This window comes from Nocardioides conyzicola (assembly GCF_039543825.1).
In the GTDB taxonomy this organism is placed as follows: Bacteria; Actinomycetota; Actinomycetes; order Propionibacteriales; family Nocardioidaceae; genus Nocardioides; species Nocardioides conyzicola.
Genome location: NZ_BAABKM010000002.1, coordinates 1 through 54,946 on the forward strand (window position 1 = coordinate 1; position 54,946 = coordinate 54,946).

Annotated in this window: 57 protein-coding genes and 2 tRNA genes (1 of these 59 cut by a window edge); 21 read left to right on the forward strand and 38 right to left on the reverse strand. The window is 71.4% G+C overall.

Translation table 11 applies throughout. The features are described from left to right. Nucleotides 1-600: 600 nt before the first annotated feature. Nucleotides 601-1,872 carry a tyrosine--tRNA ligase gene (gene tyrS / locus ABEA34_RS03005; RefSeq protein ID WP_345519136.1) on the reverse strand — a complete coding sequence of 424 codons (1,272 nt, stop codon included), beginning with the start codon at nt 1,870-1,872 and terminating at the stop codon, nt 601-603. Nucleotides 1,873-1,956: 84 nt separating this feature from the next. On the opposite strand from tyrS, the gene ABEA34_RS03010 reads away from it, so the two are divergent. Genes ABEA34_RS03010 through ABEA34_RS03020 form a run of 3 tightly spaced genes read left to right on the forward strand, consistent with a single transcriptional unit; the run spans nt 1,957 to nt 6,860 of the window. Continuing rightward, complete coding sequence (locus ABEA34_RS03010) at nt 1,957-3,366, forward strand: serine/threonine-protein kinase (RefSeq protein WP_345519138.1); 1,410 nt, start codon at nt 1,957-1,959, stop codon at nt 3,364-3,366. A gap of 32 nt (nt 3,367-3,398) precedes the next feature. Beyond that, a complete protein-coding gene (locus ABEA34_RS03015) occupies nt 3,399-6,614 on the forward strand; it encodes a response regulator (protein ID WP_345519140.1) in 3,216 nt (1,071 codons plus the stop codon). Between the two features lie 36 nt (nt 6,615-6,650). Then, entirely contained in the window at nt 6,651-6,860 is a 210-nt protein-coding gene (locus ABEA34_RS03020) for a hypothetical protein (protein ID WP_345519142.1), read from the forward strand. A gap of 4 nt (nt 6,861-6,864) precedes the next feature. On the opposite strand, the gene ABEA34_RS03025 is transcribed toward ABEA34_RS03020, so the two are convergent. Beyond that, on the reverse strand, nt 6,865-7,080 hold the full coding sequence (locus ABEA34_RS03025; protein ID WP_345519144.1) for a DUF3099 domain-containing protein: 216 nt from the start codon (nt 7,078-7,080) through the stop codon (nt 6,865-6,867). A 49-nt stretch (nt 7,081-7,129) separates the two neighbouring features. Between ABEA34_RS03025 and ABEA34_RS03030 the strand changes: the two genes are divergently transcribed. Beyond that, nucleotides 7,130-8,101 (forward strand): aldo/keto reductase, encoded by a 972-nt coding sequence (locus ABEA34_RS03030; RefSeq protein WP_345519146.1) that lies wholly within the window; start codon nt 7,130-7,132, stop codon nt 8,099-8,101. Between the two features lie 3 nt (nt 8,102-8,104). Here the strand turns inward: ABEA34_RS03030 and ABEA34_RS03035 are convergent. From ABEA34_RS03035 to ABEA34_RS03045, 3 genes are all read right to left on the reverse strand, one after another. Then, nucleotides 8,105-8,181 (reverse strand) — tRNA-Ile (locus tag ABEA34_RS03035). Nucleotides 8,182-8,209: 28 nt separating this feature from the next. Next, a complete protein-coding gene (locus tag ABEA34_RS03040) occupies nt 8,210-9,037 on the reverse strand; it encodes a DUF72 domain-containing protein (protein ID WP_345519147.1) in 828 nt (275 codons plus the stop codon). 8 nt (nt 9,038-9,045) lie between these two features. Beyond that, nucleotides 9,046-9,414 (reverse strand): hypothetical protein, encoded by a 369-nt coding sequence (locus ABEA34_RS03045; protein WP_345519149.1) that lies wholly within the window; start codon nt 9,412-9,414, stop codon nt 9,046-9,048. A gap of 75 nt (nt 9,415-9,489) precedes the next feature. Between ABEA34_RS03045 and ABEA34_RS03050 the strand changes: the two genes are divergently transcribed. Then, nucleotides 9,490-10,230, forward strand: a complete 741-nt coding sequence (locus tag ABEA34_RS03050; RefSeq protein ID WP_345519151.1) for a PIG-L deacetylase family protein — start codon at nt 9,490-9,492, stop codon at nt 10,228-10,230. 68 nt (nt 10,231-10,298) lie between these two features. On the opposite strand, the gene ABEA34_RS03055 is transcribed toward ABEA34_RS03050, so the two are convergent. From ABEA34_RS03055 to ABEA34_RS03075, 5 genes are all read right to left on the reverse strand, one after another. Continuing rightward, nucleotides 10,299-10,374, reverse strand: a tRNA-Asn gene (locus ABEA34_RS03055). Nucleotides 10,375-10,428: 54 nt separating this feature from the next. Next, entirely contained in the window at nt 10,429-10,947 is a 519-nt protein-coding gene (locus ABEA34_RS03060) for a hypothetical protein (RefSeq protein ID WP_345519153.1), read from the reverse strand. Beyond that, the gene (dnaG, locus tag ABEA34_RS03065) at nt 10,944-12,818 is read right to left on the reverse strand and encodes a DNA primase (RefSeq protein WP_345519155.1); all 1,875 of its coding nucleotides are present in this window, start codon (nt 12,816-12,818) and stop codon (nt 10,944-10,946) included. Before dnaG ends, ABEA34_RS03060 begins: the two co-directional genes overlap by 4 nt. A 20-nt stretch (nt 12,819-12,838) precedes the next feature. Beyond that, nucleotides 12,839-13,753: a 2-hydroxyacid dehydrogenase gene (locus ABEA34_RS03070; protein WP_345519157.1), complete on the reverse strand. Its 915-nt coding sequence runs from the start codon at nt 13,751-13,753 to the stop codon at nt 12,839-12,841. A gap of 21 nt (nt 13,754-13,774) precedes the next feature. Then, entirely contained in the window at nt 13,775-14,251 is a 477-nt protein-coding gene (locus tag ABEA34_RS03075; protein ID WP_345519160.1) for a helix-turn-helix domain-containing protein, read from the reverse strand. A 56-nt stretch (nt 14,252-14,307) separates the two neighbouring features. On the opposite strand from ABEA34_RS03075, the gene ABEA34_RS03080 reads away from it, so the two are divergent. Continuing rightward, complete coding sequence (locus ABEA34_RS03080) at nt 14,308-15,150, forward strand: S41 family peptidase (protein WP_345519162.1); 843 nt, start codon at nt 14,308-14,310, stop codon at nt 15,148-15,150. On the opposite strand, the gene ABEA34_RS03085 is transcribed toward ABEA34_RS03080, so the two are convergent. The 7 genes from ABEA34_RS03085 to ABEA34_RS03115 form a co-directional block, all read right to left on the reverse strand. Continuing rightward, nucleotides 15,125-16,390, reverse strand: coding sequence for a deoxyguanosinetriphosphate triphosphohydrolase (locus ABEA34_RS03085; protein WP_345519163.1), 1,266 nt, complete (start codon nt 16,388-16,390; stop codon nt 15,125-15,127). The two genes, ABEA34_RS03080 and ABEA34_RS03085, sit on opposite strands and share 26 nt — an antisense overlap. Nucleotides 16,391-16,447: 57 nt before the next feature. Continuing rightward, nucleotides 16,448-17,311 carry a VldE C-terminal domain-containing protein gene (locus tag ABEA34_RS03090; protein ID WP_345519164.1) on the reverse strand — a complete coding sequence of 288 codons (864 nt, stop codon included), beginning with the start codon at nt 17,309-17,311 and terminating at the stop codon, nt 16,448-16,450. 141 nt (nt 17,312-17,452) lie between these two features. Further along, entirely contained in the window at nt 17,453-18,592 is a 1,140-nt protein-coding gene (dusB, locus tag ABEA34_RS03095) for a tRNA dihydrouridine synthase DusB (RefSeq protein ID WP_345519166.1), read from the reverse strand. A 37-nt stretch (nt 18,593-18,629) separates the two neighbouring features. Then, nucleotides 18,630-19,298, reverse strand: coding sequence for a hypothetical protein (locus ABEA34_RS03100; RefSeq protein WP_345519168.1), 669 nt, complete (start codon nt 19,296-19,298; stop codon nt 18,630-18,632). A gap of 26 nt (nt 19,299-19,324) precedes the next feature. Beyond that, on the reverse strand, nt 19,325-20,725 hold the full coding sequence (locus ABEA34_RS03105) for a glycine--tRNA ligase (protein ID WP_345519170.1): 1,401 nt from the start codon (nt 20,723-20,725) through the stop codon (nt 19,325-19,327). A gap of 60 nt (nt 20,726-20,785) precedes the next feature. Next, nucleotides 20,786-21,106, reverse strand: coding sequence for an antibiotic biosynthesis monooxygenase family protein (locus ABEA34_RS03110; protein ID WP_345519172.1), 321 nt, complete (start codon nt 21,104-21,106; stop codon nt 20,786-20,788). A 26-nt stretch (nt 21,107-21,132) separates the two neighbouring features. Further along, complete coding sequence (locus tag ABEA34_RS03115) at nt 21,133-21,765, reverse strand: helix-turn-helix transcriptional regulator (protein ID WP_345519174.1); 633 nt, start codon at nt 21,763-21,765, stop codon at nt 21,133-21,135. Nucleotides 21,766-21,871: 106 nt separating this feature from the next. Here ABEA34_RS03115 and ABEA34_RS03120 point away from each other — a divergent pair, with 106 nt between their 5' ends. From ABEA34_RS03120 to ABEA34_RS03135, 4 genes are read left to right on the forward strand one after another with little or no spacing between them, the layout of a single operon-like run. Continuing rightward, entirely contained in the window at nt 21,872-22,765 is an 894-nt protein-coding gene (locus tag ABEA34_RS03120; protein WP_345519176.1) for a metal ABC transporter substrate-binding protein, read from the forward strand. After that, a complete protein-coding gene (locus ABEA34_RS03125) occupies nt 22,762-23,565 on the forward strand; it encodes a metal ABC transporter ATP-binding protein (RefSeq protein ID WP_345519178.1) in 804 nt (267 codons plus the stop codon). The genes ABEA34_RS03120 and ABEA34_RS03125 overlap by 4 nt, the downstream gene beginning before the upstream one ends. Beyond that, nucleotides 23,562-24,569 (forward strand): metal ABC transporter permease, encoded by a 1,008-nt coding sequence (locus ABEA34_RS03130; protein ID WP_345519180.1) that lies wholly within the window; start codon nt 23,562-23,564, stop codon nt 24,567-24,569. Before ABEA34_RS03125 ends, ABEA34_RS03130 begins: the two co-directional genes overlap by 4 nt. Continuing rightward, entirely contained in the window at nt 24,556-24,954 is a 399-nt protein-coding gene (locus ABEA34_RS03135) for a Fur family transcriptional regulator (RefSeq protein WP_345519182.1), read from the forward strand. The genes ABEA34_RS03130 and ABEA34_RS03135 overlap by 14 nt, the downstream gene beginning before the upstream one ends. Here the strand turns inward: ABEA34_RS03135 and ABEA34_RS03140 are convergent. From ABEA34_RS03140 to ABEA34_RS03155, 4 genes are read right to left on the reverse strand one after another with little or no spacing between them, the layout of a single operon-like run. After that, nucleotides 24,951-26,528: a sensor histidine kinase gene (locus ABEA34_RS03140; RefSeq protein ID WP_345519184.1), complete on the reverse strand. Its 1,578-nt coding sequence runs from the start codon at nt 26,526-26,528 to the stop codon at nt 24,951-24,953. The genes ABEA34_RS03135 and ABEA34_RS03140 overlap by 4 nt on opposite strands. After that, nucleotides 26,525-27,295: an isoprenyl transferase gene (locus ABEA34_RS03145; protein ID WP_345519186.1), complete on the reverse strand. Its 771-nt coding sequence runs from the start codon at nt 27,293-27,295 to the stop codon at nt 26,525-26,527. The genes ABEA34_RS03140 and ABEA34_RS03145 overlap by 4 nt, the downstream gene beginning before the upstream one ends. A 39-nt stretch (nt 27,296-27,334) precedes the next feature. After that, nucleotides 27,335-28,072 (reverse strand): DNA repair protein RecO, encoded by a 738-nt coding sequence (gene recO, locus ABEA34_RS03150; RefSeq protein ID WP_345519188.1) that lies wholly within the window; start codon nt 28,070-28,072, stop codon nt 27,335-27,337. 22 nt (nt 28,073-28,094) lie between these two features. Further along, nucleotides 28,095-28,952 carry an alpha/beta fold hydrolase gene (locus ABEA34_RS03155; protein WP_345519190.1) on the reverse strand — a complete coding sequence of 286 codons (858 nt, stop codon included), beginning with the start codon at nt 28,950-28,952 and terminating at the stop codon, nt 28,095-28,097. 32 nt (nt 28,953-28,984) lie between these two features. Between ABEA34_RS03155 and ABEA34_RS03160 the strand changes: the two genes are divergently transcribed. Continuing rightward, on the forward strand, nt 28,985-31,384 hold the full coding sequence (locus ABEA34_RS03160; protein WP_345519192.1) for an ATP-binding protein: 2,400 nt from the start codon (nt 28,985-28,987) through the stop codon (nt 31,382-31,384). Here the strand turns inward: ABEA34_RS03160 and leuA are convergent. Then, a complete protein-coding gene (leuA, locus tag ABEA34_RS03165) occupies nt 31,359-33,071 on the reverse strand; it encodes a 2-isopropylmalate synthase (protein ID WP_345519194.1) in 1,713 nt (570 codons plus the stop codon). The genes ABEA34_RS03160 and leuA overlap by 26 nt on opposite strands. A gap of 180 nt (nt 33,072-33,251) precedes the next feature. On the opposite strand from leuA, the gene ABEA34_RS03170 reads away from it, so the two are divergent. Next, nucleotides 33,252-33,527, forward strand: coding sequence for a hypothetical protein (locus ABEA34_RS03170; RefSeq protein ID WP_345519196.1), 276 nt, complete (start codon nt 33,252-33,254; stop codon nt 33,525-33,527). 81 nt (nt 33,528-33,608) lie between these two features. On the opposite strand, the gene ABEA34_RS03175 is transcribed toward ABEA34_RS03170, so the two are convergent. Further along, nucleotides 33,609-34,880: a DUF222 domain-containing protein gene (locus tag ABEA34_RS03175; protein WP_345519198.1), complete on the reverse strand. Its 1,272-nt coding sequence runs from the start codon at nt 34,878-34,880 to the stop codon at nt 33,609-33,611. 751 nt (nt 34,881-35,631) lie between these two features. On the opposite strand from ABEA34_RS03175, the gene ABEA34_RS03180 reads away from it, so the two are divergent. Genes ABEA34_RS03180 through ABEA34_RS03190 form a run of 3 tightly spaced genes read left to right on the forward strand, consistent with a single transcriptional unit; the run spans nt 35,632 to nt 37,768 of the window. Beyond that, entirely contained in the window at nt 35,632-36,114 is a 483-nt protein-coding gene (locus tag ABEA34_RS03180; protein ID WP_345519200.1) for a flavodoxin family protein, read from the forward strand. Between the two features lie 53 nt (nt 36,115-36,167). Further along, nucleotides 36,168-36,941: a septum formation family protein gene (locus ABEA34_RS03185; RefSeq protein WP_345519202.1), complete on the forward strand. Its 774-nt coding sequence runs from the start codon at nt 36,168-36,170 to the stop codon at nt 36,939-36,941. Next, the gene (locus tag ABEA34_RS03190) at nt 36,938-37,768 is read left to right on the forward strand and encodes a septum formation family protein (RefSeq protein WP_345519204.1); all 831 of its coding nucleotides are present in this window, start codon (nt 36,938-36,940) and stop codon (nt 37,766-37,768) included. Before ABEA34_RS03185 ends, ABEA34_RS03190 begins: the two co-directional genes overlap by 4 nt. Here ABEA34_RS03190 and ABEA34_RS03195 read toward each other — a convergent pair. From ABEA34_RS03195 to ABEA34_RS03235, 9 genes are all read right to left on the reverse strand, one after another. After that, a complete protein-coding gene (locus tag ABEA34_RS03195) occupies nt 37,741-38,142 on the reverse strand; it encodes a nuclear transport factor 2 family protein (protein ID WP_345519206.1) in 402 nt (133 codons plus the stop codon). The genes ABEA34_RS03190 and ABEA34_RS03195 overlap by 28 nt on opposite strands. Continuing rightward, the gene (gene era, locus ABEA34_RS03200) at nt 38,142-39,074 is read right to left on the reverse strand and encodes a GTPase Era (protein ID WP_345519208.1); all 933 of its coding nucleotides are present in this window, start codon (nt 39,072-39,074) and stop codon (nt 38,142-38,144) included. Before era ends, ABEA34_RS03195 begins: the two co-directional genes overlap by 1 nt. After that, nucleotides 39,071-39,844: a siderophore-interacting protein gene (locus tag ABEA34_RS03205; RefSeq protein ID WP_345519210.1), complete on the reverse strand. Its 774-nt coding sequence runs from the start codon at nt 39,842-39,844 to the stop codon at nt 39,071-39,073. Before ABEA34_RS03205 ends, era begins: the two co-directional genes overlap by 4 nt. A gap of 19 nt (nt 39,845-39,863) precedes the next feature. Next, nucleotides 39,864-41,132, reverse strand: coding sequence for a class I SAM-dependent methyltransferase (locus ABEA34_RS03210; RefSeq protein WP_345519212.1), 1,269 nt, complete (start codon nt 41,130-41,132; stop codon nt 39,864-39,866). Beyond that, nucleotides 41,129-42,484, reverse strand: a complete 1,356-nt coding sequence (locus tag ABEA34_RS03215) for an FAD-binding oxidoreductase (RefSeq protein ID WP_345519214.1) — start codon at nt 42,482-42,484, stop codon at nt 41,129-41,131. Before ABEA34_RS03215 ends, ABEA34_RS03210 begins: the two co-directional genes overlap by 4 nt. Before the next feature lie 177 nt (nt 42,485-42,661). Beyond that, a complete protein-coding gene (locus ABEA34_RS03220; RefSeq protein WP_345519216.1) occupies nt 42,662-43,015 on the reverse strand; it encodes a cytidine/deoxycytidylate deaminase family protein in 354 nt (117 codons plus the stop codon). Then, the gene (locus tag ABEA34_RS03225) at nt 43,008-44,309 is read right to left on the reverse strand and encodes a hemolysin family protein (RefSeq protein ID WP_345519218.1); all 1,302 of its coding nucleotides are present in this window, start codon (nt 44,307-44,309) and stop codon (nt 43,008-43,010) included. Before ABEA34_RS03225 ends, ABEA34_RS03220 begins: the two co-directional genes overlap by 8 nt. Beyond that, a complete protein-coding gene (gene ybeY, locus ABEA34_RS03230; protein ID WP_345519220.1) occupies nt 44,306-44,755 on the reverse strand; it encodes an rRNA maturation RNase YbeY in 450 nt (149 codons plus the stop codon). Before ybeY ends, ABEA34_RS03225 begins: the two co-directional genes overlap by 4 nt. Then, nucleotides 44,752-45,756: a PhoH family protein gene (locus tag ABEA34_RS03235; protein ID WP_345519222.1), complete on the reverse strand. Its 1,005-nt coding sequence runs from the start codon at nt 45,754-45,756 to the stop codon at nt 44,752-44,754. Before ABEA34_RS03235 ends, ybeY begins: the two co-directional genes overlap by 4 nt. Nucleotides 45,757-45,856: 100 nt before the next feature. Between ABEA34_RS03235 and ABEA34_RS03240 the strand changes: the two genes are divergently transcribed. After that, the gene (locus ABEA34_RS03240; RefSeq protein ID WP_345519224.1) at nt 45,857-46,126 is read left to right on the forward strand and encodes a hypothetical protein; all 270 of its coding nucleotides are present in this window, start codon (nt 45,857-45,859) and stop codon (nt 46,124-46,126) included. Here ABEA34_RS03240 and ABEA34_RS03245 read toward each other — a convergent pair. Both ABEA34_RS03245 and ABEA34_RS03250 read right to left on the reverse strand, forming a co-directional pair. Next, a complete protein-coding gene (locus ABEA34_RS03245; protein ID WP_345519226.1) occupies nt 46,123-47,334 on the reverse strand; it encodes a hypothetical protein in 1,212 nt (403 codons plus the stop codon). The two genes, ABEA34_RS03240 and ABEA34_RS03245, sit on opposite strands and share 4 nt — an antisense overlap. Beyond that, entirely contained in the window at nt 47,331-47,666 is a 336-nt protein-coding gene (locus ABEA34_RS03250) for an HIT domain-containing protein (protein ID WP_345519228.1), read from the reverse strand. The genes ABEA34_RS03245 and ABEA34_RS03250 overlap by 4 nt, the downstream gene beginning before the upstream one ends. A gap of 62 nt (nt 47,667-47,728) precedes the next feature. On the opposite strand from ABEA34_RS03250, the gene ABEA34_RS03255 reads away from it, so the two are divergent. The 4 genes from ABEA34_RS03255 to ABEA34_RS03270 are packed head-to-tail and all read left to right on the forward strand — an operon-like array spanning nt 47,729 to nt 50,978. Next, a complete protein-coding gene (locus tag ABEA34_RS03255; RefSeq protein WP_345519230.1) occupies nt 47,729-48,244 on the forward strand; it encodes a SigE family RNA polymerase sigma factor in 516 nt (171 codons plus the stop codon). Beyond that, nucleotides 48,241-49,152 (forward strand): Gmad2 immunoglobulin-like domain-containing protein, encoded by a 912-nt coding sequence (locus ABEA34_RS03260; protein ID WP_345519232.1) that lies wholly within the window; start codon nt 48,241-48,243, stop codon nt 49,150-49,152. The genes ABEA34_RS03255 and ABEA34_RS03260 overlap by 4 nt, the downstream gene beginning before the upstream one ends. Before the next feature lie 27 nt (nt 49,153-49,179). Beyond that, on the forward strand, nt 49,180-50,079 hold the full coding sequence (locus ABEA34_RS03265) for a Gmad2 immunoglobulin-like domain-containing protein (protein ID WP_345519234.1): 900 nt from the start codon (nt 49,180-49,182) through the stop codon (nt 50,077-50,079). Beyond that, nucleotides 50,076-50,978, forward strand: a complete 903-nt coding sequence (locus ABEA34_RS03270; protein WP_345519236.1) for a winged helix DNA-binding domain-containing protein — start codon at nt 50,076-50,078, stop codon at nt 50,976-50,978. The genes ABEA34_RS03265 and ABEA34_RS03270 overlap by 4 nt, the downstream gene beginning before the upstream one ends. Nucleotides 50,979-51,081: 103 nt before the next feature. On the opposite strand, the gene ABEA34_RS03275 is transcribed toward ABEA34_RS03270, so the two are convergent. Further along, on the reverse strand, nt 51,082-51,534 hold the full coding sequence (locus ABEA34_RS03275) for a MarR family winged helix-turn-helix transcriptional regulator (protein ID WP_345519238.1): 453 nt from the start codon (nt 51,532-51,534) through the stop codon (nt 51,082-51,084). Nucleotides 51,535-51,596: 62 nt separating this feature from the next. Here ABEA34_RS03275 and ABEA34_RS03280 point away from each other — a divergent pair, with 62 nt between their 5' ends. After that, nucleotides 51,597-51,965 carry a VOC family protein gene (locus ABEA34_RS03280; RefSeq protein WP_345519240.1) on the forward strand — a complete coding sequence of 123 codons (369 nt, stop codon included), beginning with the start codon at nt 51,597-51,599 and terminating at the stop codon, nt 51,963-51,965. A gap of 9 nt (nt 51,966-51,974) precedes the next feature. On the opposite strand, the gene ABEA34_RS03285 is transcribed toward ABEA34_RS03280, so the two are convergent. The 3 genes in view from ABEA34_RS03285 to hrcA are tightly spaced (at most 58 nt apart) and all read right to left on the reverse strand, a layout consistent with a single transcriptional unit that may run on beyond the window. Continuing rightward, the gene (locus ABEA34_RS03285; protein ID WP_345519242.1) at nt 51,975-52,715 is read right to left on the reverse strand and encodes a 16S rRNA (uracil(1498)-N(3))-methyltransferase; all 741 of its coding nucleotides are present in this window, start codon (nt 52,713-52,715) and stop codon (nt 51,975-51,977) included. Further along, nucleotides 52,715-53,893, reverse strand: coding sequence for a molecular chaperone DnaJ (gene dnaJ / locus ABEA34_RS03290; protein ID WP_345519244.1), 1,179 nt, complete (start codon nt 53,891-53,893; stop codon nt 52,715-52,717). The genes ABEA34_RS03285 and dnaJ overlap by 1 nt, the downstream gene beginning before the upstream one ends. Nucleotides 53,894-53,951: 58 nt before the next feature. Beyond that, nucleotides 53,952-54,946: the 3' portion of a heat-inducible transcriptional repressor HrcA gene (gene hrcA / locus ABEA34_RS03295; protein WP_345519247.1), read on the reverse strand. The gene runs 28 nt beyond the window's last position; 995 of the gene's 1,023 nt are visible here — the last part of the coding sequence; its start codon lies off the right edge, out of view — the gene reads right to left on this strand; the stop codon is at nt 53,952-53,954.

The following is a 54,946-nucleotide window of genomic DNA, read 5'->3' on the forward strand; positions in this document are numbered from 1 at the left end:
TAAGCACGCCGCCAGCGTTCGTCCTGAGCCAGGATCAAACTCTCCGTTGAAAACAACAACCAGTCCCCCACCGAAGCAGAAGACTGAAAAAGAGATGCCACCCGGCAAAGATGAACCCTGACAATTAATTGCCAGAATCATGTTTACCAAAGAAATCCGAATCCCATGGACCAGGCCCTTGCGGACCTGAAACATAGAAGACGGGGCATAACAAACTAATTCGTCGACTATGACACACTGTTGAGTTCTCAAACATCAGTTGCTCACCGGTAGTTCGGCTTGTGGCCGGCCCGTCCGGGGCAGTGGTTTAAACTTAGCGGATTGTTTTCCCCCGGTGCAAATCCGGGCCATTCCGCCTCATCTAGCTCCACGCACACAACAATCTCGCCAGTTTTGGAGGGCTTCGGAAGAAGCTCGCTTCGCCACCGGAAAGGTGAGTGAGTGGTGCAGATGTCCGCCGGGGCCGGAGGCCCGACCTGACCGGTCTTGCCTCCCGCCGCTCCCTGGCGACTCGGAGAACATTAGGGGACGGCGCGCGCGAGTACAAATCGAGTGGACGTGACCGCGGCCACATCCACGTTTGCGCAGGTCAGCGCCCTGTCAGCGCACCTCGACGCCGGCGAAGTTCTTCTTGCCGCGGCGCAGGACCAACCAGGAGCCGCCGATCAGGTCGTCCTGGCCGGGCACCTGGTCGGGGTCCTCGACCCGGGTGTTGTTGAGGTAGGCGCCGCCCTCCGTCACGGTGCGGCGCGCGTCACCCTTGCTCTTGGCGAGCCCGGAGGCCACCAGGAGGTCGACCACGGGCGGCATCGGCTCGTCACCGTCGAGGGTGACGGATCCCGCCTCACGCAGCGCGGCGCCCAGGGTGATCGGGCTCAAGCCGCTGAGGTCGCCCCCGCCGAAGAGCGCGGCAGAGGCTTCCTTGATGCGCTCGGTCTCGTCTGCGCCGTGCACGACCGAGGTGATCTGCTCGGCCAGCGCCCGCTGGCCCGCACGCAGGAACGGCTTCTCGGCGTGCTGGGCCTCGAGCGCCTCGATCTCGGCACGGCTGAGGAAGGTGAAGATGCGGAGCAGCTCCCCCACCTTCTCGTCCTCGACGTTGAGCCAGAACTGGTAGAAGGCGTACGGCGACATCATGTCCGGGTCGAGCCACAGGGCCCCGCCCTCCGTCTTGCCGTACTTGGTGCCGTCGCTCTTCGTCACCAGCGGAGTCGCGAACGCGTGCGCCTTGCCGCCGTCGGCGCGACGGATCAGCTCGACGCCGCCGGTGAGGTTGCCCCACTGGTCCGAGCCACCGAACTGCAGCGTCACGCCGTGATCGCGGTAGAGGTTGAGGAAGTCCATCGACTGGAGCAGGACGTAGCTGAACTCCGTGTAGCTGATCCCGGCCTCGAGGCGGCTCTTCACCACGTCGCGCGCCAGCATCCGGTTGACCGGGAAGTGCTTGCCGATGTCGCGCAGGAAGTCGATCGTCGAGAGGCTCGCGGTCCAGTCGTAGTTGTTGACCATCGTGGCGGCGTTGTGGCCCTCGAACGACAGGTAGGGCTCGATCTGGCGGCGTACCCGCTCCACCCAGTCCTTGACCGTGTCGAGCGTGTTGAGCGTCCGCTCCCCCGAGTCGCGCGGGTCGCCGATCATGCCGGTCGCGCCGCCGACCAGGGCGTACGGCGTGTGGCCGGCCTCCTGCAGCCGGCGGGCCGTGAGGATCTGCACCAGGTTGCCCATGTGCAGGCTCGGCGCCGTCGGGTCGAAGCCCACGTAGAACCGAACGCTCCCTCCTGCCAGGGCCTCGCGCAGGGCGTCGAGGTCCGTCGAGTGGGCGATCAGGCCGCGCCACTCCAGGTCGTCGAGGAGGGTGGGATCGACGGTCACGGGGAACCTTTCGGGTGGGGAATCAGCGGGTCCAGCGTGCCATGGGGCCACCTGACTACGCTCGTCGGTTGTGAGGGGGAGACGTTGATCGCAGGCAGGTACACGCTCGGACGCGAGATCGGCCGCGGTGGGATGGGCGCCGTCTGGTTGGGCCAGGACGAGGTCCTGGGTCGATCGGTCGCGCTCAAGCGCATCGGCTTCGGGCCGGGCACCGACGACCTCGACCTCGATCGCGCCCAGCGGGAGGCGCGTCTCGCCGCCCGTCTGAACCATCCGCACGTGGTCGCCGTCTACGACCTCGTCGTCGAGGGCGAGGACCGCTGGCTCGTGATGGAGTACGTCGAAGGCATGACCCTCGCCGAGCTCGTCCGTCGCGACGGCGCCCTCACCCCCGACCAGGCCGCGCCGCTGCTGAGGCAGGCGGCGGACGCACTGGCCGCCGCACACGCGGCCGGCATCGTGCACCGGGACGTGAAGCCCTCGAACATCCTGGTGACGCCCGAGGGGCAGGTGAAGCTCTCGGACTTCGGCATCGCCCGGGCGCAGGCGGACGCCTCGCTGACGCAGACCGGCCTGGTGACCGGGTCGCCGGCGTACCTCGCACCCGAGGTCGCCTCCGGCCAGCAGGCGACGGCGGCGAGCGACGTGTGGTCCCTCGGGGCCACCCTCTTCCACGCGCTCTCCGGGCGCCCGCCGTACGACGTCGGCGAGAACCTGCTCGGCGCGCTCTACCGGATCGTGCACGAGGAGCCCCCGCGGCTCGGCGCGAGCGCCGGCTGGCTCGCCCCGGTGCTGCTCGCGACCATGGCGCAGGAGAGCGCGGACCGCTGGTCGATGGACCAGGTGCGGGACTTCCTCGTCGGCGGTCCGTCGGCACCGCTGCCGGCTCCCTTGCCCCGGGCCGTCCCGGTCGGGACGTCGGAGGCTCCGGTCGACCGCTCCGCCACGCAGGTCATGTCGACGCCGGTCCAGCCCGCACCGGTCGTCCCCGCTCCCGCGGCGCGCCGCCGACGTGGTCACCCCGCCCTCATCCTGGTCGTGGCGGTCCTCGTCGTCGCCGTCGTGGTCGTCGCCTGGATGCTCGGCTCGGACGGTGACCCCGGCTCCGATCCCGGGGCCGACCCCGGCTCGGGGGCCACCAGCCCTTCCGGACCGACCTCCTCGGCTCCTGCGAAGACCCCGGAGGTGACGGCGGACGGGATGGAGAACTTCATCGAGGACTACCTCGCGACGGTGACCTCGGATCCGAAGGCAGCCTGGGAACGGCTGACCCCGGACTTCCAGAAGGCGAGCGGCGGCTTCGGGCAGTACAAGAAGTTCTGGAGCGGCTACCAGACCGCCGACCTCATCGGCAACACGCAGGCCGACCCCGACAACCTGACGATCACCTACTCGGTCGAGTACCTGCACACCGACGGCCACAAGTCGACGGACGAGGTGACGCTCCGGCTCGAGGGCACGGACGGCGACTTCCTGATCGCGGGCGAGAGCTGACCGCGAGCCCTATCGTTGAGCCGGGAGGTCAGATGGAGCTGTCGGCGCTGTACCGGGACATCGTGGAGATGTCGCCGGACGCGATCTGGGTGTGCCACCTCGACGGCCGGACCATCTACGCCAACCCCGCGATGTGCGCGCTCTACGGCGCCGACGCCGAGGAGATGCAGGACGTCACGGTCTTCGACTCGCTCGACGACGCCGGACGCCGGCAGTTCGCCGAGCACCTCGAGGAGATCAAGCGCTCCGGGGCCAAAGGCGAGGACGTCGACGTGCTCTTCTGGCGCCGGGACGGTACGTCGCAGTGGGTGATCGTCAGCGAGCGCGAGCTGCGCGACGCCGACGGCGAGATCATCGGCTTCACCCACCGGATCAGCGACTACAGCGGTCGCCGCCGGGCGCTGGACGAGCTCCGGGAGAGCCGTGCGCAACTGGCGGAGGCGCACCGGATCGCGCGGCTGGGCAGCTGGCAGTGGGACGTGCCGTCCGACGAGATCTATGCCTCGGACGAGCTGTGCGCGCTCTACGGACTGGACCCCGAGTCGTTCCCGGCGAGCTACGCCAACTTCCTCGACATCGTGCACCCGGACGACCGCGCCGCCGTCGACGAGGCGGTCGGTGGTGCCCGCGAGCGGCCCTCGGAGTTCGTGTTCGTCGTCCGCGTCCAGGGCGAGGACGGCTGGGTCTGGACCCGCGGTCGCGGGGAGTCGACCGCCGACGAGTCCGGCAAGGTGGTCGCGATGTCGGGCACGCACCAGGACATCACCGAGACCAAGCTGGCCGACCTCGCGCTCGAGGACCAGGTGCGCCAGAACGCCCTCATGCAGGCGGTGGCGATCGCCGCGAACGAGGCCCGCACCCTGGTCGACGTCCTGGGTCAGGCACAGCACCTCGTTCTGCTCCACGACGACTGGGAGCGCGGGCGGGCGTTCATGGCGAACGAGGACGGCACCGGCGTCGTACCCCTGCACCTGTCGGAGAGCGACCGCGACGCCGACCTGGCGACGCCGGACGAGTCGGCGGCCGAGCTCGAGCTCGCCAACCGGGCGTTCCGGACGCGGAGGTCGGTGTGGAGCGACTCCCAGCTCGCCATCGCGGTCCCGGTCTCGCACGCCCAGGAGGTGCTGGCCGTCGTCGTGATCACGTCCGCTCCCCCGCTCTACCGCTTCGAGATGATCCAGTCGATGGTCGAGCAGGTGGCCGTGGAGCTCGGGCGGGTCGCCGAGCGGGAGCGCGCGGAGCGAGCCCTCGCCGACGCCCGGGACGCGGCGATGGAGGCATCGCGCCAGAAGTCAGAGTTCCTGGCGACGATGAGCCACGAGATCCGGACGCCGCTCAACGGGGTCATCGGGCTCAACGACCTGCTGCTGCGCAGCAAGCTGACGAGCGACCAGCTGAGGCTGGCGTCGGGCGTCCAGGTGGCCAGCCGGGCGCTGCTCGGGATCATCAACGACGTCCTCGACTTCTCGAAGATCGAGGCCGGCAAGCTGGAGCTCGAGCGGCTCGACTTCGAGGTCCGCGCCGTCTTCGACCAGGTCGCCAGCATGCTCGGCGAGGCCGCTCGCGCCAAGGGGCTCGAGCTGATCGTCGCCTGCCACACCGACGTGCCGGAGGTCCTGTGCGGCGACCCCACGCGGCTGGCGCAGGTGCTCACCAACCTCGGCTCCAACGCGGTCAAGTTCACCGAGGCCGGTGAGGTCTTCATCCGGGCCACGGCCACGCCGCGCGAGGACGGCGGGTCGACCCTGCAGGTCAGCGTCACCGACACGGGCGTCGGGATCGTCGAGGGTGACGTGACCTCCCTCTTCGACGCCTTCACCCAGGCCGACGCCTCGACGACACGTCGCTTCGGCGGCACCGGCCTCGGCCTCGCGATCTCCCGCGAGATCGTCGAGGCCCTGGGCGGCGAGATCGGGCTGCACGCCAACCCGGGCGGCGGCACGGTCTTCTGGTTCACCGCGGAGCTCGATGCCCCCCTGGGCACGGGCGTCGACCCCGACGACGAGTACGGCCGCACCTGGTTGGCCGGTCGACGGGTGCTCGTGGTCGACGACAACGACAACAACCGGCTGATCCTCGCCGAGCAGCTGGCGCGCTGGCGGGTCCGCCCGGTCACCGTCGCCGGCGCCGACGCGGCCGAGGCGGCGGTCGCCGAGGCTCGCGCCGCCGGTGACCCCTTCGAGGCCGTGCTGCTCGACATGTCGATGCCCGGTCGCGACGGCCTCGGGCTGGCGCACGCGCTCCACTCCGACCCGGCCAGCTCCGGGCTGCAGCTGGTGATGCTGACGTCGTCCGCGAGCCCGTCGCCGGAGGAGCTGGCCGAGGCCGGGATCGTCACGTGCCTGACCAAGCCGACGATGGCCGGCGAGCTGCGGAACACGATGTTGCGCGTGCTCGCCCGGCGCGAGCCCCGGACCGACGGGGAGCCGGCCCCGCACGAGACCGGCGAACGCGCCATCACGCACCGCGTGCTGGTGGTCGAGGACAACCCCGTCAACCAGATGGTCGCCGTCGGCCTGCTCGGAGCGCTCGGGTACGCCGCCACCACGGCCGACGACGGTCTGCTGGCCGTGGAGGAGATGCGCAAGGGCGGGTACGACGCGGTGCTGATGGACGTCCAGATGCCCCGCATGGACGGGTACGCCGCCACCCGCGCGATCCGGGCCGAGCAGTCCGTCCACGTGCCCGTGATCGCGATGACGGCGGCCGCAGTGGAGGGCGAGCGCGAGCGGTGCCTCGCGGCGGGGATGGACGACTTCCTGACCAAGCCCGTCGACCCGGGCGCGCTGGCAGGCGTGCTGGACCGATGGCTGGGTGGCAGCGAGAGCCGGGCAGTACGCCGTACGCTGCGGAACGTGTCTGCGAACGGCGACTCCGCCTCCCCCATCGACGGTCTCGCCACCGAGCGCCTCGACGAGCTCCGCGACCTCGACCCGGGCAACACCGCCTACCTGGACCGGGCGATCGGCAACTTCGTGCGCAACACCCCGACCACGCTGGAGGCCATCCGGCAGGCGATCGCGGACGGGGACGCGGCCGTGCTCAAGCAGGTGTCGCACAAGCTCGCGGGTGGCGCCCTCAACCTGGGCGTCGAGGCCGCAGGCCGCACCGCACAGCAGATCGAGCTGGTCGCCGACACCGGCGCGACCGCGGGTGCCGTCGAGCTGACCGACCAGCTCGAGCGCGATCTCGAGGCCGGGCGGACCGCGTTGCTGGCCTACCAGGCGACGTACTCCACGGCCACCTGAGGTTCAGCCCGACCCAGGCCGGGTACGGAGTCGGTCATGAAGACCATCATCGCGCTCATCGTCCTGCTCTGGCTCGCCATCGGCGCGCTCGCGGCCTACCAGCGCGACTACTTCACCAACGACCAGGACGTGAGCTGCAAGTCCACCGGTGACACCGCCCTGACCATCGTGGCCGGGCCGCTCAACTACTTCGGCGCCAACCCGAAGGTCGACTGCAAGGTCAACGTGCCCCAGCCGTCCAAGTAGGGGCTCAGCGCTCGTCGTCGCCGGCCGGAGGAGCCGACCCGTCCAGCGCGCCCTGGTTGCCGACGAACGCGGCGACCGGCGGGATCACCGCAGCGACGACGCTCATCACCACCGCTGCGGTCGTCGACCAGAACCGGACGACGTTCCACGCCAGCACGATGAGCACGACACACGTGCCCATCAGCCAGAAGTACGTGCGCCGGCGGCGAGGACGGTCCATCCCCCGACGCTAGCCCTGGTCGGGTTGTCCGCAGTGCGAGGCTGGAGCCATGCGCTACGTGAAGCTCGGCACCACCGGTCTCGACGTCTCCCGGGTCATCCTCGGCTGCATGAGCTGGGGCGACCCCAGCCTGGGCTCGCATCCCTGGATCCTGGACGAGGACGCCGGGCGCGACCTCATCCGCCAGGCGCTCGAGGCGGGGATCACGACCTTCGACACCGCCAACGTGTACGCCGGCGGCAGCAGCGAGGAGTTCACCGGCCGGGCGCTGCGCGACTTCGCGAAGCGCGAGGACGTCGTGATCGCCACGAAGGTGCACGGGCGCATGCGTCCCGGGCCGTACGGCGCCGGCCTCTCGCGCAAGGCGATCCTGCACGAGATCGACGCGTCGCTGCGGCGGCTCGGCACCGACTACGTCGACCTCTACCAAATCCACCGCTGGGACCCGACGGTGCCGATCGAGGAGACGATGGAGGCCCTGCACGACGTCGTACGCGCCGGGAAGGTGCGGTACCTGGGCGCGTCGTCGATGTGGGCGTGGCAGTTCGCGAAGGCCCAGTCGGTCGCCGCAGCCCACGGGTGGACGCGGTTCGTGTCGATGCAGGACCACTACAACCTGATCTACCGCGAGGAGGAGCGGGAGATGCTGCCGCTGTGCGCCGACCAGGGCGTCGGCGTGATCCCGTGGAGCCCGCTCGCCCGCGGGCGGATCACCCGTGACTGGGACGCCGAGACGGCGCGGTCGGAGACCGACGAGTTCGGCGCCACCCTGTACGTCGACGAGGACCGTGCGATCGTCGAGACCGTGGCCAAGGTTGCCGACCGGCTCGGGGTCTCGCGTGCTCAGGTCGGTCTCGCGTGGCTGCTGCACCAGCCCGTCGTGACCGCCCCGATCGTCGGCGTCACCAAGCCGGTGCACCTCACCGACGCCGTCGCCGCCGTCGACCTGGAGCTATCGGACGACGACCTCGCCGAGCTCGGGGCCGGCTACCGTCCCCACCCCGTCGCGGGTCACGCCTGACCGTGGTGGGGCGGGTGGGGCTCGAACCCACGACCCAAGGATTATGAGTCCTCTGCTCTAACCGACTGAGCTACCGCCCCTCGAGGGCGAGCCCTCGCGGCCGAGAGCCTAACCGGTGCCGACGCGCTCGATGAGCCGCATCGCGTCGTACGGCGCGAAGCCCTTGGCGTCGTTGTCGAAGTAGACGACGACGTCGGCGGTGCGGGACCAATCGCGAACGCGCTCGGCCCAGCGGTCGAGGGCGGCGTCGGAGTAGCCGCTCGTGTAGAGCTCCTGGTCGCCGTGCAGGCGGATGTAGGCGAGGTCGCTGGTGACGACCTCGGCGCGAGGCCACCGACCCGCCGAGTCCGCGACGACGCAGGCGATGTCGTGCGCGCGCAGGAGCGCGAACGCGTCGTCGGCGCAGAAGGACTCGTGCCGGAACTCCAGGGCGTGCCGGATCCGGTGTCCGGCGTACCCGGACGGCGAGCGGGTGAGCGCCCGGTCGTCGGGCACCTTGTCGTCGTGGCGGCGGGCGAGCGCTGCCGCCTCGCCGATCGTGCGCGGGAGCAGGTCGAAGAACGAGCCCAGCAGCTCGGCGTCGTAGTGCAGCCGCTCGGGGAGCTGCCACAGCACCGGACCGAGGCGGTCCTGCAGGGCGAGCACGCCGGACGCGAAGAAGTTGGCGAGCGGCGTCTCGACGTCACGCAGGCGCTTCATGTGGGTGACGAAGCGGCCGCCCTTGACCGCGAAGACGAAGCCGTCGGGTGTCTGGTCGCGCCAGCCGGCGTACGACGAGGGTCGTTGGAGCGAGTAGAAGGAGCCGTTGATCTCGACCGAGCCGAGGCGTTCGGCCGCGTAGCGCAGCTCCTCGCGCTGTGGCAGGCCGCGCGGGTAGAAGTCGCCGCGCCAGCCGGCGTACGTCCAGCCGGAGATGCCGACGCGGACCGTCCCCACGGGGCCTCCTAGCGGGCGCGGCGGGTGTCGATCGCGAGGGCCACGGTGTTGAGGGCGGCCCAGCCGAGCGTGACGGCGAGGACCTTGCGGCGGATGTCCGGGTCCTGGGTGCGGGTGCCGAGGATCGCGGCGTCGCCGAGGTCGTTGGCGATCCGGAGCAGCATCGAGGCGCGGACGGTCCGGTCGGAGCGGCCGAGGATGCCGAGGGCGCTGATGGCGGTGTCGCGGACGCCGTACGTCCGGCCGAGGAGCTCGAGGCCCGCTTGGTCCTTCTCGTCGGAGTGCAGCGCCTGCCACAGGTGGGAGGGCTGGGCGAGGGCGTAGACGCCGTACGCGGCGGAGGCGGTCGACATGAGGCGGCTGAGGGGGTAGGTCATGCTCGGTCGGTACCCGTCACCGCCGGTCACACGCAGCGGCGTCGCACGGTGGCATGCTCGGAGCAGGAGGCGCACGTGGACATCGACCGGCTCGAACCGCTCGACGAGGAGTGGGAGCGCGCGCTCTGCGTCGTCGCCCACCCGGACGACCTGGAGTTCGGCGCCGCCGCCGCGATCGCGCGGTGGACCGGCCAGGGCAAGGAGATCGTCTACTGCATGGTGACCAGCGGCGAGGCCGGCATCGACGCGATGGCGCCCGACGAGTGCCGCCGGGTCCGCGAGGCCGAGCAGGTCGCGTCGGCCGCCATCGTCGGCGTGACCGAGGTGGAGTTCCTGGGCCTGCCCGACGGGATCCTGGAGTACGGCGTACCGCTGCGGCGCGAGATCGCCCACGTCGTACGACGCCATCGGCCCGACATCGTGATCACCGGGAACTTCCAGGACACCTGGGGCGGCAGGAACCTCAACCAGGCCGACCACATCGCGGCCGGCCGGGCCACGCTCGACGCGGTGCGCGACGCCGCGAACCGGTGGGTCTTCCACGAGCAGCTCGTCGACGGGCTGGAGCCGTGGGGCGGGGTGCGCGAGGTCTGGGCGTGCGGCTCGCCGAGCTCGGGGCACGCGGTCGACACCACGGACACGTTCGACGCGGGTGTCGCCTCGTTGGAGGCGCACGGCGCCTACATCGACGGCCTCGGCTGGCAGGACTTCGACGCCCGGGAGTTCCTGGAGGGCATGGCGAGGCAGACCGGTCAGCGGCTGGGCACGACGTTCGCCGCGCCGTTCGAGGTCTTCCCGATGGGCTGGGGCGAGTAGACGGTCGGCGCCGCCGTGCGCAAGACAAACCGCCCCTGACCTGCATCGCAGGTCAGAGGCGGTTGCGCTGGCTCCCCCGGTTGGACTCGAACCAACAACCCTCCGATTAACAGTCGAATGCTCTGCCAGTTGAGCTACAGGGGATCGGTGCAGCCCGCATAGGTTAGCAATGACGTCGGGGTGTGAAAAATCGAGGGCTCAGCCGAGCCCGACGTCGGCCTGCGCGGCCTCGAGGGCCCTGGCTGCGGCCTCCTGGACGGCCGGATCGGCGGGGTCGACGCCCTCGTCGTACTCGTAGATCCACTGGACCGGCTGGTCGCCGCTGGGGGCGCGGCGAGCGATCACGCGGACGCCGCGGCGACCGGCGATCGGCACGTGGCGCTGCAGGACGACGCTGGCGGTCACGCGCTCGCGGACCAGCTCCAGCAGCAGGCCGGGAGCCTCGATCGTGAAGTGGTGGTCCGGCCGCACCTCGCCCCAGGAGCCGACCTCGGTGACGTGCAGCGTCGAGGAGTCCTGATCCCAGTCGGCGGCCTGGACCTCCTCCCACGGGATCCGGATCGTCTCCTCGAGGCCGAGGGCGCCGCCACCGCGGGCGCGCACCAGGTAGAGCGCGTCGCGGGTGCCGCCGAGGTGGCCCTCCGCGGCCACGGCATCGGCGAGCAGGCGCTCGCCGCGCTCGACCCGGATCGGCGGGCGCTCCCGGCGGAGCCTCACTGGGTCGGCCCCGCGAGACGGTCACGCAGCGCGCGGCGGTGCGCCTCCAGCGCGGCGAGCTCCCCGAACATCTTGTTGAACTCGTCGGGGTTCTCGACCGGGTTGGTGCGCTGCAGCTTGGACTTGATCGCGGAGATCCGACGCGCCGCCGTCAGCTCCATCAGTCGGAAGATGTGCTCGGCGACGTACGCCGCGTCCGGGACCTTCTTGAGCGGCTCGACGCCGATCGCGCCGATCACGGACGCGACCTCCGGGTCGGCCGCGGAGTCGCGGAGCTTGTTGGCCCACCCCGGGTCACCCGCGCCGGCGACCGAGCCGCCCGCGCCCTCGACGAGCTCCCACACGGCGCGGTAGGTGGGGTGCGTGAAGTCGTTGGGACCGAGGTCGGTGGTGGCCCGGCCGATCGCCATCGGGTGCTGGATGACCAGCTTGAGCGTCTCGCGCTCGGTCTCGAAGCGCGGGTCGCGCAGGTCGGGGAGGTTGCTGCGCGGAGGCGCGGGAGGCGGCGTACCGGCCGCGGCACCGCGGGCGTCGCGCTCCTGCCGGGACGCCGAGCGCCGGACCTCCGCGCGGGCCTCGTCGACGTCGATGCCGATCATCCCCGCGATCTCGCGCGCGAAGGCGTCGACCTTGGACCGGTCGCGGATGCTCGAGACGAGACGTGCGCTCTCGCGCAGCGCGTCGACCCGGCCGTCGGCGCGGTCGAGGTCGTACTTGCCGACGATGTTGGAGAGCACGAACCGGTAGAGCGGCACCCGGCGGGCGACGAGCTCGCGCACGGCGGCGTCGCCCTTCTTGATGCGGACGTCGCACGGGTCGAGCCCGTCCGGCTCGACGGCGACGTAGGTCTGGGAGACGAAGTTCTGGTCGCCGCCGAACGCCCGGATGGCGGCCTTCTGGCCGGCGGCGTCACCGTCGAAGGTGAAGATGACCTCGCCGCGGAACTCCTCGTGGTCGTGGAGGAAGCGGCGCAGCACGCGGGCGTGGTCGTCCCCGAAGGCGGTGCCACAGGTGGCGACCGCCGTACCGACGCCGGCCAGGTGGCAGGCCATCACGTCGGTGTAGCCCTCGACGATCACGGCCTGCGAAGACTTCGCGATGTCGCGGCGGGCGAGGTCGAGCCCGTAGAGCACCTGGCTCTTCTTGTAGATCCGGGTCTCGGGGGTGTTGAGGTACTTCGCCTCGATCCGGTCGTCCTCGAAGATCCGGCGCGCGCCGAAGCCGATCGTGTCGCCGGGGGCGTCGCGGATCGGCCAGAGGAGGCGGCCGCGGAAGCGGTCGTACGCCGAGCGTCCGATGGCCACCAGACCCGCCTCGACGGTCTCCTCCTGGGTGAACCCGCGGCCGCGCAGGTGCTTGAAGAGCACCTCGCCCTCGCGCGGCGCGAAGCCGATGCCGAAGGTGGCGGCCGCCTCCTGGTCGAAGCCGCGCTCGGAGAGGAACTGCCGGGCGGTGAGCGCGTCGGCGGTGGCGAGCTGCTCGGCGTAGAACTCCTGGGCGATCTTGTTGGCGTCGATCAGCCGCTGGCGGGGCGGTCCCTTGGGACGCTCCTCCTGGACGCCGCCCTCCTCGCGCCGCAGCTGGACGCCGTACTTGTCCGCGAGCCGCTCGACGGTCTCGCCGAACGTGAGGCCGTCGATCTTCATCAGGAAGCTGATGACGTCGCCGCTCTCGTTGCAGCCGAAGCAGTGGTAGAAGCCGCGGGCCGGGGTGACGTGGAAGGACGGGGACTTCTCGTCGTGGAAGGGGCAGAGCCCCTTCTGGGAGCCGCCGCCGGCGTTCTTCAGCGTGACGTACTGCGAGACGACGTCGTCGATGCGCGCCTTCTCGCGCACCTCGGCGATGTCCTCCTCACGAATCCGGCCTGCCACGGGGCGATCCTACGGGTGCGTCAGTAGTCGCCGGACATGATGTTCCACAGCTCCTCGCCCGCCGCGTAGCGGTGCAGCTGGTCGCGGACCAGGCGGTGCGCCCGCGGCCACATCGCGCTGCTCGCGCCGCCGACGTGCGGGGAGATCAGCAGCCCGGGCGCCTCCCAGAACGGGTGGTCCTCCGGGACCGGCTCGGGGTCGACGACGTCGACCGCCGCCCGGAGCCTGCCTGCGGTCAGCTCGGCGACGAGCGCGTCGTTGTCGACGATCGCCCCGCGGGCCACGTTGACCACCAGCGCGCCGTCGGGCAGCGCGGCCAGGAAGGCGGCGTCGACGAGCCCGCGGGTCTCGTCAGTGAGGGGGACGACGAGCACCACGACGTCCGCACGCGGCAGCAGCTGCGGGAGCTCGCTGATCGCGTGCACGCCGTCGCGGGCGCTGCGGGCGACCCGGGTGACCTCGACCTCGAAGGGCTCCAGGCGTCGCTCGATGGCCGCGCCGATCGCGCCGTACCCCACGAGCAGGACGCGCTTGTCGGCGAGCGACGGGCGCCAGCCGGGCCTCCACTCGTGCCGGTCCTGGGCGCGCACCCAGCTCGGGATGCCGCGCAGGCTGGCCAGGATCAGGGTCAGGGCGAGCTCGGCGGTGGAGGTGTCGTGGATGCCGCGGCCGTTGCAGAGCGTCACGCCTGGGGGGACGGCGGCGCGGACGTTGTCGACCCCGGCGGTGAGGGTCTGCACCACCTCGAGGCCGGTCATCCGGCTCAGCACCTCGGCGACACGAGGTCCGACCATGTAGGGCGGCACGTAGAAGCGCACCTCGCCGACGCTGTCGGGCACCTCGTGCGTCGGGTCGACGACCTCGTAGCGCAGGCTCTCGGGCGGGTCGCCGAGCTCCGACGGGTCGAACGGCAGCCAGACGAGTCGGTCGGTCACGGTCCCGAGCCTAGAGGTCTGTCAGCGGCGGTAGACGCTGACGAGCACGCCGTACGACGCCTCGCGCTCCCCCGCGGGCTCGAGCTCGTGCACGACCCGCTCGAGGTGGCGGGTGAGCGCCTCGGCCTGGACCCGGGTCATCCGGAGGGTGCGGTGATTGACCAGCGGCTCGCGGGCCGCGTCGACCTCCTCGGCGATCGTCGCGAACATCGCCCGGGTGGCGTCGGTCCCGTCGGGCAGGCGCAGCCGCGGGACCGCCGTGACGTAGTACTGCTCCGTCCCGCCGCGGACGGTCCGCGTGTGGCTCGGCGCCAGCAGGCCGGCGGCGACCAGCACCTTGACGTGGTGGGCGACGTTGCCCTTGTTGGTGCCGAGCCGGTTGGTCAACTGACTCACGGTGGCGCCGCCGGTGCTCACCTCTCGCCAGATCCGGTGCCGCATCGGGTGGTCGAAGGCGCGGACCTGGGCTGCGGTGGCGACGGGCACGGGCTCGGTCATGTCGCAAGCGTCAAGAGAAGTAGACGCTTGTGTCAAGCGCCGACTTCACTGCCCGCATGGACATCTCACTCGTGCAGGACCTGGTCCGCTCCCACTACGTCTTCCCCGACATCGCCGAGCAGGTCGTCGCCGCTCTCGACGACGTCGCGCTCGACGGCGTTCCCGAGGCCGACGCCGCCGTCTTGAGCGCCGCCCTCCAGTCGGTCAACGGTGACCGACACCTGCGGGTGCGGCACTACCCCGACGGCGTACCCCCGGACCAGGACGAGGCCGCCGTGACGGCGTGGTTCGCGACGACGGCCCGGGAGCAGGGACCCGGCATCACCGAGGTACGCCGCCTCGACGGCAACGTCGGGCTGCTCGTCGTCGGGCCGGTGATCCTGTCGCCGGAGCACGTGGCGCCTGCCGCCGCGGCCGCGTTCACGCTCCTCACGGGCGTACGCCGGCTCGTCCTCGACCTGCGCGGCTGCGTGGGAGGGGTCCCGGAGTCGGTGGCGCTGCTGGTCAGCCACCTCCTCGGCGACGAGCCGGTGCACCTCCAGGACCTGGTCCACCGCGACGGCACGGTCGTCACGTCGTGCACCACGCCGTCGGTCTCGCCACGGCTGCCGGCCGAGGTGCCGGTCGACGTGCTCACGAGCGGGCGCACCTTCAGCGGCGGCGAGGAGCTCGCCTACGACCTCCAGGCGCTCGGTCGGGCCCGGGTCGTGGGCGAGACGACCCTGGGTGGCGCCCACCCGCGCGAGGCGTTCGACCTCACCACGCACCTGCAGCTGCACGTCCCGATCGCGCGGTCGGTCAACGCCGTCACCGGCACCAACTGGGAGGGCGTCGGGGTCGTGCCCGATGTCGCCTGCCCCGCCGACGAGGCGCTCAGCAGAGCCGTTGGTGCCAGGTGACGGCGCTGGCGTCGGTGAGCGAGGCGACCTGGTCGATCGCGACCCGCAGCCGGCCGGCGTCGTCGGCCGCGGCGTGCCAGTCGTCGGCGAAGGGCCGCTCCAGGGCGTCGGGCCCGCGCCGCACCAGCACCTCGAGCAGCTCGGCGAGCAGCGCCCGCTGCCGGTGCATCAGCGCGACCCGGTCGTCGGTGCGCATCACGTAGTGGGCGGCGACGCCCTTGAGCAGCGCGATCTCGAGCCGCGTGTCGTCGGGGACGACGAGGTCGGCGGCGTAGCGGGCGAACGGCCCGTCGGAGGCGGCGTACGTCGCGTGCTGGACCGCCCCGCAGAAGCGGCCGATCAGGTCGCTGGTGAGGTTCTTGAGGGCCGCGAGCGAGCGCCTGCCCCCGTCGTACGGCGTGGTCGGCCAGCTGCCCACCGCGCGCAGGCCGGTCAGGGTGGCGTCGAGGACGTCGTCGGTGGCGTCGGGGACGTACCAGTCCCGCACCGTCTGCCAGACCGCTGCCGGCTCGATCGTCGCCAGGTCGACCCGGCCGGCGACGATGCCGTCCTCGATGTCGTGGACGGAGTAGGCGACGTCGTCGGCGAGGTCCATCACCTGCGCCTCGAAGCACTGCCCGGTGCCGGCCACGCCGCGGCGCATCCAGTCGAAGACCGGCCGATCGTCGTCGTACACGCCGAACTTGAAGCCCATCCGCGGGGACCCGTCGGCGTGGACGCCGCTCGGGTCGTCGGCGGCGGAGTAGGGCCACGGGTACTTGGTGCAGGCGTCCAGGGTCGCGCGGGTGAGGTTGAGCCCGACCGAGTGCCCGTCGGCGGCGAAGGTCTTGGCCTCCAGCCGGGTCAGCAGCCGCAGCGTCTGGGCGTTGCCCTCGAACCCGCCGCAGGAGGCACCGAGCTCGGCGAGGATCCGCTCGCCGTTGTGACCGAACGGGGGGTGCCCCATGTCGTGGGCGAGCGCCGCGGTCTCGGCGATGTCGGGCTGGCTGCCGAGCGCGCGCGACAGGTCGCGGGCGACCTGGGCGACCTCGAGGCTGTGCGTGAGCCGGTTGCGCACGAAGTCGTCGCTCTGCGGGCCGACCACCTGGGTCTTGGCCGCGAGGCGGCGCGAGGCCGCGGCGTGCACGACGCGGGCCCGGTCGCGCTCGAACGGCGTCCGGATCGGTGCGTCCACCCGCTTGGGCGGCTCCTCGACGATCCGCTCGCGCGCGGCCTCGTCGTACCCGTCGTGGTCAGTCATCGCAGGCGAGCCTAGAGGCACCCGAGGACCGCGAGCTCACGCCGGTCAGGTCGAGCGTCAGTACGTCGACACGTGCACGTGGTCGAAGTGGTTGGCGGTGGCGGAGCCACGGGACGGGAACGTCCGCCATCCCTCGCCGGCGCGGACCGGGGTCCAGATCTGCTGGCGCCACAGGATGTCGTACAGCTTGAGCTCGGAGGCGTGTGCCTTGAGGAAGTCCGCGATGGCGTTGCCGAGCGTGACGTCGCTGGTCATGATGTCGAGCGCCTTGCCCGAGGAGTGCTCACCGTGCGCGTCCCAGCCGCCGTACGACGTGATCTGCGGGAAGGCGTGGCACACGGAGCGGTAGACGTAGACGGCGTTGGCGGTCAGGCCGTTCTCGACGCCGGGATCGGGGCACGGCGCCATCGACAGGCCGGCGGGTGCCGCGACCGGCTTCTCGGCGGCGAGGTGGCCGGCGGTCACCCAGCGCAGCTGGCCCTCGACGAGGACCTCCTCGCGGTCGCCGGCCTGGCGGCCGGTGACGAGCACGCGCTTGCCGGCCTTGATCTCGCCGTCCTGCTTCGCGTCCCTGCCAGGGGCGGTCCACAGGTTGAGGTCGATCGCGGTCCACAGCCGGGTGTCGGCTTCCTCCAGGGCGGAGGTCCTCGCCAGCCGGCCCTCGCTGCGCGAGGCGATCTTGCGGTCCCGCATCAGGTCGAGGGGGCGCTCCATCTGCTTGCTGGCGTGGCGCCCGGCGACCGGGGAGAGGTCAGCGGAGGCGGAGTCCTGGGCCAGGATCGTGCCGGTGACCGGGCCGCTCGCCAGCACGCCGAGGGTCACCGCTGACGCCGTCGCCAGGAGGGCGAGGGGCGCGGCCACGGTGGCGGCGCGGGGCTTGCGGCGGGCATCGGTGTCCCGCTTGTGGCGATGCTCTGCCACAGCGCTGATCCTTAGCTGTTGCGGTCGGGGGTCACGTCGCCGGACCGCTGGGAAGGTCACGAAACGGCAACGACGGTCGAGTCAACCACACCGTTCCCGAGGTGGTGGAATCTTCAAACGATCAAAACTGGGTAATCCCGGTCACCCGCCGGTGGTCTCGTTCGCGTCCTCGTGGAGGTGGGATCCGGCGCCGTCGGTGTCGTCGTACCAGCCCTCCGGGACGACGACGCGGTCGCGCGGCGAGCCCTGGCGGCCGCGAGGGGTCCCGAGCTCGGAGACGGGGAAGGACTCCGTCGGGTCCAGCTCGGCGAGCAGCCGGTCCAGGTCCGCGAGCGTGTGCACGAGGCCGAGCGAGCGGCGCATCTCGCCGCCGGCCGCGAAGCCCTTGAGGTACCACGTCACGTGCTTGCGGAACTCCTTGCAGCCCCGCTCCTCCCCCATGTGCTGGCAGAGCAGCTCGGCGTGCCGACGCATCATCGCGGCCACCTCGCCCAGCGTCGGGAGGGTCGCGACCTGCTCGCCGGAGAACGCGGCGGCCAGGTCGCGGAAGATCCAGGGGCGGCCCAGGCAGCCACGCCCGACCACGACGCCGGCGGCGCCGGTCTCCTCGATCATCCGGACGGCGTCGGCGGCCTCCCAGATGTCGCCGTTGCCGAGCACCGGGATGTCGACGTGGTCGACCAGGGCGGAGATCGCGTCCCAGTCGGCCTCGCCGGAGTAGGCCTGCACGACCGTCCGGCCGTGCAGCGCGATCGCGGCGATGCCGCTCTCCTGCGCGATCCGGCCGGCGTCGAGGTAGGTGAGGTGGTCGTCGTCGATGCCCTTGCGCGTCTTCATCGTCACCGGCACGTCGTACGGCGTGGCCGCGGCCACGGCGTGCTCGAGGATCTCGGCGAGCAGCCCGCGCTTCCACGGCAGCGCGCCGCCGCCGCCCTTGCGGGTGACCTTGGGGACGGGGCAGCCGAAGTTGAGGTCGATGTGCGCGACGCCGTACTCCGCGCAGAGGATCTCGGCGGCCTTGCCGACGTAGACCGGGTCGGTGCCGTAGAGCTGCACCGAGCGGGTGGTCTCGAGCTCGTCGAAGACGAGCATGTCCCGGGTGTGCTGGTCACCCTCCACCAGCCCGCGGCTGGTGATCATCTCGCAGACGTAGAGCCCGGCGCCCTGCTCGGCGCAGAGCCGGCGGTAGGCCGCGTTCGTGATGCCGGCCATCGGCGCGAGCACCACGGGCACGTCGACCGTCAGTGACCCGAGGGTCAGCGAGGTGGGCAGCGAGGACATGGATCCATTGTCCGGCGTGAGCGTGGGACCGCCCAAATCAGCCCTTCTTCTTGGGCTTCTTCTTCGGCTTCGGCGGCACGTACTTCTCGATCTCGCCGGTCCAGGTGATCGGGTTGAAGTCCTCGTCGGGACGGAAGCTGACCGCCTCGAGCGTGCCGTGGTCCGGCGCGAGGTAGACCAGGCAGACGTCGGCGGTCGCGCCGGCGGCGAACGGCTTGGGGAGCGCGGTGCTCGGGCAGGCCTTGAAGGAGCTCGCGAACGGCGTCGACTCCAGCAGCAGGTTGTCCTCGTTGACGACGTAGAGCGGCACCCGCCGGCCGCCGAGGTCGGACTCGCCGACGTTCTTCACGCTCACGTGGACGAAGTACGGCGTCGACGCCTTCTGCGCGTCGGTCAGCTGCCAGGCAGACAGCGTCTTCTTGGTCGTGGTCTTCTCGAGCTTGGTCACGGTGAGGTCGAGCGCGCCGACCTCGTCCTGACGCGGCTCGTAGGCCACCACGGCCGCGTCACCGACCTCGAGGTGGGTGCCCTGCGGCGTCAGCGTGACGCCGTCGGGCACCGGCAGGTACGGCGAGGCGCTGGTCGAGCCGCTCGGGCTCCCCGACTTCCCCGACGAGCCACCGGAGTCGGAGCCGGAGCAGCCGGCGAGCACCGTCGCCGAGAGCAGCAGCGCGATCGACGGCGCGAGCGCGCGCGAGGTCCTCATGCGGCCATTGTGCATATGCACGGGGCTCAGCAGCCGACGAAACGCTCAGCGAAGTACGCGACCGCGCGATCGAGGCTGATCCGCTCCTGCGACATCGAGTCGCGCTCGCGCACGGTCACCGCGTCGTCCTCGAGGGTCTCGAAGTCGATCGTGACGCAGTACGGCGTGCCGATCTCGTCCTGGCGGCGATAGCGGCGGCCGATCGCACCGGAGTCGTCGAAGTCGACGTTCCAGCCGGCCGTGCGCAGCTGCATCGCCAGGTCCTTGGCCTTGGGCGACAGGTCCGCGTTGCGGGACAGCGGGAGCACCGCGACCTTCACCGGCGCGAGGCGGGGGTCGAGCTTGAGCACGACCCGCTTGTCGACGCCGCCCTTGGTGTTGGGCGCCTCGTCCTCGGTGTAGGCGTCGACCAGGAACGTCATCAGGCTGCGCGAGAGGCCGGCCGCCGGCTCGATGACGTACGGCGTGTAGCGCTCGTTGTTGGCCTGGTCGAAGTAGGACAGGTCCTGGCCCGAGTGCTTCGAGTGCGTCGTCAGGTCGAAGTCGGTGCGGTTGGCGATGCCCTCGAGCTCGCCCCACTCCGAGCCGGCGAACTTGAAGCGGTACTCGATGTCGACGGTCCGCTTGGAGTAGTGGCTGAGCTTCTCCGGCGCGTGCTCGTAGTGCCGCAGGTTGTCGGGGTCGATGCCGAGCTCGACGTACCAGGCGGTGCGCTGGTCGATCCAGTACTGGTGCCACTCCTCGTCCTCGCCCGGCTTGACGAAGAACTCCATCTCCATCTGCTCGAACTCGCGGGTGCGGAAGATGAAGTTGCCCGGCGTGATCTCGTTGCGGAAGCTCTTGCCGATCTGCGCGATGCCGAACGGCGGCTTCTGCCGGCTCGAGGTCACGACGTTGGCGAAGTTGATGAAGATGCCCTGCGCGGTCTCGGGACGCAGGTAGGCCAGGCCGTTCTCGTCCTCGGTGACGCCGAGGTAGGTCTTGAGCAGGCCGGAGAACTGGCGCGGCTCGGTCCACGCGCCACGGGTGCCGCAGTTGGGGCAGGCGACGGTGGAGAGGTCGACGTCGTCGGGGTTGTCGAGGCCCTTCTTCTCCGCGACCTCCTCCTGCAGGTGGTCGTAGCGGTAGCGCTTGTGGCACGACTGGCACTCGGTCAGCGGGTCGCTGAAGGTCTCGACGTGGCCGCTGGCCTCCCAGACCTGGCGCGGCAGGATGATGCTCGAGTCGAGGCCGACCATGTCGTCACGCATCGTGACCATGGACTTCCACCACTGGCGCTTGATGTTCTCCTTGAGCTCCACGCCCAACGGGCCGTAGTCCCAGGCCGAGCGCGTCCCGCCGTAGATCTCACCGCACGGGTAGACGAAGCCCCTGCGCTTGGCGAGCGAGACGACGTGGTCGACGGTGGTCGGCGGCGGCTTGGCCACGATGGAGCTCCTGCGGGTCACGGCCGGCTGGCTGCCGGTCAAGGGGGAACGTGCGAACGTTCAGCCTAACGACCGGGGCGAGCCGATATTGAGGGTGGTGCCCGGCTCCACCCGTTCGTACGCCGAGGGCTCCTCGATCGCCCGGGAGAGCGTCATGACCGCCCGCAGCTTCACGTCGTACGACGAGAGCGCGCGCCGGTAGCCGCCGACGTTGTCCCACCGGGTGCTGAGCACCCACAGCTCCGGGTCGTCGACGTTGCGGCCGATCTCCCCGCCGGCGTACCCGGCGCAGGCGGCGAGCGCCTCCCGGGCCGTCTCGAGATCTGCCCGGAAGGACTCCGCGCGGTCCGCCGGAACGCGGAACCTGTTGACCACCAGCACGGGGCGACCGTACTCGCTGCGGCGCCTCAGCCCTCCCGTGGGTCGAACCCGTAGGTGAGGGCCCAGCGGACCGCCTGGCTGCGGGTCTCCACGCCGATCTTGCGGTAGGCGCTGCGGATGTAGGACTTGACCGTGTTGATGCTCAGGAACTCGCGTTCGGCGATCTCGGTGTTGGTGAGCCCGCGCACGATGGCCGCGAGGATCTCGGCCTCCCGGGCGTTGAGCCCGGCGCCGAGGCCGAGCCGCCACGACCGCTGCTCGGCCGGGCAGGCGCAGAGGATCGTGTCACGGGCCGTGGCGGGCCGCCGCCAGGCCCGCGCCGCGTCGAGCGTCGCCAGCAGGGTGGCCTCGTCGACGCTCATGGCGAGGCAGCCGTCCGCGCCCTGGGCCAGCGCCTGGTGGAGGAGCTCCGGTCGCAGGTCACGTCGGACGGCCAGCACCGTCGTGGCCGGCCGGCCGACCAGGCGGTCGAGCTCGGTCCCGTCGCCGCCCTCGAGACCCAGGACGTCGTAGAGCACGACGTCGGGCTCGGCGTGCATGGCCGGCACGATCTCGACCTGCGTGGGGTGGCGGCCCAGCATCGCGGCGATCCCCGCGGCGACCATGGCCGACGGGCTGACCACCGCGACCCGGGCGGGACCCTCGGTCGTCACCACCATCTCCGCTCCCTCCCTCCCTCGCACTTTCGTCCGAGAGATACATGTCGCCACTGCGCCGGACGGTTACAGTTGACAATCATTCTCAACTCATCTGAGAATGGTTCTCATGAAGCGCCTCTCCCTCCTGGTCCTCCCCCCGCTGCTCGTGCTGACGGGATGCGCCGCCTTCACCGACGACACGGTCGGTCTCGACAACGGGGTGCAGGTGGCGGCGGCGTTCTACCCGCTCCAGTACGTCGCCAGCCGGGTCGCCGGCGACCACGCCGAGGTCGAGAACCTGACCGCGCCCGGCGGGGAGCCGCACGACCTCGAGCTCACCCCGAGGGAGACCGCCGACGTCGCGCAGGCCGACCTCGTCGTCTACGAGGGCGGCTTCCAGCCGTCGGTCGACGACGCGGTCGACGAGAACGCGGGCGGCGACACCCTGGACGTCGCCGACGTGGTCGACCTGGTGCCGTTCCGCGAGCACGGCGTCGACTCCGACGAGCTCGATCCCCACTTCTGGCAGGACCCGCTGCTGCTCGCCGACGTCGGCGACGCGGTCGCCGACCGGCTGTCGAAGGTCGACCCCGACCACGCGGACGACTACGCAGCCAATGCCGCCGACCTGCGCGCCGACCTCGAGGGCCTCGACAAGGACTACACGGCCGGGCTCGCCGACTGCCAGCGCAGCACCGTGGTCGTCAGCCACGACGCGTTCGGCTACCTGCAGAAGTACGGCATCACGATGGAAGCGATCCTCGGCCTCTCCCCCGACTCCGAGCCGACGCCGGCCGACCTGGCCCGGCTCCAGAGGGTGATCGAGGACGACGGGGTCACGACCGTCTTCTCCGAGTCGTTGGTCAGTCCGAAGACCGCCGAGCAGCTCGCGAGCGACATGGGCGTGCGGAGCGAGGTGCTCGACCCGATCGAGGGCCTGTCCGACAAGACCGCGGACGAGGACTACCTTTCCCTCATGCGCTCCAACCTCGCCGCCCTCGAGGAGGCGAACGGCTGTTGAGCACCTCCACCGACCCTGTCGTCGAGCTGACGAACGGCGCCGTGGCCATCGCGGGCCGTCCGATCCTGCGGCAGATCGACCTGACGGTCCGGTCCGGCGAGTTCGTCGCCCTGATGGGAGCGAACGGCTCCGGCAAGTCGACGCTGGTCCGCGCCCTCACGGGTCTGTGGCCGCTGGCGACGGGCTCGCTCCGGCTGTTCGGCACGCCGTTCGACGCGTTCGACGACTGGCAGCGGGTCGGGTTCGTGCCCCAGCGCGGCGGTGCCACGTCCGGCGTACCCGCCTCGGTCTGGGAGATCGTGGCCTCCGGCCGGCTCACCCGGCGTCGGCTGCTCCGCCCGCTCGGGCGGGCCGACCGGGTCGCGATCGACGACGCGCTCGAGGTGGTCGGCCTCGCCGACCGCGCCCGTGAGGGCGTCGCGTCGCTGTCCGGTGGGCAGCAGCAGCGGGTGCTGATCGCCCGCGCGCTGGCCGGCGAGCCGGAGCTGTTCTTCCTCGACGAGCCGACGGCGGGCGTCGACCTGCCCAACCAGCAGGTCCTGGCCGACACCCTCGAGATCATGTCGGGACGCGGCTCCACGATCGTCCTGGTCGCCCACGAGCTCGGCCCGATGGCACCGCTCATCGACCGCGCCGTGGTGATGCGCGACGGTCGGGTCGCGTACGACGGTCCGCCGCTGGCCAGCGTCGACGTCGCGACCGCCCACCTCGACGGCCATCACCATCACCACCACCACGAGCCGGAGCGGCACGACCACGCACCGCACGTCTCCTCCCTGATCGAGGGAGAACACCGATGAGCGACTACCTCGACCTGCTCGGCCTGCCGTTCATGCAGCGGGCGATCCTCGCCGCGCTCTTCACCGGCCTGGCGGCACCGGCCGTCGGCACCTACCTGGTGCAGCGCCGGCTCGCGCTGATGGGTGACGGCATCGGGCACGTCGCCGTCACCGGTGTCGCGATCGGCCTGCTCACCGGGACGTCGCCCACGTGGACCGCGGTCGTCGTGGCGGTGATCGGCGCCGTCGTCATCGAGGTCATCCGCGAGCGCGGCCACGCCAACGGCGACGTGGCCCTCGCCCTGCTCTTCTACGGCGGCCTCGCCGGCGGCGTGCTCATCACCGGGCTCGCCGGCCAGAGCGGCGCGCGGCTGCAGACCTACCTCTTCGGCTCCATCGTCACGGTCTCGGTCTCCGACGTGATCGTGACGATGGTGCTGGCCGCCGTCGTCGTGCTCGTCTGCGTCGGGCTGGCGCCCCAGCTGTTCGCGGTGGCGCAGGACCAGGAGTTCGCCCGCGTGGCCGGCCTCAACATCCGCGCCTACAACCTGCTCGTCGCCGTCCTCGCCGCGGTCAGCGTGACGGTCGCGATGCGCACGGTCGGGCTGCTGCTGGTGTCGGCCCTGATGGTGGTGCCGGTGGCGACCGCGCAGCAGCTGAGCCGGTCCTTCCGCACCACGCTGACCGCGGCGATGGTCCTGGGGACCATCGCCTCCGTCGGCGGGCTGCTGCTCTCGGCGTACGCCTCCGGGCACGCCCGGGTCGCGCCCGGCCCGACCATCGTGCTGCTGGCCCTGGCCGGCTTCGTGGTCGCGTGGCCGCTCGGCGTCTGGCTGCGGTCCCGCCGCCGGCTGCAGCGGCCCTTCCCGGTGGTGGAGACCGCCGCCCACCAGGAGATCGACCAGCACCCGCACGACCACGGCGAGGACTGCGGTCACGTCGGGGTCCCGCACGGCGACCACGTCGACTACGTCCACGACGGCCACCGGCACGCCCCCCACGGGAGGCACTATGACGAACACTGAGCAATCGCCGCTGCGGCCCACCCGCCAGCGCCGGGCCGTCGTCGACGCGATGGCGTCGTTCGCGGACTTCCGCTCCGCGCAGGAGATCCACGAGCTCCTCGGCGAACGCGGCGAGCAGGTCGGCCTGGCGACCGTCTACCGGACCCTCCAGCGGCTGGCGGAGGCCGGCGAGGTCGACGTGCTGCGCACCGAGGACGGCGAGGCGATCTACCGACGGTGCTCGGACAGCCATCACCACCACCTGGTCTGCCGCTCCTGCGGGGCGACCATCGAGGTGGAGGGACCGACGGTCGAGCGGTGGACGTCGAGCATCGCGGCCGAGCACGGGTACGCCGACGTCAGCCACGCCCTGGAGATCTTCGGGACCTGCCCGCGCTGCCGCTAGCCGACGGACGGCAGGCGCACCCGGAAGGTGCTCCCCCGGCCGACCTCGCTCTCGACGTCGACCCGACCGCCGTGGCTCTCGACGATGTCCTTGGTGATGCTCAGCCCGAGACCGGCGCCGGCCACGGCCCGCCGGGCGGCGTCCTCGGTGCGGAAGAAGCGGGTGAAGAGCCGGTCGCAGTCGTCGGGGGCGATGCCGATGCCGGTGTCGACGACCTCGAGCTCGACGTCCCGCTCGTCAGCGGCCAGCCGGACCGTCACCGCGCCACCCGGCTCGGTGTACTTGATGGCGTTGGAGAGCAGGTTGTCGACGGCCTGCGCGATCCGCTGGGCGTCGAGGCTCATGCGGAGCTGCTCGGGCGCCGTCAGCGCGATGTCGACGCCGGCGCCGGCGGCCGTCGGCCGGGCCGCCTCGACCGACTCGACCACGATCGCCGCGAGGTCGGCGTCACTGCGGTTGATCGGCATCGGGCTGCCGTCGCGCTGCGCGGTGTCGAGCAGGTCGCCGATCAGGCGACGCAGCCGCTCGGCGTTGCGGTGCACGACCCGGAGCTGCTCGACGGCGTGCGGGGGGATGGCCGGGTCCTCCTCGAGGATCTGCACGTAGCCGACGATCGACGTCAGGGGCGTGCGCAGCTCGTGGGACACCAGGGCGACGAACTCGTCCTTCACCTTGAGGGCGCGCATGAAGTCGGTGACGTCGTTGTACGCGAGTGCGGCGCCCGCGAACGCGCCATCCCGGGTCCGCACCGCCCGCGCCGAGACCGAGAGCGCCCGCCGGGTCGCCGGGTCCCGGCCGATCCACATCCGGACGTCGTCGAACTCCTCCTCGGCGCTGGCCCGGTACGCCGGCATCTGCTCGGCCCGCATCGGGGTCCGGCCGTCGACGTCGTACACCTCGCCGAGCTGGCCGGCCTGGCCCTCGTGCCCCGCGGGGTAGCCGATGGCCATGAACTCCTGGTGCCGGCGGTTCATGCCGACGTACTCCCCGTCCTTGCCGAGCAGCAGCAGGCCGACGTCGACGGTGTCGAAGATCGCCTGGCTGACCCGGCGCTGGTGCTCGATCGTGCCCTCGTGCGCCTGGACCTGCTCCATGCCGTCCGCGACGGCGAGCGCGGTGACGACCACCACGAGGGCGATGAAGAGCACCCGCGGGACCATCACGGAGTCGCCGTGGCTGTAGACGGCACCCGGCACCACGAGGAAGAGGACGGTCGCCACGCCGGCGATGACGGCGCCGCGCCGTCCCCACTGCCGCCCCAGCCAGAGCGCCGGGAAGACGGCGAGCAGACCGTTGCCACCCTCGGGCGCCAGCCGCGTCACGCCGACGACCGCGATCGAGCCGACCGGCAGGACCAGCGCCAGCCGCGGGTCAAGCCGGTCCCACGGCACCGCCACACCCAGGACGAACAGGACCACCGCGCCGACCAGCCCGAGCCCCGGGCCCGAGAGCAGGTCGAACCGGGCGCCGAACGCCACGCGCAGGCCGACGTCCACGGCGTACAGCACGCTGAAGAGGACCTGGAACCGACCCGGCTCGGCCATCCAGGCGATCGACCAGCTCCGCCGGGTCACTGCTGGGCTCCGCCGTACCGCCGGTCCCGTCGGGCGTAGAGATCGATGGCGTTCCAGAGATGGCGCCGGTCGACGTCGGGCCACAGCACGTCGGTGAACACGAGCTCGGCGTACGCCGCCTGCCAGAGCAGGAAGTTGGAGAGCCGCTGCTCCCCCGACGTGCGCCAGATCAGGTCGGCGTCGGACTGCTCGGGGACGTAGAGGTGCCGGGCGAAGGTCTTCTCGTCGACCTTCTCGGGGTCGAGCCGGCCGGCGGCGACCTCGCGGGCGATGCTGCGCGCGGTGTCGGCGAGCTCGGCGCGGCCGCCGTAGTTGACGCACATCGTCAGCGTGAGGACGTCGTTCTTGCGCGTCAGCTCCTCCGCGACCTGGAGCTCGCGGATCACCGACTTCCACAGGCGCGGCGCCCGGCCGGCCCACCGGACGCGGACCCCGAGCTCGTGCATCTCGTCGCGGCGCCGGCGGATCACGTCGCGGTTGAAGCCCATCAGGAACTTCACCTCGTCGGGCGAGCGGGACCAGTTCTCCGTGGAGAAGGCGTACGCCGAGATCGCCTTCACGCCGATCTCGATCGCACCCTCGACGACGTCGAAGAGGGAGGACTCGCCCTGCTCGTGGCCCTTGGTGCGGGGCAGGCCGCGGTCCTTGGCCCAGCGACCGTTGCCGTCCATCACGATGGCGACGTGCCGCGGCACCAGGTCCTTCGGGATGGCCGGCGGACGAGCGCCGGACGGGTGCGGCGTGGGCTGACGGACGGCGCGCTTCACGAGGTGGAGCCTAGCCACGCTCCCCGCCCGCGGGGTGGATCAGCGCTCGACGTACATCAGGGACTTCAGCCCGCGCTCGAGGTGCCAGGCGAGGTACGCCGCGACCAGGCTGCTGCCCTCCTTGAGGGTGCGCGGGTGGGTGGCGTCGACGACCGGCCAGTCACCGGACAGCAGGGCGGCGAGCAGCAGGACGGTCTCGGGTGCGGGGTTGGCGGAGCCCGGGACCCGGCAGGTCGCGCACAGCACTCCGCCCATCGACGGGTTGAACCACCGGTGCGGGCTCCCCGGGTGGGGCAGGGTGCCGCACCGCGCGCAGTGGTCGAACGACGGGGCGTAGCCGGCGACCGCGAGCGAGCGGAGCAGGTAGGAGTCCAGGACCTGGCTGGGCGCGTGCTCGCCCGCCGTCATCGCGCGCAGGCCGCCGACGAGCAGCAGGAACTGCTGGACCGACGGCTCCCGCTCCTCGGTCACCAACCGGTCCGCGGTCTCGAGCATCACGGTGCCGGCGGTGTAGCGGTCGTAGTCCAGACCGAGACCCTTGGCGAACGGCGTGATCGTCTCCGCCTGGGTGATCGTGTCGAGGTTGCGGCCCTCGGCGAGCTGCAGGTCGACGTACGTGAACGGCTCGAGGCGCGACCCGAAGCGGGAGGTGGTACGGCGTACGCCCTTGGCGACCGCGCGGACGCGACCGTGCTGCCGCGTCAGCAGCGTGATGATGCGGTCTGCTTCACCCAGCTTGTGGGTGCGCAGCACGATCGCCTCGTCACGGTAGAGCACACGCCCATTCTGCCGGGTGGGGTCACGATCCGGTGCGACGGCGACGGCGCGGCGTGCGCCAGCACCGGGTGGCGAGCTCGACCGCCGCCTCGTCGAGGCGCTGCGGCCGCAGCCGCCACTCCCACGGCGTACGCGCCCGCAGCAACGTGGCCTGGGGCAGCTCGCCGGCGAGCATCTCGGCGTCGGCCAGCGGCCGCGTCGGGTCGAGAGGGTGTCCGACGACGAGGGCCGGTACGTCGATCCGGCGCCGCTCGCGTGCGGACGGGGCCGCCCGGCCGAAGAACAGCCCGTGCACCAGCGCCGCCACGGCGCCGGGCCGCTGGTCGCAGGTGTCGAGCGCGATGCCGGCCCAGAAGGGCACGATGCCGCGCGGGACCGGTCGGGTGGTCCGGCGGAGCGCCGTCACGGCCAGCGGGAGGAAGCGCGCGGTCAGCAGCAGCGGCCCGAAGGTCAGGATCCCGGCCTCCACGCCGTTGTCGAGGATCGGCGCCTCGAGGATCAGGCCGCGCACCCGCTCGGGAGCGATGGCCGCCGTCTCGAGCGCGACGTTGGCGCCCAGGGAGATCCCGCCCACGACGGCCTGGGGGGCGCCGAGGTGGTCCAGGAGGGCGACCACCTGCTCCGCGAACACCGTGACCGAGTAGGCCTGCGGGTCGGCGGGGCGGTCCGAGCGGCCGTGGCCCAACGGGTCCAAGGTGACCACGTGCAGCCCCTCAGCGGCGAGGACGCGCGCGAGCGGCTGCTGCATCCGCCGGGGCAGCAGCTCGGCCGGCAACAGCACCACCCAGGCGTCTCCGTCGCCGTACTCGGTGAACTCGAGCCGGTCGCGACCGGCGTCGGTCTCCACGAACAGCTGCCCGATCCGCTCCGACACCAGCATGGTGGACAGCCTAGAGGTGCGACACTTCGGCCATGTGGAAGTCGGGCCGCGGCCAGCTGAGCCTGCCGTTGGCCGTCGTGGCCCTCGGCGCCGTGCTCGGTGCCGGGGTGCTGGCCATCGCGTCCGCCCCCGAGGGAGCCCAGGTCGCCATCTGGTGGCCCGCGGGTGGCATCGGCGTGGCGTTGCTGGCCCTGACCCCTCGCCGCTGGTGGTGGTGGCTGGTCCCGGGCGTGCTCGTGATGACCGCTGCCGCCAACCTGATCGAGGACCGCCCCCTGGACCTGGCGGTCTGGCTCGCCGTCGCCAACGCCAGCGAGGCCGTGGTGGCAGCGACGTTCCTGTGCTGGCGGCGGCAGGGCCCGCCGGAGCTCGCGGGGCTCGACGCCTTCGTCCGTCTCGTCGTCGCTGCTGTGCTCGGCGGCGTCACCATGGCCATGATCGCCGCTGCCGGGATCTCGGCGCTCACGGACGGTTCGTTCGTGGCGAGCGTGCGGTCGCTGGCCCTGTCCCACGCCGCCTCGACGCTCGTGGTCCTTCCGATCGTGATGGCGCCCAGGATCCACCGACGGCGCCGCCTCGTCTGGGAGCTTCCCGTGCAGCTGGTCGCCCTGGCGGCGGTCACCACGGTCGTCTTCGCGTCCGGCCAGGACCGGTCCCTGGAGTTCCTGGCCCTCCCCTTCCTGATCTGGGCGGCGCTGCGATTCGACGTGGCCATCCTCGCCTGGGAGCTCGCCGCCTTCTCCGTGGTCGTGATCCTCGCGAGCTCGCAGGGACGCGGGCCGTTCGGCTTCGACCTCGAGCGGGGACAGCTCAGCCCGCTGGGGCTGGGGGCAGTGCTCCAGGCGTTCGTCGTCGTCACCACCCTGATGGCGCTGCCGCTCGCGATCGGCATCGAGCAGAACCGTCGACTGCTGTCCCGGCTCAGCGGCAGCGAGAAGCTGACCAGCGCCACGCTCGACACCACGGCCGCGCTCATCCTGGTGACCGACCTGTACGGCGAGGTGGTGCGCGTCAACGATGCGACCACGGCGCTGACGGGCTACGCCGAGGCGGACCTGGTCGGCAAGGACATCTGGGACATGCCCTTCGCCCCACCCGGCTCGACCGGCTATCCCGCCGGCCTGCCGGTCGAGGTGGACGCCCAGGCCAGCCGCGAGACCGACCTGATCCCGGCGGGCGGAGGCAGGCTCCGCGTCATGTGGAACACCAGCTACGTGCTCGACGAGCGGGAGCGCCCGACGTACCTCGTGATCACCGGCACGGACCTCACCGCCGAGCGGACGGCCGCGGGGCTGACCCGGCACCTGCTCGAGGCGGCCGTCACGACCGCGATGATCGGCATCGACCCGCGCGGTCTCGTCACGCTCTTCAACACCGGCGCCGTCAACCTGCTCGGCTACGACGCGCAGGACCGGGTCGGCACGTCGTTCATCGACCTGCTCGACCCCGAGGAGGTGGAGCGGCGCTGCCACGGGGAGACCGGGGAGGCGGCCTTCCAGCAGCTGGTCGCCGAGATCGGCAGCGCCGGCGTGACCAAGCCGCGCGACTGGAGCTGGATCGCGAGCGACGGGCGGCGGCACACGGTCTCGATGACGCTGAGCATCGCGGCCGACACGTTCGCGGCCCGGATCGGCTACCTGTGCGTGGGCCGCGACGTGACCGAGGCCCGGGCCAGCCAGGAGATGCTGATCGCGGCCCTGGAGAAGGAGCGGCTCTCCGTCCAGCGGATGAAGGACCTCGACGAGGCGAAGAACGAGTTCGTCAGCACCGTCAGCCACGAGCTGCGCACACCGGTCACCAGCATCGTCGGCTACACCGAGATGCTCGAGGACGGGTCGCTCGTCGAACCGGCCCCGGAGCAGCTGCCGCTGCTGGCGAGCATCGCCCGCAACGGCCAGCGGCTGATCCTGCTGTGCGACGACCTGCTGACGCTGAGTGGCATCGACTCAGGCGCCGCCCGCTGGGAGCGCAACGCGGTGGACCTCTCGACGATCCTGGCCGGCGCCGAGGACGCCCTGCGCGCGCAGCTCGCAGGCCGCGACCTCGAGGTGGTGGTGATGGCCGCGGACGAGCCGATCCCGGTCGTCGGCGACCGGGTGCAGCTCGAGCGCGCGTTGACCAACCTGCTGAGCAACGCGATCAAGTTCACCGAGGACGGCGGCCGGATCGAGGTGTCGGCGAGGATCCAGGACGGCGAGGCCTGCCTGACCGTCTCCGACACGGGCATCGGCGTGCCGGTCGACGAGCAGGACGGTCTGTTCGAGCGGTTCTTCCGCTCGTCCACCGCTCAGGAGCGCGCCATCCAGGGCACCGGGCTGGGGCTGTCGATCGTGGCCGCGATCGTGGCGACCCACGGTGGGCGGATCGACGTACGGTCCGCCCACCTGGAGGGCACCACGTTCACGATCAGGTTGCCGCTGGCGCGCGGTTGACCGCGCTGATGACCGCCTTGAGCGACGCGGTGACGATGTTGGCGTCCACGCCGACGCCCCAGTAGACCTGGTCGCGGACGAGGCACTCGACGTACGCCGCCGCGAGCGCGTCGCCGCCTGCGGAGAGCGCGTGCTCGGCGTAGTCGAGGACCCGCACGTCCCAGCCGTGGGGCAGCTCGTTGATGGCGTTGACGAACGCGGCGATGGGCCCGTTGCCCTCGCCGTGCAGCGACTGGATCGCCCCGTCGACGTACACGTTGACGTCGAGCGCATCCTTCTGGCCGGCCGCCGACGAGGTGTGCACGGAGTTGAGCTTGAGCGGCGCCTCGCGGTCGAGGTACTCGCTGGAGAAGACGTCCCAGATCGCCTCCGGGGTCATCTCCCCGCCCTCGGTGTCGGTGCGCTCCTGGATGACCCGGCTGAACTCGATCTGCGCACGCCGCGGGAGGTCGAGCTTGTGCTCGGCCTTCAGGATGTAGGCGACGCCGCCCTTGCCGGACTGGCTGTTGACGCGGATGACCGCCTCGTAGGTGCGGCCGACGTCCTTCGGGTCGATCGGGAGGTACGGCGCCTCCCACGGCAGGGTGCCCACCGGCACGCCCTGCTCGGCGGCCTGGCGGTCGAGGTCCTCCAGGCCCTTCTTGATCGCGTCCTGGTGGGAGCCGGAGAACGCCGTGTAGACCAGGTCGCCGGCGTACGGGTGCCGCGGGTGGACGGGCAGCTGCGTGCAGTACTCGACCGTACGACGGACCTCGTCGATGTCGGACACGTCGATCATCGGGTCGATGCCCTGGCTGAACAGGTTCATCGCCAGGGTGACCAGGTCGACGTTGCCCGTGCGCTCGCCGTGGCCGAAGAGGCAGCCCTCGACGCGGTCGGCACCGGCCATCATCGCGAGCTCGGTCGCGGCCACCGCCGTACCCCTGTCGTTGTGGGGGTGCAGCGAGATCACCGTGTTCTCGCGCCGTGTGAGCTGACGGCTGAACCACTCGATCTGGTCGGCGTACACGTTGGGCGTCGCGGACTCGATCGTCGCCGGCAGGTTGAGGATGATCTCGCGGCCGTCCTCGGGCTGCCAGACATCCGAGACCGCCTCGCAGACCTCGAGGCTGAACGGCAGCTCCGTCGAGGTGAAGATCTCGGGGCTGTACTCGTAGCCGATGACCGTCATGTCGAGGTGGTTCTCGCCGTGCTTCATGACGAGCTCGGTGCCGCGGGTGGCGATGTCCTTGATCTCGTCCTTGCCGGCGTGGAAGACCACCCGACGGAAGAGCGGCGCCAGCGCGTTGTAGAGGTGGATGTTGGCCCGCGGTACGCCGACCAGCGACTGCACGCTGCGCTCGATCAGGTCCTCACGGGCCTGGGTCAGCACGGAGATCGTCACGTCGTCGGGGATGTGGTCGCCCTCGATGAGCTGGCGGACGAAGGAGAAGTCGGTCTCGCTGGCCGACGGGAAGCCGACCTCGATCTCCTTGTAGCCCATCTTGACGAGCAGCTCGAACATCTTCATCTTGCGCGCCGGGCTCATCGGGTCGATCAACGCCTGGTTGCCGTCGCGCAGGTCGGTGGAGAGCCACCGCGGCGCCTCGGTGATCACCTTCGACGGCCAGGTGCGGTCGGGCAGCTCGATCGGGGGGAACGGGCGGTAACGCTCGAACGGCATGCCGCTCGGCTTCTGCTGGGTCATGGGGTCCTCGCTGGGTCGGATCTGTGGGTGCGGGGCCGGCGCACGCGATCACTCCGCAGCGAGGGGGTCCGGCTCTGGCTCAGACCTCGCTGCGGCAGCGAAGAAGAAGCTGGCGCATCATGACGCGTTCACCATAGCGCAAGCGCCTCGCCCGACGGCCCGAGTCCCTATGATCGGGACGTGGATCAGGAGGCTGGCGCACCGGCGCAGGTCCGACGCTTGGCGTCCGAGGTGTACGCCGCACACGCCGGCGGCCGGAGCCCCGTCATGGACGGTCCCCTCTGGATCGGAGTCGCGGTCGCCGCCTCCCTGGCGGTGTTCGTCTTCGTCGGCGGCCCCCTGAAGTGGCTGGCTCTGCCCCTGCTCCTGGCACTCGTCGTGCTGCCGCTCTCCGTCCGGTGGGCGCTGGCGGGCGTCAGGTCGGTCGCCGCCTTCCGCGAGGGGCTCCGGGACTAGCGCCTCCCTCCGTCTCGGACGCGCGCTGGCTCCGCGTGCTGGCGTGCGAATGGCCCCGCCGGTGGTGCCGGCGGGGTGTGGTCAGTGGGTATGTCGGGTGTGGGTGGTGTCCCAGGCGTAGGAGTACCCGTACGGGGTGGTCCAGGTGAAGGTCGTCGGGCTGGTGCGGATCACGGTCCAGTCGCCGTGGGTCTTGTACGGGTGGTGACCCCGACACAGGGGTGCGAGGTTGAGGGACTCGGTGTTGGTGCCGTCGAAGTTCTCGAGATGGTCGAGGTCGGCCGGGCGTGCTGGTCGGGTGCAGTGCGGGAACACGCAGGTCGCGTTGGTCAGCACCGCCTGCTCCCGCATGGTCTCGGTCGGTCGGTAGGCGTCCGCCGACAGGTCTTCGTTGAGGTCGATGACCGGGCGGATCGTGACCTTCGTGTTCGTGCCGGCGCACCAGCCCTTCACCTGCTCCACGGACACCGACGACCTGGTGTTCTCCACCCCCGCGGCGCCACCCGTGACGGCGTGCTCGGAGAGGTGCACGTAGATCACGAGCTCCCGCTTCCGCTGAGGCCGCGATTCGTCCTGGGTCCCGAGGTCGAGGGTCAGCTCGCGGCGGGCCAGCGCCCCGGCGGCCATCGACCGGCGGACGTTGAGCGACTCGGTGGAGCCGAGGGCGGCGAGCTCCTTGGCGCCGGCGGCGATCGCGTCGTTGAAGTCGATCGCATCGGCCAGGTCGAGCTCCCCGTCGACGTGGACGGTGCCGTTGAACGACACCTGCTGAAGGTCCACATCCAGGCAGCGTTCGTCGGCGGCCTCCCGGCGCCGCTTCTCCGCGAGCTCCGGGTCGAACCGCCGGACCGCGTCCTCGACGACCCGGTCGATCTGCGCGAACGAACACCGCCCCACGTCGTGCGCGAGATGAGCATCCACGTGACGCGCACCGTCACGGCACAGCGGCTTGGTGGATTGGGCGATCTTCCTCGCCTTCCACACCTGCACCCGACCCGCGGTGACAGCGGCCCAGATCTTCGGGAGCCGGTAGCGGATCTCGACCGCATCCCCCAGGTACGTCCGCCCGGCATCGGTCGACATCCCCAACGCGAGGGCGAGGTCACCGACGCAGAACTCCGCCACCAACGGTGCACCAGGCCCGGCGACGGCGAGCTCGCCCTGGGTGCCGTCCACGGTCGCGGCGTCGTCGATCGTGTCGGTGGGGTTCATGACCGCCCACTGCACGGCCAGCTGCAGCTTGTCGATCTCTGCTTGGTTCACCACGAGGTGGCGGTCGTGGAGCGCGGCCAGCACCTGCTCCGGGGAGTCGTACGACTCCCCGGTTCCGGTGATGTTCTGGCCTTCACTCATAGGTCTAGCCAAGCACTGGCCACCGACATTCAGACCCTGAAAACCCTTGTGTTGACCGGGATGTGGACACTTTCAAGAAATACTTCCGAAGATTTTTCGCGGCCTCCGGTGGGGTGATTACCGGCGGCCGGAAAGCCGGGCGGCGACCGCAACCCACCGCCCGCCGTACCGCGTAGCTGCCTATCGGAGACCAACCCGGGCGGACCCGCAGCCCACTGACAGTTCGCGGTCGTTGAGCTTGTCGAGACCCCCGCACCCGACGTCGGCGGTCGGGTTGCGGGGGTCTCGACGACGCTCGCTGGCGCTCGCTGCTCGACCGCCGGAAAGCCGCGAAGCCGAGCGCCGACCGCAACCCGCCGTCATTGCCTATCGGCGGCCAAACCGAGTCGACCCGCAGCCAGCGCACATCGCCCTGCCTACGCTGCGGGGTCCCGACGACGCTCGCTGGCGCTCGCTGCTCGACCACCGCAAAGCCGGACGCGAGCGTCGACCCGAGACCGCCTCACCCGGCGTAGCTGCCTATCGGCGGCCAACCCGATTCGACCCGCAGCCAGCGCACATCGCCCTGCCTACGCTGCGGGGGTCTCGACGACGCTCGCTGGCGCTCGCTGCTCGACCACCGAAAGCCGGACGCGAGCGTCGACCCGAGACCCGCCGTACCCGCCGTCATTGCCTATCAGCGGACGACCCGAGTCGACCCGCAGCCAGCGCACATCGCCGTGCCTAAGCAGCCCCGTGGGACGCTGAAGCCATGGCGCGTCTGCTGGTCGTCCACCACTCCCCTACGCCGACGGCGCAGTCGTTGACGGACGCGGCGGTGGCCGGTGCGAACGACGACGCGATCGAGGGCGTGGAGGTCGTCGTACGGCGAGCGCTGGAGGCGACCGCCGAGGACGTGCTGGCGGCAGACGGGTACCTGCTCGGGACCACTGCCAACTTCGGGTACATGAGCGGCGCGCTCAAGCACTTCTTCGACACGATCTTCCTCGAGGCGGGTGGGTCGCTGTCGGACGACGGTTCGGCGTCGAGCGCGGGCGGCGGCAAGAAGCCGTACGGGTTGTGGGTGCACGGTCGGTACGACACGACGGGCGCGGTGCGATCCGTGCAGTCGATCGTCGGGGCACTGCCGTGGACCCAGTCGGCCGACGTGCTGACGGTGCTCGGCGACGTCGGCGAGGAGCAGCGCGAGGCGGCGTACGAGCTCGGCGGGACGCTGGCGGCCCTGCTGAGCTGAGCAAGGGTACGATCGCGCGGTCCGGCAACACCGAGGGAGGCTCCGTGCATCGCGTGCGCTTGGTCGTCCTCGCGCTCGCCGCGGCAGCAATCCTGACCGCCTGCGGGGACGGCAACGCGGCGCCCCCGGCGGACAAGAAGGCGCCGAAGCTCGGCGCCTGCCGGGTGCTCGACCCCAAGGACGTCGCCAAGCCGTCCGACTCGACCAAGGCCGTCCCGTGCTCGGACGACCACACCGCCGAGACGTTCGCCGTCGGCGACCTGCCCGACGACTTCGAGGACGTCGACTACGACGACCAGGACCTCGGTGCGTGGGCGTACAAGACCTGCTCGAAGCAGTTCCAGGACTTCCTCGGCGCCGACGACAGCCTGGTGATGCGGACCGTGGTCAGCTGGGCGTGGTTCCGGCCGTCCGAGGCCGCCTGGGACGAGGGCGCCCGCTGGTACCGCTGCGACGTCGTGGGCGGCGGCGAGCAGAGCCGGGAGTACGTCGACCTCCCGACCAGCGCCAAGGGCCTGCTGCTCGGGCGCCCCGACGACCACTGGATGGTCTGCGCCGAGGGCGAGACGGTCGCCGGCTCCGTCAAGGTCCCGTGCACGCAGTCCCACAACTGGCGCGCGGTCACCACGATCTCGCTCGGTGACGCGAAGGACCCCTACCCGGGCGACCGCCTCTCCGAGGTCACGACCCGCGACTTCTGCTCGAAGTCGGTCGGCGCCTGGCTCAGCTACCCCGTGGACTACGACTTCGGCTACACGTGGTTCCACCAGGCCGAGTGGGACGCCGGCAACCGGCGTTCGGTCTGCTGGGCGAAGACCGACCAGTGATCCGGCTCGGCGCGACGCTCGTCCTCTCGGGTGCGCTGCTCCTCGCGGGATGCAGCAGTGACGGGGCCGACAAGCCGGCTCCGTCCCCGTCGCCGACGGCGTCCGCGACTCCGTCGCCCTCCCCCGCCGCGGCCGAGCCGAAGCCGCCCCAGGACCGTGCCTGCTACCAGCTGGACTACACCGAGGCGGTCGCTCCGACGGTCGACGTCGCGCGGATCTCGTGCACCGGAGCCCACACCTCCATGACGTACGCCGTCGGGCCGCTCGACGTCGTCGTCGACGGGCACCTCCTGGCCGTCGACTCGGCCCGGGTCCGCGACCAGGTCGCCACGACATGCCCGGAGCGGTTCGACGCCTTCGTGGGCGGTACGGCGGAGGACCGGCGGCTCAGCATGCTGCGGCCGGTGTGGTTCACCCCGAGCGTCGAGGAGTCGGACGCCGGCGCCTCCTGGTACCGCTGCGACGCCGTCGCGCTGGCCGCCGACGAGAAGCTCGCGCCGCTCACCGGCCGCCTCCAGGACGTGCTCGGCCGGGCGGACGGCCGCGACCGCTACGCCATGTGCGGCACGGCCGCCCCGGGCACGACCGGCTTCCAGCGCGTCATCTGCTCGGCGAAGCACTCCTGGCGCGCTGTGGACACGGTGCCGTTCGCCGCCGGCCGCTACCCGGGCGTGGCGAAGGTCCGCGCCGCGGGAGACGGCCCGTGCCAGGACGCCGGCGCCGCCGCTGCCGACGGCGCCCTCGACTACAAGTGGGGCTACGAGTGGCCGACCGCCGAGGACTGGAAGGGCGGGCAGACCTACGGGCTCTGCTGGGCTCCGGACTGAAGCTCGGCCGCCATCAGCTCGATCAGCTTCTGCAGCCCCTTGAACGGTCGCACCATCACCGTGAAGTCGGTCAGCCGGCCGTCGGCGCCCCAGGTCAGCATGTCGACGCCGTGCACGGTCAGCCCGTCGAGCTCGGCCGTGAACTCGAGCACGGCCGAGTCCTCGGCGTACCACTCACGGACGTAGTCGAGCGTCGGGCCGAGCACCACGACGGCAGCGGAGAGGTACGCCGTGGTCAGCGCCTTGCCGGCCTGCGGCGTGTGCACCGCCGGGGAGCGGAAGACGACGTCGTCGGCGAGCAGGTCACCCAGGCCGGCGGGGTCGCGTGCCTCGGCGATCGCGTGCCACGCGGCAACAGGTGCTGGTCGGGTCATCAGAAGCCCAGCTTGCGCAGCTGCCTGGGATCGCGCTGCCAGTCCTTGGCGATCTTGACGTGCAGGTCGAGGTAGACCGGCGTGCCGAGCAGCGCCTCGATCTGCTTGCGCGAGGTCGTGCCGATCGTCTTCAGCCGCGAGCCCTTCGGGCCGATGATGATGCCCTTCTGGGAGTCGCGCTCGACGTACAGGTTGGCGTGGATGTCGAGGAGGGGCTTGTCCTCGGGCCGGTCCTCGCGCAGCCCCATCTCCTCGACCACCACGGCGATCGAGTGCGGGAGCTCGTCGCGCAGCCCCTCCAGCGCGGCCTCGCGGATCAGCTCGGCCACGAGGATCTCCTCGGGCGCGTCGCTCAGGTCGCCGTCCGGGTAGAGCTGCGGACCCTCGGGGAGCAGGCCGACGAGCAGGTCCTGGAGCAGCGCGACCTGGTCGCCGGACTTCGCGGAGACGGGCACGATCTCGGCCCACTCGGTGCCGGTCTCCTCGCCGAGCCGCTGGATCGCGAGCAGGTGCTCGCCGAGCTGCTCGGAGGTCACCAGGTCGGTCTTGGTCGCGATCGCGACCTTCGTCGTGCGCTTGACCTTGGCCATCTCGTTGACGATGAACCGGTCGCCGGGGCCGGGCTTCTCGTTGGCCGGGAGGCAGACCGCCACCACGTCGACCTCGCCGAGCGTGGTCTTCACCAGGTCGTTGAGCCGCTCACCCAGCAGCGTGCGCGGCCGGTGCAGGCCGGGGGTGTCCACCAGGATCAGCTGCGCGTCCTCGCGGTGCACGATGCCGCGGACGACCGTGCGCGTGGTCTGCGGCTTGTCGGAGGTGATCACGACCTTGGTGCCGACCAGGGCGTTGGTCAGCGTCGACTTGCCGGCGTTGGGCCGGCCGACGAAGGACACGAACCCGCTCTTGTGGCTGTGCCCGTCTTGGGGGGTCATTCGGGTGTCCTTGCGTCGTCGTACTCGGCCCAGATCTGCTCGTCAGTCTTGCCTGCCGCCTTGCCGGCCCGCCAGATGGGGCCGGGGTCGACCGCGCGCGGCTGACGTTGGGCGACGCCGCGCCAGTAGCCCATCACGTCGTACGCCGTGCTCGGCAGCTTGCGCTCGCGCATCAGGTGCTTGCGGATCGCGCGCATCTGCGCCGACTCGCCCGCCATCCAGAAGTAGCCGTCGCCCGATGGCCAGTCGATCGTCTCGACGGCCTCGGCGAGCCTGCTCTGGCCGTCGCCGGGCGGGGTCAGCCAGGTGACGTCCACGCCGAGGGGGAGGTAGGTGGCCAGGTCGTCCGGCACCTCGGCCCAGATCCGCGTCGGGACCGTGGTGGAGGCGGCGATCCGGGCCATCGCCGGCAGTGCCGTGAGGTCCCCGACCAGCATCAGCCAGGCCGCGTCGGCCGGCATCGCGAAGGAGCCCTTGGGCTCGGTGATCGTGACGGTGTCGCCCACGACGTCCCGGGCCGCCCACTCGGTGACCAGGCCGACGTCGTGCACCACGACGTCCAGGGTCAGCTCGGAGCCGGTCCAGGACCGCACCGTGTAGTAGCGGCTCTGGAACTGGCTCGGCACGACCAGCCCGACCCACTCGTCCGGGATGCCGGTGCTCGCGAAGCCGGTCAGCCCCGGACCGCCGAGCACCAGCCGCACCAGGTGGTCCGAGAGCTGCTCGCGCCGGAGCACCACCGCGTCGTACTGCTGGGCCCTCGTGCTCACCGGGCCACGTTATCGGTGCTCAGAAGGTGTGGCGCAGCGGGTAGCCGCTGTTGCCGTCCTCGTCGGTCTTCGTCGCGAGCACGTGGTGGAGCTGGATCTCGTTGCGCTCGAAGGCCAGCCGCGAGCCCGCCATGTAGAGGCCCCACACCCGCGCGGTGCCCTCGCCGACCTCGGCGACGCAGGCGTCCCAGTTGTCGGCGAGGTTCTGGCACCAGGCGGCGAGCGTCTTGGCGTAGTGCACGCGGATGTTCTCCTCGTGCTGCACCTCGAGCCCGGCGTTCTGCACCTCGGTGATGATCTTGCCGGAGCCGATCAGCTCGCCGTCCGGGAAGACGTAGCGGTCGATGAACGCACCGGTGTCGGTCGGCCGGTTGTCGTGCCGCGTGATGCAGTGGTTGAGCAGGCGGCCCTGCGGCTTCAGGTGGTCGCGGATGAAGCCGAAGTACGCCGGGTAGTTCTTCACCCCGATGTGCTCGGTCAGGCCGATCGAGGAGATCGCGTCGAAGCCGGACTCCTCGACGTCCCGGTAGTCCATGAAGCGGACCTCGGCGAGGTGGTCGAGACCCTCCTCCTTGATCGCCTGCTGCGCCCACGACGCCTGCTCGCGCGACAGGGTCACGCCGAGCGCCTTGACGCCGTACACGCGCGCGGCGTGACGGACCATGCCGCCCCAGCCGCAGCCGAGGTCGAGCAGCCGCTGCCCGGGCTGGAGGTCGAGCTTGCGGGCGACCAGGTCGTACTTGGCCTCCTGTGCCTCCTCGAGCGTCGCGTCCGCGGTCGGGTAGAGCGCGCACGTGTAGGTCATCGACGGGCCGAGCACGTACTCGTAGAACGTGTTGGAGACGTCGTAGTGGTGGTGGATCACCTCGGCGTCACGCTGCATCGAGTGCCGGACGCCCTCCATCACCCGGCGCCAGCGCGGCAGGTGCTCCTGCGGGGGCGGCGGCGGGGGCTTGAGGTGCGAGAACCCGAGCCCGCGCACCAGCGTCAGCGCCTCGACGGGCGAGGGGGTGCGGAAGCGCAGGTTGTTCTGCAGCAGCTTCATCGCGTCGTACGGGTCACCCGGGTGCACGCCGTGCAGGTCGAGGTCCCCCGAGACGTACGCGCGGGCGAAGCCCAGGTCGCCCGGCGCGGTCATGATGTAGGACAGGCCGCGCTCGTTGAGGAGGTCGACGTGGATCGTGGCGTCCGGCGGACCGGCCTCGCTCCCGTCGTACGCCGTGAAGCGCACCGGCATCCCTTCGCGCAGCAGTGATCCCACCGCATCTCCGATGCTGATCGTGCTCATCGTCTCTTCACCGCCTTGTCGTAGAGCGTGGTCAATCGGTCCTGCGGGTCGTAGCGACCCTTCACGGCGGCGAGGTTGGCGCCGCCGTACAGCTGGTCGAAGGTCTCGCGGTCGTAGAACGCCTCGCTGTAGAGCGACTTGTGGCCGTCGAGCTCGAGGACCTTCGTCTCGATCGCGCGGTTGCGCGGTCCGTTGGGCGCGTCGGGGCCGACGTGCACGGTGCCCCAGAACCCGGCGTTGACGTACGTCTGGCCCGGCTCCAGCGGGTAGGAGGCCCACTCCCGCGTGGAGACCAACGGGCAGAGCCACACCGGCCGCATGCCGACGGCGTCGTCGAACCACTCGAGGAACGCGGGCAGGTTGGCGACCGGCACCTCGATGTCCTGGATGACCCGCTCACGCAATGGCCGGCCGGCGCGCCGGTCGAGGCGGTCGGCGATCGAGAAGCGCCGGTCCAGGCCGAGCAGCTTCTGGTAGACGTCCGAGCGGCGCCAGCGGCGCGGCCAGATCCTCCGGATCCTGGGGTTCTGGGCACCGAACGCGCCGGAGCACCAGAACCAGTCGGTGTCCCAGCGCCAGAGGTAGTCGTACATCGACAGCCGGTCGGTCTCACGCTGCTGGATGCTCTTGAAGTAGATGTCCTGGCCGACGTAGTCGCTGGTGGCGCCGCCGTCCTCGGTCCAGGTCGCGAGCGTCAGGTAGTACTCCCCCGGCTCGAACGCGACGCCGTCGAGCCCGTCGACCCGCACGCCGTCGTACGACGCGGTCTCGGTGATCTCGGTGATCGTCTTGGCGAGCAGCTCGGCGTCGTCGAAGCGGACGTGCCGCAGCGCGACGTACGCCGGGACCGCCTCGAGCCGGATGCGCAGGCGGGTGGCGTAGCCGAGCGATCCGTAGGAGTTGGGGAACGCGTCGAAGAGGTCGTCGCCGGGCGCGCAGGTCACGACCTCGCCGGCGCCGGTGAACACGTCCATCTCGAGCACCGACTCGTGCGGCAGCCCGTTGCGGAAGCTCGTCGACTCGATGCCGAGCCCGGTCACCGCGCCGCCGAGGGTGATGGTGCGCAGCTGCGGCACGACGTACGGGATCAGGCCGTGCGGCAGCGTCGCGTCGACCAGGTCCTCGTAGGTGCACATGCCCTGGACGTCCGCGGTCCGGGCGTCGACGTCGATGGCGATCACGCCGTCGAGGCCGGAGACGTCCAGGCCCGGCGCGTCGGTCGCCGCGCGGGGGCGGAAGAGGTTGGAGGTCTTCTTCGCCAGCCGGACCGGCGCACCCGCCGGGATGGCGTCGTACGACGCCCGCAGCCGCTCGACCGCTACGTCGTGTGCAGACCAACCGCGCAAACTCACGACACGGAAACTTACTCCTGATCGATATCCAATGTGTTTCCGACCCCGACTAGATGGAGAGTGTCTCCGGAATCACACTGGGTGGGATCGCGCGCCACGACGACGTACCCACGGAAGAGATGGTCGTTCCGAGGGCCGGAGAACGGCCATCTCGCCCGTGGCTATGCCGCCGGTCGGCTACGAGGCCAGCGTCTCCGCGACCGCGCCCCTGACGTCGCCGCGGTGCACGACGACGTCGGCTCCCGCGAAGTCCCGGACCGCGGCGAGGTCGCCGTCGCGCACGGCGTCCGCGCCGGTGAGCACGACGACGGCCTCGAGCCCCTTCGACCCCGAGGCGACGGCCATCGCGACGCAGACGCCGACCGCGGAGACCTGCAGCGACGGCAGGTCGACGGTGGCGGCGGCGTACGTGCGGCCGTCGGAGTCGCGTACGGCGGCGCCCTCGGCGGCACCCGTGCGCGCCCGGGTCGCGCGGGCCAGGGTCACCAGCTTGGCGTCCTCGGCGGACAGCGGGGCGGTCAGGTCAGTCATCGTCGTCCTCGTTCGACTCGGCCTCGGTGGCGACGCGTGCAATGAGCACGGTGCCGATGCGGTTGCGGCGCCCGGTGGCGGCCTCGGCCTCGAAGCGGAGCCCGTGGGCGTCGACGATCGACCCCGGGATCGGGACTCGGCCGAGGTGCTTGGCCATCAGGCCGCCGACGCTGTCGACGTCCTCCTCCTCGACGTCGAACCCGAAGAGCTCGTCGAGGTCGTCGATCGGGTAGCGGGAGGACACGCGTACGACGCCGTCGTCGAGCGTCTCGACCTCGATCTCCTCGGCGTCGTACTCGTCGGTGATCTCGCCGACGATCTCCTCGAGGATGTCCTCGATGGTGACCAGCCCGGCGGTGCCGCCGTACTCGTCCACGACGACCGCGATGTGCTGCCGCATCGCCTGCATCTCGGACAGCAACCCGTCGACCGGCTTGGAGTCGGGCACGAAGTGCGCCGGCCGCATGACCTCGTCGATGCGCTGGGTGAACTCCACGTCCGGTGCCTCGAAGTCGCGGCGCACGATGTCCTTGAGGTAGGCGACGCCGACGACGTCGTCGAGGTTCTCACCGATGACCGGGACCCGCGAGAAGCCGCTGCGCAGGAAGAGCGAGAGCGTCTGACGGAGGTTCTTGTGGCGCTCGATGTAGACCACGTCCGTGCGCGGGACCATCACCTCGCGGGCGATGGTGTCGCCGAGCTCGAGGACGTCGTGGATCATCTTGCGCTCGCCGGACTCGATCAGCGACGACGCCTCGGCGAGGTCGACCAGCTCACGCAGCTCGGTCTCCGTCGAGAAGGGTCCCTCCCGGAAGCCCTTGCCCGGCGTCAGTGCGTTGCCGACCAGGATCAGCAGCTTGGGCAGCGGTCCCAGGATCGCGGTCACGAACGACAGCGGCGCGGCCGACGCGAGCGCCACCCGCTCGGAGTGCTGACGGCCCACCGTGCGGGGCGCGACGCCGATCGCGACGAACGAGATCACCAGCATCACGGCGATCGTGGTCAGGACGGCGGGCCACCACGCGCCGTCGTACGCCTGGTCGATCGTGAACGCGACCAGCACGATCGCCGAGATCTCGCACAGCAGCCGCATGAAGAGCGCGGTGTTGAGGTAGCGCGGCGGGTCCTCGAGCAGCGCGACCAGCCGGCGTGAGCCGGGACGGTTGTCGTCGGCCAGCTCCTCGGCGCGCGCCTTGGAGAACGACCCGAGCGCGGCGTCGGCGGCCGAGAAGAGACCGGCGAGCACGACCAGGGCGGCGGCCGCGATCAGCAGCCAGACGTCGGTCCCGCTCACTGGAGACGCCAGGCCGCCAGGAGCTCGTCCTGGAGACCGAACATCTCCTTGTGCTCCTCCGGCTCCGCGTGGTCGTAGCCCAGCAGGTGCAGGATCCCGTGGACGGTCAGCAGCTCGATCTCGGCCTCGGTGCCGTGGCCGGCGGTCTCGCCCTGCTTCTCGGCGATGTCGGGGCACAGCACCAGGTCGCCGAGCACGCCCTCCTCGGGCTCCTCGTTGACCAGGCCGGGGCGCAGCTCGTCCATGGGGAACGCCAGCACGTCGGTCGGGCCCTGCTTGTCCATCCACTGCTCGTTGAGCTGCGCGATGGTCGGCTCGTCGACGGCCTTGATGCACAGCTCGGCCATCGGGTGCACGCGCATCCGGTCCATCACGAAGCGGCTGAGCCGGGCCAGGCGGTCGACGTCGAGCTCGCGGCCCGACTCGTTGAGGATCTCGATCGTCATGGTCGGGTCTGGCGGAGGTCGGCGCGGGCGTCGTGCTCGTCGTAGGCCTCGACGATCTTGCCCACCAGCTTGTGGCGTACGACGTCGGACGCGGTCAGCCGGTTGAAGGAGATGTCCTCCACCTCGTCGAGGATCTCCTCCACCGCGCGCAGGCCGGACTTCTGGCCGCTGGGCAGGTCGGTCTGCGTGACGTCGCCGGTGACGACGATCTTGGAGCCGAAGCCCAACCGGGTCAGGAACATCTTCATCTGCTCGGGCGTCGTGTTCTGCGCCTCGTCGAGGATGATGAACGAGTCGTTGAGCGAGCGACCGCGCAGGAACGCCAGGGGCGCGACCTCGATGGTGCCGGCGGCCATCAGCTTGGGGATCAGCTCGGGGTCGAGCATGTCGTGCAGGGCGTCGTACAACGGCCGCAGGTAGGGGTCGATCTTCTCGGTGAGGGTGCCGGGCAGGAAGCCGAGGCGCTCGCCGGCCTCGACCGCCGGGCGGCTGAGGATGATTCGGTTGACCTTCTTGGACTGCAGCGCCTGCACGGCCTTCGCGACCGCGAGGTAGGTCTTGCCGGTGCCGGCCGGGCCGATGCCGAACGTGATCGTGTGCTTGTCGATCGAGTCGACGTACCGCTTCTGGTTGAGCGTCTTGGGGCGGATGGACCGCCCGCGGTTGCTGAGGATGTTGAGGCTCAGCACGTCGGCCGGGCGCTCGGTCGTCTCGGCACGGAGCATCGCGAGCGCGCGCTCGACGGTCTCGCCGGTGACGCCCTGGCCGGTGCGGATCAGCGCGACCAGCTCGTCGAGGAGGCGTTCGGCCAGCGCGACCTCGCCGGGCTCGCCCTGCAGGGTGATCCGGTTGCCGCGGACGTGGACCTCGGCCTCGAAGGAGCGCTCGATCACGCGGAGGTGCTCGTCACCGGGCCCGAGGAGGCTGACCATGTTGATGCTGTTGGGGACGACGACCGTGTGCTGGGCCGTGGGGGCCGGGGTCGTGTGGGAGTCAGTCATGGAGGCCCGGACGGGCATCCTTTCGGTCGGTGGTGGAGGCCCTTCCATGCTACGGGAGCGTCATCGCCCGGCCCAACGAGTTGCGGCGTACGGTTGCGTCATGCCGGCTGCGGGCGATCGCGAGGACCTCTGGGACGACGATCCCGACCTGCCCGAGGACGCGCCGCCGTACTGGTTCGCCGGTCAGCACCTCCCCGAGCACGCTCGTGCGATGGGGCTGACCCACCACGTGCCGGAGGGTGCGATCCTCGACTTCGCGGGCCGGCTCGACTCCACGAAGCCCGGTCACCGGATCGCGGCGTGGGTGCTGCTGGTGATGTTCGGGCTGCCCGTGGTGCTCGCCGTGATGCGGCTCTTCTACGCCTTCTAGGAGACCTCGTCGTCGAAGGCGACCTGGAGGGTGCCCAGGCACATCTCGTCGGTGCTGCCCTCGGCCCAGATGATGTAGCGGTCGGGCTGGCCGGCGAACGCCGGCAACCGGTCGCGCAGCCACTGCTGGTGGGTGCAGGTGACCTTGATCGTGTCGAACTTGTCGAGGTGCAGGGGCTGCTTGAGCGGTTTCGAGCCCTGGTTGTCGAAGTCCCAGATCGGGATGTCCAGGATCGTGCGCGCCTTCGGGGTGCCGGGGTTGACCTCGATCTTGATCTTGCGACCCAGCAGGTGCATGTGGCCGGCGACGCCGAGGATCGTCATCCCCCGCGGCGCGTAGCGCACGCACGAGGTGGTGTTGGACGGGATCGGCTCGCCCTGGCTGTTGCAGAGGAAGTGCAGGGCGCTGTTGGTGTTGCCCGCCCCCCCGAACCGCTCCATCACGTCGGCCACCGCGGCGTCGCGGTCGCACAGCGGCCCGTCGTCGTGGGCGGGCCGGCAGGGCAGCTCGACCGGCGCCGGCAGCTGGAAGGTGTGCACGGGGGTGAGGTCGGTGCTCCCCCTCATCCAGCGCAGCTGGGTGCTGGAGACGTCGGGTGCGGCGCCCTTGAGCAGGTTGTAGTGGACCTGCATCACGATCCGGGAGCCGGCGGCGAGGCGTACGCCGTAGCCGTCGCGGACCTTGGTCTCGTCGCCGCCCGGCGCCCAGGCGGCGAGCCAGGGGGCGTCGTCGATCTTGACGAACTCCCCCTGGAGCCCGGTGCCGCCGAAGCAGGTCCAGCCCTCGCCCGGCGCGTCGGCGTCCTTCTGCTCCGCCTCGGCGACCTGTCCCGGGTCGACCCGGAAGAGGATCACGTGGTGCACGACCTGGGGGTTGCCGGGCAGCACGTGGCTGCCGGTCAGCCACACGTCCTTGTCGAGCTTCGGGTCGAGCAGGAAGCAGCGGTAGTCGTCGGTGCCGGTACCGGACGGCGCTGACGGGGTGTAGGCCTCCGGCATCGTGACGGTCGTCCGGTGCTCGCCGGTGCGCAGCGGCAGCATCTTGCCCGGGGGCAGCGCGGCGAGCTGCTTCGCCTCGACGCCGGGCGGGTCCGGCGGCTTGAGGATCTCGCTGGGCGAGCCGGTCCGGCGGTCGCTGTCCTCGTCGACGCAGCCGGCCAGCGTCACGACCAGGAGGACAGCGGCGGCGACGGCGGCGAGCCGCTTCATCCGACCAGCCCGGTGAGGTCGGCGCCGCCGAGCAGGTGCACGTGGGTGTGGAAGATCGTCTGCCCGGCGCCCGCACCGGTGTTGTAGACCAGGTTGTAGTCGGCGTACCCCTCCGCAGCGGCGACCGCGGCGGCCGAGGTGACCAGCGCGGCGGAGGTCTCGGGATCCGCCGCGGCCAGCTCGGCCGCGTTGGCATAGTGGTCGCGCGGGACCACCAGCACGTGCAGCGGCGCCTTCGGGCTGATGTCCCGGAACGCGAGCGTGCGGTCGGTGGTGTGCACGATCTCCGCCGGGATCTCCCCCGCGACGATCTTGCAGAACAGACAGTCCACAATTCCTCCCGTTGGGCAGTAAACCACCGGACGTCCCCACGCGTCCCACTAGCGTGACAACCGTGACCGACCGGCCCGTGTGGACCGCGGACGAGGCGCTGGAGCAGCTGTACGCCGCGCACTGGCGCCAGCTGGTGCGGCTGTCCGTGCTGCTCGTCCGCGACCAGGGGGTCGCCGAGGAGGTCACCCAGGACGCGTTCGTGGCCGTCCACGCCCGCTGGTCGCGGCTGCGGGACCCGGACCTGGCCCTGGCCTACCTGCGGCAGGCCGTCGTCAACCGGTCCCGGTCGGCGCTGCGGCACCGGGCCGTCGTCGAGCGCCACGCCGCCCGTCGTACGCCGCCGCTGATCGAGGCCGGTGCCGACCAGGCCGCCCTCGCCACCGACCGGCGCTCGGCCGTCCTCGACGCGCTCCGGCGGCTGCCGCAGCGCCAGCGCGAGGTGCTGGCGCTGCGCTACTACCTCGAGCTCTCCGAGGCCGAGATCGCCGACGCGCTCGGCATCAGCCGCGGCGCCGTCAAGAGCCACGCCTCCCGCGGCGCCGCCGCCCTCCGACTTCTCCTCCAGGGGGACCTGTGACCGACCTCCACGACCTGCTCCGCGACGCGGTCGACGACATCGAGCCGACGGACCGGCTCGCCGAGCTCCGGACGCGTACGGCGAGTCCCGCGCGAGCCGCCGCTCGTCCGTGGTTCTGGGCGGCCGGCGCGACCGTGCTCGCCACCGCCGCCGCGGTCGCCGTCGTCGCCGTCGTTGGCGACGGCCCCGACGCGCCCGGGCACCACCACGACGACATGGCGATGGACCCGCCGGCCTCGACCCAGCTGGTGCCGGCGTACTTCGTCGGCGACGCCCCCGGTGGCGAGGGGCGCCTCTATCGCGAGTTCGAGGAAGTGGCGTCGGGCGAACCGTTGCAGCGCGCCCTCGAGCGCATCGAGCACCCGGCCGCCGACCCGGACTACCGCACGACGTGGACGCCCGGGTCCTTCGAGTCCGCGACGCTCGGCGACGGGACCATCGAGGTCGAGCTCGGCGACGCCGGACTGCCCGCCCCGGACGGGATCGCCGCGCAGCAGGTCGTCTACACGCTCCAGGGGGCCCTGGGGCAGCGCCTGCCCGTCCAGTTCGTCGACGACGGCCGCCCGGTCGGTGACTCGTACCAGGCGGCTCCCTCAGCCGACGTGCTCAACCCGGTCAGCATCAGCGACCCGGCCGAGGGCAACTCCTACGCGGGGGCGATGGAGGCGCGTGGTCGCGCGGAAGCCTCGGTGCACTGGGAGCTCCAGGACCCGTCGCGTCAGACCGTCCGCGAGGGTCGTGCCGCCGCACCAGGCTCTGGCCCCGGGTTGCGCCCGTGGTCGGTTCGCGTCGACCTGGCCGGCCTCGCACCCGGCAGCTACACGTTCGTCGTGGTGCTGCCGGACCCGTCGGGAGGCGCCGAGCTGTCACTCCTGGACCACGACACGCGCACGATCACCGTCCGATAGGCCGTGCCGACCCCGAAAATGAGCCCCATGTCCTCCCGCACCCGACTCGCCGCCCTCGCCTCCGTCTCCGCGCTCGCCCTCGCCGGGCTGAGCGGCTGCGGCTCGGAGGGCCAGGACCCGGTGTCGAGCGACGCGACCCCCACCCAGGCCGCCGACCCGAGCGACGGCTCGGACGAGCCGACGGACCCGGGCTCGGAGAGCGCGGACACCACGACCGTGCCGGTCTACTTCGTCGGCGACACGCCGCAGGGGCAGCGGCTCTTCCGGGAGTTCCGCAAGGTCGAGGCGGACAACCCGGCCGCGGAGGCGCTCGCCCTGATGACGGCCGGCGACGCCCTGGACCCCGACTACGACACGCTCTACCCGAGCGGCAGCTTCACCAGCGTGGAGATCGGCGCCGACAAGATCACCGTCGGGCTGCCCGACGAGTCGTGGACCACCGCCCCCGACGGGATGACGGACGACCAGGCCAGGATGGCCGCGCAGCAGGCCGTCTACACGCTCCAGGGCATCGCCCAGAAGCGGCTGCCGCTGGCGTTCACGCTCGACGGTGCACCCGCCGACCTGTTCGGGCTCGGCGGCGAGGTCAGCAACGACCCCGAGACCGACGTACGCGCCCTCGTCAACGTGACCGCGCCGGAGCAAGGTGCGAGCGTGAGCGGGACCTTCACCGCGAGCGGCGCCTCGAGCTCGTTCGAGGCGAACACCCCGTGGGAGATCCGGGAGGGCGGCGCCGACGGCAAGGTCGTCAAGAAGGGCTTCGCGACGGCCGAGGGCTGGATGGACAAGCTCTACCCCTGGGAGACCGACGTCGACGTGTCGGACCTGCCGGCCGGCGACTACACGTTCGTCGCCATGACCGACGACCCGTCCGAGGGCGAGGGCGGCGGCCCGACCGTCGACACGAAGAGCATCACGATCCAGTGAGGCTGACGCGGCAGCGGCTCAACCGCACGCTGCTGCGGCGTCAGCACCTGCTGGAGCGCGTCGACGCGACGCCGGAGGAGATGGCCCGCCACCTGGTCGGGCTGCAGGCGCAGGAGACGCTGCCGCCGTACCTCTCACTGCAGGCGCGGCTGACGTCGTTCGACCCGTACGCCGTGACGCGGGCGCTCGAGGAGCGGTCCCTGGTGCGGCTGCTCACCATGCGCGGCACCATCCACCTGCTCGACCCGGGCGACGCACTCGTGCTGCGGCCGTGGACGCAGGTGGTGATGGACCGGGTGCAGCGCAACCACGCCGACCCGCTCCCCCAGCTCGGGCGCGCGCTGGTGCAGGCGCCGCCGCGCGGGACGTGGAAGGGCACCGGCGGTGTCGCCTACGAGCCCCTCGAGGAGTGGATCGGCGCACCGATGCGCGAGCCGGACGTGCCGGACATCGTCCGGCGCTACCTGGCGGCCTTCGGCCCGGCGTCCGCCGCCGACGTGACGACCTGGTCGGGTGTCACCCGGCTCGGCCCCGTGCTGGCCGGCATGGACCTCGAGCGGCACGAGGACGAGGCCGGCAAGGTGCTGTACGACGTACCCGGCGGCGTGGTCGAGGACGAGGACGCGCCCGCGCCACCCCGGCTGCTCGGCACGTACGACAACCTCTGGCTCTCCCACGCCGGCCGCGACCGGGTCACCGAGCCGGCCAAGCGCCGGCACTGGATGGGTCCCAACGGCGGCGTCGGGATGATGCTCTTCGTCGACGGCTGGCTCGAGGGGCTGTGGCGGATGGCCGACGACCGGGTCGAGGTCATCGAGCTCTTCCGCGACCTCACGAAGCGCGAGCGCGCGGACCTCGATGTCGAGATCGACCGCGTCGAGGGGCTGCTGGGGCGGTGAGGGCGGGAGTTTTGTCGGTCGGCCGACGAAACTCCTGCCTGGACGATGAAGCTTTGTCGTCCAGGCGTGAGTTTCATCGGCCAGCCGACGAAACTCCCGGCCCCTACCCCGTCTCGCCGCCCTCGCGGAGCGAGCGGATCATGCTCTGCAGGATCCGGAGGGCGCCGGCCTGCTCGGCCTCGGTCATGCCGGCCAGCATCCTCACCTCGACCGACCGGACGGCCACGGTCGCCTTCGCGAGACTGCGTCGGCCGCGGGGCGTGAGCCGCGTGGGCAGGGCCTTCCCGACGGGCGCCGCCGCGGCCCGGGTCACGTAGCCGTCGCGCTCCAGGGCCTGGAGCAGCACGTTCATCGACTGCCGGGTCACGAACGCTCCCCTCGCGAGCTCGGAGTTGGACAGGCCGGGGCGCTGCGCCAGCAGCTCGAGGCAGGAGTAGTGGGTCACCGTCATCCCGAGCGGTCGCAGCACCTCCTCCATCGCCGCACGGAGGACGCTCGACGCCTCCTTCAGCAGGTAGCCGAGCGAGGTCTCGAGGTGGATCCCGTCTTGACTCATGTCAGTATTCTGACATACCTTGAATGTCAGAAAACTGACACGCAATCCGAAGGAGCACGCACATGCCCGTCACCGGCCCCGACTTCATCTCGCTGCAGGCGAGCGACCTCGACGCCTCGCAGGCGTTCTACGAGCACTACCTCGGCCTCGTCCGCTCGCCGGCCGGCGCCCCGCACGCCGTCGTCTTCGAGACGAAGCCGATCGCGTTCGCGCTGCGCGACGTCATCCCGGGCACCGACCTGACCTCGGTCGCCCAGCCCGGCATCGGCGCCGCGATCTGGCTCCACGCCACCGACGTCCAGGCCATCCACGACGCACTCGTCGCCGACGGTCACCCCATCGTGTCAGCGCCCATCGACGGCCCGTTCGGCCGGACGTTCACCTTCGCCGACCCCGACGGCTACCAGGTCACGCTCCACGACCGCGCCTGACCGGCCGCGCTACCCCCAGCGCGGCGTCCGCGACAGGATCGCGGCCACGGCGGCGACACCCGCGGTCGACGTACGCAGCACCTCGGCGCCGAGGCGCACGGAGACCGCACCGGCCGCCACGAAGGCCGCGACCTCGTCGTCGGTCAGCCCGCCCTCGGGTCCGACCACGACGACGATCCGGCCTGCGGCCGGGACGGCGACGTCCGCGAACGGCGCCGAGGCCGCCTCGTGCAGCACCACGGCGAGATCGGCACCGGCGACCAGCGCGACCACCTCGGCGGTCGACGCCATCTCCAACACCTCGGGGAACCACGACCGGCGCGCCTGCTTGGCCGCCTCGCGGGCCGTCGCCCGCCACCTCGCGAGCGACTTCGCGGCTCGCTCGCCCTTCCAGACCGCGACGCTGCGCGCCGCCGCCCACGGTACGACGCGGGCGACGCCGATCTCGGTGAGCACCTCGACGGCCAGCTCCCCGCGCTCCCCCTTGGGGATCGCCTGGACCACCACCACCTCGGGTGTCGGCGGCTCGGCCGCCGACACCGACTCGACGGTCAGCGTGAACACCCGCTTGCCGGTCGACCCGACCGACCCCTGCACCGCGACGCCCGCGCCGTCGGTGAGCACGACCTGCTCGCCCACCCGCAGCCGGCGTACGGCGACGGCGTGGTGCGCCTCGTCGCCCTCGACGGTCACCACGTCCCCGACCGCGACACCGCCGAGGGCCGGGACGAGGTGGACCGGGAGGGACATCAGTGCTGGTTGAACGCGTCTCGGAGCCGGCCGAACATCGAGCGGCTGGTCGGGTGCACGTGGCCGGAGGGCCGCTCCTCGTCCCGGATCGCCGCCAGCTCGCGCAGCAGCTCCTCCTGGCGCGCGTCCAGCTTGGTCGGGGTGTCGACGAGCACAGTCACGATCAGGTCGCCGCGGCCACCTCGCAGCCCGGGCACGCCGCGCCCGCGGAGCACCTGCTCGGAGCCGGACTGGGTGCCGGGGCGCACGTCGAGCTCCAGGCTGGTCTCGATCTCGGTGGTCGGCTCCTCGTCCGCGACGACGTCGGCCTCGAGCGTCGGCAGGGTCAGCACGGTGCCCAGCGCGGCCGCGGTCATCGGCAGCGTCACCGTGCAGTGCAGGTCGTTGCCGTTGCGGGTGAAGACCTCGTGCTGCGCCACGTGGATCTCGACGTACAGGTCACCGGCCGGTCCCCCGCCGGGCCCGACCTCGCCCTCGCCGGAGAGCTGCACGCGGGTGCCGGTGTCGACGCCGGCCGGGATCTTGACGGTGAGGGTACGGCGAGCGCGCACCCGGCCGTCGCCCGAGCACTCACGGCACGGGTCGGGGATGATCGTGCCGAAGCCGCGGCAGGCAGGACAGGGCCGCAGCGTGCGGATCTCGCCGAGGAACGACCGCTGCACCTGGGCCACCTCGCCCGCACCGTGGCAGGTCTCGCACGGGGTGGCGTGGGAGCCCGGAGCGGCACCCTCGCCGCCGCAGGTCGTGCACAGCACCGCCGTGTCGACCATCAGCTCACGCGCGACGCCGAACGCCGCCTCGGCCAGGGTGATCTCGATCCGGATCAGCGCGTCCTGTCCGCGCCGCTCGCGCGACCGCGGGCCGCGGCCGCCGCCGGCGGCACCGCCCTGCTGGCCGAAGAACGCATCCATGATGTCGGTGAACGAGAAGCCCGGCCCCTGGCCGAAGCCCGCGCCGGCGCCGCCGAAGGGGTCGCCGCCACGGTCGAACGCCGCCCGCTTCTGCGGGTCGGAGAGGATCTCGTAGGCGCGCGAGATCTCCTTGAAGCGCTCCTGGGCGTCCGGGTCGGGGTTGACGTCGGGGTGGTACTGCCGGGCGAGTCGCCGGTAGGCCTTCTTGACGGCGTCTGCGTCCGCGTCGCGGTCGACTCCGAGAAGCTGGTACGGGTCCTGACTCACGTGTTTCCTTCACTGCTCGTGCTGGTGGGTGGTGCGGTCGGTGCTGCTGGGGGCGCGCTCAGGCCTCGTCGAGGATCCGCGAGACGTAGCGGGCGACCGCCCGGACGGCGGCCATGCTGCCGGGGTAGTCCATGCGCGTCGGCCCGACGATGCCGAGGCGGGCGAACGCCTCCTCGCCCGGGCCGTAGCCGGCGGCGACGACGCTGGTCGACGCGAGCTCGGTGTAGGGGCCCTCGTGACCGATCCGGACGGTGACGGGCTCGCCGGTCGACGCCTCGCCGATGAGCTTGAGCAGCACGACGTGCTCCTCCAGCGCCTCGAGGAGCGGGCGTACGGCGGAGTCGAAGCTGTCGCCGTACCGCGCCAGGTTGGCGGCGCCGCCGACCAGGATGCGCTCGTCGGACCGGTGGTCGGACATCGCCTCGAGCAGCGCCTCGACGACGGCCTGCGTCGCGGGCGGGACCGGGGCGTCGGCGCCGGTCACCAAGGTGCTCAGGGCGGCGCTGGCGTCCGCGATCACCTCGCCGGTGGCGACCCCGTTGACCCGGGCGCGCAGGTCGGCGATCGCGGCGTCGTCGAGGTCGGTGGCCAGCTCGACCAGCCGCTGCTCCACGCGGCCGGTGCTGAGGATCAGGACGACGAGGAGCCGGCTGGGCGCGAGCGCCACCACCTCGATGTGGCGGACGGTGGAGCGGGACAGCGTCGGGTACTGCACGATCGCGACCTGGCGGGTCAGCTGCGAGAGCAGCCGGACCGAGCGCTGGACGACGTCGTCGAGGTCGACGGCGCCGTCGAGGAGCGTGGCGATCGCGCGCTTCTCCGCGGAGCTCATCGGCTTGACCGTCGTCAGCCGGTCGACGAAGAGCCGGTAGCCCTTGTCGGTGGGCACCCGGCCGGCACTCGTGTGCGGCTGGGTGATGTAGCCCTCGTCCTCGAGGGCGGCCATGTCGTTGCGGACCGTGGCGGGCGAGACGCCCAGCCGGTGCCGCTCGACCAGCGCCTTGGAGCCGACCGGCTCCTCGGTGGCGACGTAGTCCTCGACGATCGCGCGGA

Excerpts from the sequence above, each read along its gene's own strand:
- ABEA34_RS03120 (WP_345519176.1), top strand. The coding sequence starts at position 21,872 with ATGAAGCGCCTCTCCCTCCTGGTCCTCCCCCCGCTGCTCGTGCTGACG.
- era (WP_345519208.1), bottom strand. The coding sequence starts at position 39,074 with ATGACCCCCCAAGACGGGCACAGCCACAAGAGCGGGTTCGTGTCCTTC.
- ABEA34_RS03195 (WP_345519206.1), bottom strand. The coding sequence starts at position 38,142 with ATGACCCGACCAGCACCTGTTGCCGCGTGGCACGCGATCGCCGAGGCA.
- ABEA34_RS03085 (WP_345519163.1), bottom strand. The coding sequence starts at position 16,390 with ATGACTGACCACGACGGGTACGACGAGGCCGCGCGCGAGCGGATCGTC.
- ABEA34_RS03220 (WP_345519216.1), bottom strand. The coding sequence starts at position 43,015 with ATGACTGACCTGACCGCCCCGCTGTCCGCCGAGGACGCCAAGCTGGTG.
- ABEA34_RS03030 (WP_345519146.1), top strand. The coding sequence starts at position 7,130 with ATGCGCTACGTGAAGCTCGGCACCACCGGTCTCGACGTCTCCCGGGTC.
- ABEA34_RS03080 (WP_345519162.1), top strand. The coding sequence starts at position 14,308 with ATGGACATCTCACTCGTGCAGGACCTGGTCCGCTCCCACTACGTCTTC.
- ABEA34_RS03135 (WP_345519182.1), top strand. The coding sequence starts at position 24,556 with ATGACGAACACTGAGCAATCGCCGCTGCGGCCCACCCGCCAGCGCCGG.
- dusB (WP_345519166.1), bottom strand. The coding sequence starts at position 18,592 with ATGTCCTCGCTGCCCACCTCGCTGACCCTCGGGTCACTGACGGTCGAC.
- ABEA34_RS03210 (WP_345519212.1), bottom strand. The coding sequence starts at position 41,132 with ATGAGCACGATCAGCATCGGAGATGCGGTGGGATCACTGCTGCGCGAA.
- ABEA34_RS03115 (WP_345519174.1), bottom strand. The coding sequence starts at position 21,765 with ATGGTGGTGACGACCGAGGGTCCCGCCCGGGTCGCGGTGGTCAGCCCG.
- ABEA34_RS03280 (WP_345519240.1), top strand. The coding sequence starts at position 51,597 with ATGCCCGTCACCGGCCCCGACTTCATCTCGCTGCAGGCGAGCGACCTC.
- ABEA34_RS03240 (WP_345519224.1), top strand. The coding sequence starts at position 45,857 with ATGCCGGCTGCGGGCGATCGCGAGGACCTCTGGGACGACGATCCCGAC.
- ABEA34_RS03025 (WP_345519144.1), bottom strand. The coding sequence starts at position 7,080 with ATGGACCGTCCTCGCCGCCGGCGCACGTACTTCTGGCTGATGGGCACG.
- ABEA34_RS03180 (WP_345519200.1), top strand. The coding sequence starts at position 35,632 with ATGGCGCGTCTGCTGGTCGTCCACCACTCCCCTACGCCGACGGCGCAG.
- ABEA34_RS03275 (WP_345519238.1), bottom strand. The coding sequence starts at position 51,534 with ATGAGTCAAGACGGGATCCACCTCGAGACCTCGCTCGGCTACCTGCTG.
- ABEA34_RS03015 (WP_345519140.1), top strand. The coding sequence starts at position 3,399 with ATGGAGCTGTCGGCGCTGTACCGGGACATCGTGGAGATGTCGCCGGAC.
- leuA (WP_345519194.1), bottom strand. The coding sequence starts at position 33,071 with ATGACCCAGCAGAAGCCGAGCGGCATGCCGTTCGAGCGTTACCGCCCG.
- ABEA34_RS03175 (WP_345519198.1), bottom strand. The coding sequence starts at position 34,880 with ATGAGTGAAGGCCAGAACATCACCGGAACCGGGGAGTCGTACGACTCC.
- ABEA34_RS03160 (WP_345519192.1), top strand. The coding sequence starts at position 28,985 with ATGTGGAAGTCGGGCCGCGGCCAGCTGAGCCTGCCGTTGGCCGTCGTG.
- ABEA34_RS03245 (WP_345519226.1), bottom strand. The coding sequence starts at position 47,334 with ATGAAGCGGCTCGCCGCCGTCGCCGCCGCTGTCCTCCTGGTCGTGACG.
- ABEA34_RS03100 (WP_345519168.1), bottom strand. The coding sequence starts at position 19,298 with ATGAGGACCTCGCGCGCGCTCGCGCCGTCGATCGCGCTGCTGCTCTCG.
- ABEA34_RS03155 (WP_345519190.1), bottom strand. The coding sequence starts at position 28,952 with ATGCTGGTGTCGGAGCGGATCGGGCAGCTGTTCGTGGAGACCGACGCC.
- ybeY (WP_345519220.1), bottom strand. The coding sequence starts at position 44,755 with ATGACGATCGAGATCCTCAACGAGTCGGGCCGCGAGCTCGACGTCGAC.
- ABEA34_RS03130 (WP_345519180.1), top strand. The coding sequence starts at position 23,562 with ATGAGCGACTACCTCGACCTGCTCGGCCTGCCGTTCATGCAGCGGGCG.
- ABEA34_RS03075 (WP_345519160.1), bottom strand. The coding sequence starts at position 14,251 with ATGACCGAGCCCGTGCCCGTCGCCACCGCAGCCCAGGTCCGCGCCTTC.
- ABEA34_RS03045 (WP_345519149.1), bottom strand. The coding sequence starts at position 9,414 with ATGACCTACCCCCTCAGCCGCCTCATGTCGACCGCCTCCGCCGCGTAC.
- ABEA34_RS03285 (WP_345519242.1), bottom strand. The coding sequence starts at position 52,715 with ATGTCCCTCCCGGTCCACCTCGTCCCGGCCCTCGGCGGTGTCGCGGTC.
- ABEA34_RS03265 (WP_345519234.1), top strand. The coding sequence starts at position 49,180 with ATGTCCTCCCGCACCCGACTCGCCGCCCTCGCCTCCGTCTCCGCGCTC.
- ABEA34_RS03235 (WP_345519222.1), bottom strand. The coding sequence starts at position 45,756 with ATGACTGACTCCCACACGACCCCGGCCCCCACGGCCCAGCACACGGTC.
- ABEA34_RS03020 (WP_345519142.1), top strand. The coding sequence starts at position 6,651 with ATGAAGACCATCATCGCGCTCATCGTCCTGCTCTGGCTCGCCATCGGC.